Origin of the sequence: Streptomyces milbemycinicus, from assembly GCF_002154605.1 — a bacterium.
Classification (GTDB): domain Bacteria; phylum Actinomycetota; class Actinomycetes; order Streptomycetales; family Streptomycetaceae; genus Streptomyces; species Streptomyces milbemycinicus.
Map to the genome: position 1 here is coordinate 1 of NZ_MUNE01000073.1, position 44,723 is coordinate 44,723.

28 protein-coding genes are annotated in these 44,723 nt (G+C 70.6%); 15 read left to right on the forward strand and 13 right to left on the reverse strand.

The window, feature by feature from the left end; translation table 11 throughout:
* Positions 1–751, reverse strand: a 751-nt coding sequence (locus tag CCN51_RS06690) for a beta-ketoacyl synthase N-terminal-like domain-containing protein (protein WP_211303207.1), incomplete at its 3' end; no start/stop codon positions are given.
* A 253-nt stretch (positions 752–1,004) separates the two neighbouring features.
* Positions 1,005–2,141, reverse strand: coding sequence for an amidase domain-containing protein (locus CCN51_RS06695; RefSeq protein WP_014173325.1), 1,137 nt, complete (start codon positions 2,139–2,141; stop codon positions 1,005–1,007).
* Positions 2,142–2,346: 205 nt separating this feature from the next.
* On the opposite strand from CCN51_RS06695, the gene CCN51_RS06700 reads away from it, so the two are divergent.
* Entirely contained in the window at positions 2,347–2,583 is a 237-nt protein-coding gene (locus CCN51_RS06700; protein ID WP_014173324.1) for a hypothetical protein, read from the forward strand.
* 10 nt (positions 2,584–2,593) lie between these two features.
* Positions 2,594–3,718 (forward strand): hypothetical protein, encoded by a 1,125-nt coding sequence (locus CCN51_RS06705; RefSeq protein WP_014173323.1) that lies wholly within the window; start codon positions 2,594–2,596, stop codon positions 3,716–3,718.
* Between the two features lie 21 nt (positions 3,719–3,739).
* Here CCN51_RS06705 and CCN51_RS06710 read toward each other — a convergent pair whose 3' ends face one another.
* Together CCN51_RS06710 and CCN51_RS06715 are read right to left on the reverse strand one after the other, a co-directional pair.
* Positions 3,740–4,432 (reverse strand): response regulator, encoded by a 693-nt coding sequence (locus CCN51_RS06710; RefSeq protein WP_014173322.1) that lies wholly within the window; start codon positions 4,430–4,432, stop codon positions 3,740–3,742.
* Complete coding sequence (locus tag CCN51_RS06715) at positions 4,429–6,102, reverse strand: sensor histidine kinase (RefSeq protein WP_014173321.1); 1,674 nt, start codon at positions 6,100–6,102, stop codon at positions 4,429–4,431. The genes CCN51_RS06710 and CCN51_RS06715 overlap by 4 nt, the downstream gene beginning before the upstream one ends.
* Before the next feature lie 98 nt (positions 6,103–6,200).
* Here CCN51_RS06715 and CCN51_RS06720 point away from each other — a divergent pair, with 98 nt between their 5' ends.
* From CCN51_RS06720 to CCN51_RS06730, 3 genes are all read left to right on the forward strand, one after another.
* On the forward strand, positions 6,201–7,187 hold the full coding sequence (locus CCN51_RS06720) for a Bug family tripartite tricarboxylate transporter substrate binding protein (RefSeq protein ID WP_014173320.1): 987 nt from the start codon (positions 6,201–6,203) through the stop codon (positions 7,185–7,187).
* 87 nt (positions 7,188–7,274) lie between these two features.
* Positions 7,275–8,702, forward strand: a complete 1,428-nt coding sequence (locus tag CCN51_RS06725; RefSeq protein WP_014173319.1) for a GntP family permease — start codon at positions 7,275–7,277, stop codon at positions 8,700–8,702.
* Between the two features lie 153 nt (positions 8,703–8,855).
* Positions 8,856–12,626: a CHAT domain-containing protein gene (locus tag CCN51_RS06730; RefSeq protein WP_086859358.1), complete on the forward strand. Its 3,771-nt coding sequence runs from the start codon at positions 8,856–8,858 to the stop codon at positions 12,624–12,626.
* A gap of 15 nt (positions 12,627–12,641) precedes the next feature.
* On the opposite strand, the gene CCN51_RS06735 is transcribed toward CCN51_RS06730, so the two are convergent.
* A complete protein-coding gene (locus tag CCN51_RS06735) occupies positions 12,642–14,690 on the reverse strand; it encodes an alpha-glucuronidase (protein WP_405381013.1) in 2,049 nt (682 codons plus the stop codon).
* A 167-nt stretch (positions 14,691–14,857) separates the two neighbouring features.
* Between CCN51_RS06735 and CCN51_RS06740 the strand changes: the two genes are divergently transcribed.
* Positions 14,858–15,361, forward strand: a complete 504-nt coding sequence (locus CCN51_RS06740) for a YfbM family protein (protein WP_043488740.1) — start codon at positions 14,858–14,860, stop codon at positions 15,359–15,361.
* Positions 15,362–15,469: 108 nt separating this feature from the next.
* On the forward strand, positions 15,470–17,068 hold the full coding sequence (locus CCN51_RS06745) for an amidase family protein (RefSeq protein WP_014173315.1): 1,599 nt from the start codon (positions 15,470–15,472) through the stop codon (positions 17,066–17,068).
* Positions 17,069–17,082: 14 nt separating this feature from the next.
* On the opposite strand, the gene CCN51_RS06750 is transcribed toward CCN51_RS06745, so the two are convergent.
* From CCN51_RS06750 to CCN51_RS06775, 6 genes are read right to left on the reverse strand one after another with little or no spacing between them, the layout of a single operon-like run.
* Positions 17,083–17,955, reverse strand: coding sequence for an acyl-ACP desaturase (locus tag CCN51_RS06750; RefSeq protein ID WP_014173314.1), 873 nt, complete (start codon positions 17,953–17,955; stop codon positions 17,083–17,085).
* Positions 17,952–18,821, reverse strand: a complete 870-nt coding sequence (locus CCN51_RS06755; RefSeq protein ID WP_014173313.1) for an SAM-dependent methyltransferase — start codon at positions 18,819–18,821, stop codon at positions 17,952–17,954. The genes CCN51_RS06750 and CCN51_RS06755 overlap by 4 nt, the downstream gene beginning before the upstream one ends.
* Complete coding sequence (locus CCN51_RS06760) at positions 18,818–19,108, reverse strand: acyl carrier protein (protein ID WP_014173312.1); 291 nt, start codon at positions 19,106–19,108, stop codon at positions 18,818–18,820. Before CCN51_RS06760 ends, CCN51_RS06755 begins: the two co-directional genes overlap by 4 nt.
* The gene (locus tag CCN51_RS06765; protein ID WP_014173311.1) at positions 19,105–19,635 is read right to left on the reverse strand and encodes a PaaI family thioesterase; all 531 of its coding nucleotides are present in this window, start codon (positions 19,633–19,635) and stop codon (positions 19,105–19,107) included. The genes CCN51_RS06760 and CCN51_RS06765 overlap by 4 nt, the downstream gene beginning before the upstream one ends.
* Entirely contained in the window at positions 19,632–20,498 is an 867-nt protein-coding gene (locus CCN51_RS06770; protein WP_014173310.1) for a hypothetical protein, read from the reverse strand. The genes CCN51_RS06765 and CCN51_RS06770 overlap by 4 nt, the downstream gene beginning before the upstream one ends.
* On the reverse strand, positions 20,495–22,201 hold the full coding sequence (locus CCN51_RS06775; protein WP_245881583.1) for an AMP-binding protein: 1,707 nt from the start codon (positions 22,199–22,201) through the stop codon (positions 20,495–20,497). Before CCN51_RS06775 ends, CCN51_RS06770 begins: the two co-directional genes overlap by 4 nt.
* A 408-nt stretch (positions 22,202–22,609) precedes the next feature.
* Between CCN51_RS06775 and CCN51_RS06780 the strand changes: the two genes are divergently transcribed.
* A complete protein-coding gene (locus CCN51_RS06780) occupies positions 22,610–29,407 on the forward strand; it encodes a type I polyketide synthase (RefSeq protein WP_014173308.1) in 6,798 nt (2,265 codons plus the stop codon).
* A complete protein-coding gene (locus tag CCN51_RS06785; RefSeq protein WP_014173307.1) occupies positions 29,400–35,261 on the forward strand; it encodes a type I polyketide synthase in 5,862 nt (1,953 codons plus the stop codon). The genes CCN51_RS06780 and CCN51_RS06785 overlap by 8 nt, the downstream gene beginning before the upstream one ends.
* Before the next feature lie 15 nt (positions 35,262–35,276).
* On the opposite strand, the gene CCN51_RS06790 is transcribed toward CCN51_RS06785, so the two are convergent.
* Entirely contained in the window at positions 35,277–36,479 is a 1,203-nt protein-coding gene (locus tag CCN51_RS06790) for a cytochrome P450 (protein ID WP_043486062.1), read from the reverse strand.
* 151 nt (positions 36,480–36,630) lie between these two features.
* Here CCN51_RS06790 and CCN51_RS06795 point away from each other — a divergent pair, with 151 nt between their 5' ends.
* The gene (locus CCN51_RS06795; RefSeq protein WP_043486060.1) at positions 36,631–37,509 is read left to right on the forward strand and encodes a LysR family transcriptional regulator; all 879 of its coding nucleotides are present in this window, start codon (positions 36,631–36,633) and stop codon (positions 37,507–37,509) included.
* Positions 37,510–37,527: 18 nt separating this feature from the next.
* Here CCN51_RS06795 and CCN51_RS06800 read toward each other — a convergent pair whose 3' ends face one another.
* Positions 37,528–38,427 carry a LysR family transcriptional regulator gene (locus CCN51_RS06800; protein WP_014173304.1) on the reverse strand — a complete coding sequence of 300 codons (900 nt, stop codon included), beginning with the start codon at positions 38,425–38,427 and terminating at the stop codon, positions 37,528–37,530.
* A gap of 151 nt (positions 38,428–38,578) precedes the next feature.
* On the opposite strand from CCN51_RS06800, the gene CCN51_RS06805 reads away from it, so the two are divergent.
* From CCN51_RS06805 to CCN51_RS06825, 5 genes are all read left to right on the forward strand, one after another.
* Positions 38,579–39,256, forward strand: coding sequence for a type 1 glutamine amidotransferase domain-containing protein (locus CCN51_RS06805; protein ID WP_014173303.1), 678 nt, complete (start codon positions 38,579–38,581; stop codon positions 39,254–39,256).
* 265 nt (positions 39,257–39,521) lie between these two features.
* Complete coding sequence (gene nhaA, locus CCN51_RS06810) at positions 39,522–41,402, forward strand: Na+/H+ antiporter NhaA (protein WP_014173301.1); 1,881 nt, start codon at positions 39,522–39,524, stop codon at positions 41,400–41,402.
* Positions 41,403–41,559: 157 nt separating this feature from the next.
* Entirely contained in the window at positions 41,560–42,549 is a 990-nt protein-coding gene (locus CCN51_RS06815; RefSeq protein ID WP_014173300.1) for a hydroxyacid dehydrogenase, read from the forward strand.
* Between the two features lie 52 nt (positions 42,550–42,601).
* A complete protein-coding gene (locus CCN51_RS06820) occupies positions 42,602–43,732 on the forward strand; it encodes a mandelate racemase/muconate lactonizing enzyme family protein (protein WP_014173299.1) in 1,131 nt (376 codons plus the stop codon).
* Between the two features lie 73 nt (positions 43,733–43,805).
* The coding region (locus CCN51_RS06825; RefSeq protein WP_086859362.1) for an ABC transporter substrate-binding protein at positions 43,806–44,723 on the forward strand (918 nt) is incomplete at its 3' end.

The window sequence follows — 44,723 nt, forward strand, 5'->3', positions numbered from 1 at the left end:
CCCGCTGCCGCGCAAACTCCAGGAAAATGCGTGGGGTCGACATGACGGCCACTCCACCCGCCAGCGCCATGGAGCATTCCTCGGCCCGCAGTGCCTGGCAGGCCAGATGCAGGGCGACCAGCGACGACGAACACGCCGTGTCCACGGTGACCGCAGGCCCTTCCAAGCCCAGCGTGTAGGCGATTCGGCCGGAGGCGATGCTCCCCGCGCTGCCGGTGAGGATGAAGCCCTCCGCGGACTCCGGGGGCCTTGAGGCGTGTCCGACGGGGTAGTCCGGTGGGTTGATGCCGGTGAACACGGCGGTCCGGCTGCCGCGTGCGGAGGTCGGGTCGATGCCGGCGTGTTCGAATGCCTCCCACGACGTCTCCAGCAGCAGCCGCTGCTGCGGATCCATCGCAAGCGCCTCACGTGGTGAGGTCTCGAAGAATTCGGCGTCGAATCCGGCAGCCTCGTAGAGGAAGCCACCGTGTCGCGTGTAGCAGGTGCCGGATCGGTCCGGGTCCGGGTCGTACAGCCGCTCGACGTCCCAGCCACGGTCGGTGGGGAAATCCCCGATCGCGTCCCGCTCCGCCACGATCAGCTGCCAGAAGTCCTCCGCGGACCGGACCTCGCCGGGGAAGCGGCAGGCCATGCCGACAATGGCGATGGGTTCTTGCTCCCGCTCGGTGACCTCGTAAAGACGACGGCGAGTCCGGTCCAGGTCCGCGGTCACTCGCTTCAGGTAGCTGAGGAGTTCGTCTTCGTGCACCAAAGTGGGATCACTTTCTTGAGCGTCCTTGAACACGCATGGCCGCTCGGCAGAGGCAGCAGTCAGAAGCAGACGTTCATGGACTTATATGCCAGGGCGGAAGAACGGCGGTCGCGTGGGACTTGAATGCACCTCGAGTAGCGGTGAGGGCCGCCTGTCCGCGCCGAAAAGTGTTCTGGGAGACAGTTGGGCCCGCTGCTCCCACCACGGGGGTGTGGGAACAGCGGGCCCAGGCGGCCGAGATGGTGGCCGGGTATCAGGTGCGGTAGGCGTAGTACGCGGAGTTCGGGTACGACGAGAGGAGGCTGGACAGCGACCGCCGGTAGGTGTCGGTGTCGTGGTAGGTGAGGTACGGGACGCCGCTCGTGCTCCGATACGAGGTGATCATGGTGTGATCCTTGGCGCCGTCCTTGTCGAAGTCCACCTGAAGGACGTCACCGATGTCCATCTGGTAGGCGTTCGCGAGGGCGGTGGTCCGCTTCGCGGTCTGCGTGAACCAGGACCACTCGTTGACGCCGACCCAGGTGTCGGACTGGCTCGACGTGCCGTACCACCAGGTGTCGTAGTCCTCGGTGGAGGCGGTCGCGTGCTTCCAGCCGCCTGCGTAGAGAGACTGGCTGATGTAGTTGGTGCAGTCCCCGCCGGCGCTGTTGAAGCGGCGGTAGGCGGTGTTGTAGTTCTTCCAGTACTTCTCGGCGTACGTCGCCATCGCCGCGTAGTTGTACGTGGTGCCGGTGCCAAGGTTCTTGGGCTTGGCCGGCGCCGGGTACGTGGTGGCGGCGCGGGGGGCGTCGATGATGGCGCTCGGGCGCACCGGCGCCGTGCTCGTCGCCGGGACGGGCTCGTTGACCGGGCGGGGGCCCTTGTCCGTGCGGCGGACACTCACCAGCTGCCAGGTGCCGTCCGTCTGTGCCGTGAAGGTGAGTTCGTGGTGTGCGGTGAAGCCGGTGGTCGGGGGCTCGTCGCCGCGGATCTTCTCGTAGGTGAGGGTGGTGGCTTCGGTGACGCGGACCGTGGCCTTCCGACCCTCCACACGGGTGCTGTCGACGGTGGTCTTCGTGTCGGCGTCGCTGTAGGCCTCGCCGAGCGCGGCCAGCCGGGCGCGCGTGTCCTGCACGGAGGCCAGGCTGGTGCTCTCCGCGCGGGAGGCCGCGAGCGAGAGCCGCACGTCTCCCTGCGACTTCTGTGCCGTGCGGGCGAGTTGGGGCCGGTCGAGCAGGGCGGCGGTGCGGTCGGTCAGTACGGCGTCCGCTATTCGGCCGAAGGACGCGATGGTGGTCTGCGTCGCCGCGGGCGCCGAGTCGTCGGCGGTGGCGTCGGCTGCGTGGGCGGCGGACAGGGGCAGCAGCGCGGCGGACAGCACGGTTGCGGCCACGGTTGAGTAACGGCTCAACGTCCGAGATCTCACTGGGATTCTCCTTGGCCCCGGGTGGTCTGACCCGGGTGTCCGTCATCTTTGCACGTTCTCCTCAACCTCCTCAGTTGCTTCACGATATGTCCGGTCTGATGTGGTCACTCCGCGGTCGATCGCCGCGCCTGCCCGCCCCTACCCGCCGCCCCCGGACGGAGATGTCCGTGCCGCCTGCTATCCAGGAGCCATGGCAGACACGACGTACCCCGAATTGCTGGGGACCATCGATGAGTTCGCCGGGACAATGGACCCGAAGGAGCAGGTAGCCCGCCTTTACGACCTGATGGCTCCGTTGCTCGACCGTGTTGCGCAGGAGAGCGAGGAGTTCAGTGATGAGCCTGTGCTGACGCCCGCGGATGTGGTGCGCGGGCTCGGGACGATACACATGGAGATCACGGCCTCAGGATGCCGGAAGAATGGGTGAGGGTGCTGTCATGGGCGACGCAACACAACACACCCTCCGGGAGTTCGCGGAGGTCTTGGTCCGGCTGGGCATAGCGACGGAGGAGCAGGCCGCGGTCGGTCTGGCGGAAGCCGCCGGGATCGGCATGGACCTTGATGAGGACTTCGATAACCCCGACGAGCTGACCTTCCTCGTCGGCGAATGCGGCATCGGCTTCCAGACGCCCGAAAAGGTGCTGGGCTATCTCGAGGACGGGTACGCGGAGTTGCTGCTCGACGCGGCGGCGTGCTCAGGCGGCTCGGTGGTGGTCGACGATGTCGAGCTGGTGAAGGATGAGGACGGAGAGGAGTATCTGCACTTCCGGCGCAATGGCCGGTCGATTTGGCACCCGGCGGAACACCTCTCCGACAGCACGCGCTACATGGACTGGAACACCGCCTTCGACGCCATAGGCGACCTCGTGCCCGGCAACGACGATCCACGGGGTTTTTACCAGCTGGACGAGGATTCCTATGACGCCTGGTGGCTTCTGCTCACGCCCGAACAGGCCAAGGATCTCAAGGAGTTCGGTCTGCCGATGCCGGTGGATCTCGGCAATTGGGTGCGTGACGAGATGCCCACGGGGGAACCCGGCACGCTCGCGTGGTACATGGAGGACGACCGCCTGCACGCCAGTGAGGAGTCCCGCCGGTTTCTTGACGAGTGGCTGACCTCCATGGACGCCGCACTGGACCGGTGGCGTACGGCCCATCTGCCCGATGACTTCCCCTTCGACTACTCACCGGACTCGCTCTTGGTGCTGGAGAGGCTTGTGCTGGACCGTTTCGACGGCCCCGCCTCGCTGGAGGCGGCGGCCGGTGACGGAGACGAGTTCTACGCGGGCGCGGTGCGGTACGTGGGGGAGACCGCGCTGCGGATGTGGCCGTGCCGTTGGACGTACCGGCACTCCGACGACCGCTTGATGGTGTTCACCAACGAGCCGATGGTCTGTCCCAACGCCCCGGGGAGATTCGCGTGGGAAGTCTCTCCCCGCTACGCGCTGCACACCCTCGTGCGAGACCGTACGCCTCATAGCCTGCGGGAGTACCTGAGCACAGTCGAGAACGCGGTCGACAGCTACCACAAAGTGCTCCGCGCCCGCACCCGTGGTCGCTAGTCGGCCACAGGTGTCCGCTCGTCATACCCGCCAGCTGTACCGGCGCTCCGGCCGTCCGGCGCTGCCGTAGCGCAGCGCCACATCGGCGTGGCCGGTGTCGTGGAAGTACTCCAGGTAGCGGCGGGCGCTCACCCGGGAGACACCGGTGGCGGCCGCCGCTTCGGTGGCGGAGAGGGTGCCGTCGGCGTCGCGGAGCGCCCGTTCGATCAGGTCGGCGGTCTCCACGCTCATGCCTTTCGGCAGGGCGTTGCCCGCCGCGGGCGCGAAGGCCCCGGCCAGGGCGCGGTCCACGTCGGCCTGGCCGCGGACGACGGTGGTGAGCAGTCGCCCGCGCCGGGTCGCGTACCGTTCGAGGCGGGGCTGCAGGTCCTCGTAGTCGAAGGGCTTGAGGAGGTAGTCGACGACGCCGTGGCGTACGGCGTCGCGTACTGCGTCGGCCTCGCGGGCCGCGCTGATGACCAGTACGTCGCAGTCGTGTCCGGCGGTGCGCAGCCGGGGGATGACGTCGAGGCCGAAGACATCCGGCAGGTACAGGTCGAGCAGGACGAGGTCGGGGCGCAGCTCGTCCACGGCCTTGATGGCCTGCTCGCCGGTGTGAGCGGTACCGACGACCCGGAAGGAGGGGATTCGTTCGACAAACGTGCGGTGGACCCGGGCGACCATGAAGTCGTCGTCGACGACCAGGACGTCGATGGTGCCGGTCGGCTCGGTCATGGGGTAGCTCCTTCCGCCACCGCGCCGGTGGGGTGGCCGACGGACATGTGCGCGGTGAACATGGCGCCCTCGGCCGTATTGGTGACCGCGATCTCTCCGCCGCGGCGCTCGCAGACGAGACGGGTCAGGGCGAGCCCGATGCCGCGCTCGCCCTCTTGGGCGGCCTTGGTGGTGAAGCCGTGTGCGAAGACTTCTTGGGCGAGTTCGGGGGCGACGCCGGGGCCCGAGTCGCGTACCACGATCTCCACGCTGGCGGCGTCCTGTCGCAGTTCGACCTCCACCCACGCCTCGTCATACGGGACGCCGCCGTGGAGCGAGCCGTCGGGCTCGCCCGCGGTGGCCGCGTCGATGGCGTTGTCGACGAGGTTGCCGACCACGGTCGCCACGTCGGCGGCGTCTTCCGGGGCGAGGCGGCCCAGCCCCGTACGGTCGGAGATGCGCAGGGCGACCTTCCGTTCGGCGGCCTGGGCGGACTTCGCCATCAGCAGCGCGGCGACGGCGGTGTCGCGGACCCGGCGGCCGACGGTCATGTCGAGTGACTGGCGGCGCTGGTTCAATGCGCGGATGTAGCGCACCACCTCCTCCTGCTCGCCGATCTGGATCAGCCCGGAGATGGTGTGCAGCTGGTTGGCGAACTCGTGCGCCTGGGCGCGCAGCAGCTCGGAGGTGCTGCGGAAGGAGCCGATTTCGCGCTCCAGGTGGGCCAGTTCGGTGCGGTCGCGCAGGGTGGCGACGGAGCCGAGCAGCCGGCCGTCCTTGGTGACCGTCATCCGGTTCATGACCAGGACGCGGCCGTGGCGGACGACGACCTCGTCACGCGCGTCCGCGGTGGTGTCCTGCGCCCCGGTCAGCACGTCGAGTAGCCGTCCGTCGATGCCGAGCTCGGCCACGGTCCGGCCCACGCTGTCCACGGGCAGGTCGAGCAGCCGCCTGCCCACGTCGTTGACGAGGGTGAGGCGGTGCTGCGGGTCCAGGGCGACGACGCCCTCGGCGATGCCGTACAGCATGGCCTCGCGGTGCTCGGCCAGTCCGGTGATCTCGCGTGGCTCCAGTCCGAGCGTCTGGCGTTTGACGCGCCGGGCGAGCAGCCAGGAGCCGACGACGCCGAGCGCACTGGCGACGCCGAGGTAGATCAGCAGATACGAGGAGACGCCGCTGAGCCGCTGCCACACCGTCGGGGACGCCTCGCCGACCATGACCGTGCCCAGCCTCCGGCCCACGTCGTCCCCCGTGGTGCCGAGCACCGGCACCTGGGCCACCAGCTCCCGGTTGCCGTCCCAGGCCAGCGAGCCGGACCAGCCCCGGCCCGCGCCGACTCCCTCGCCCAGCGGCAGCCGGTCGCCGACCACCGTGGGATTGGTCGAGCTGACGACGCGGCCGGTGCGGTCGGCCACCGTCACCGAGGTGACATCGGACTGCACCTGTGTGGAGTGCACCAAAGGGGCCAGGGCCTCGGCGGGCGCGGGTTTCACCAGCCGGCTGTGTACGAGAGGGTGGGCGGCCAGCTGCTCGGCCAGCGCGCTCACCCGCCGTCCTTCCACCCGGTTGAAGGTGGCCTCCGACTGTGCGAGCGAGACCGCGGCGACCGCCAGCAGCACCACCACGACGATGGCGAGCTGGAGTACCAGCATCTCGCCCGCGAGCGTTTGGCGACGGAACGCGGCGACCACAATGAACTCAATCTCTCCTGGTGACACAACCTGGGCGACTCTCCCGCCAGGCCGCACAATCATGACGTCCGCCGTGCGAGAAGCGAAAGGGAGGTGCCATGAGAGGACGTACCCGAGCCCTGTCGGGCACCGTAGCCCTCCTGCTCTCGCTGGTTCTCGGCGGCTGTGGCGCATGGCCGGACACCGGAGCGGCCGATGACGGTCTGCGCATCCTGGTGCCCAACACGGCCGGGGGCGGATACGACACCACGGCCCGGACCGTGGCCCGTGTGCTGGAGGAAACCGGCACCGCCTCGGATGTGCAGGTGTTCAACCTGCCGGGTGCCGGTGGAACGGTGGGTCTCCAGCGGACCGTCAACGAACGCGGCAACGGCCGGCTCGCCCTCCAGATGGGCCTCGGGGTCCTCGGCGCGTCGCATGTCGTGCACGCGCGGGTGACCGTACGGCAGACCACCCCGATCGCGCGCCTCATCGAGGAGCCCGAGGCGGTGGTGGTCCGCAAGGACTCGCCGTACCGCACGGTCGAGGACCTGGTCACCGCGTGGCGGACGGGCCCGCGGCGGGTCAGGGTCGGCGGCGGCTCCTCTCTGGGCGGTCCGGACCACCTGTTCCCCATGGAGCTGGCCAGGACCGTCGGAATTGCTCCCCGGCAGGTGAGGTACGTCGCCTACGACGGCGGTGGCGGCGATCTGCTGCCCGCGCTGCTTGACGGCAGGGTGGACTTCGCCACCAGTGGCATCGGTGAGTTCCTGGACCAGATCCAGGCGGGCCAGCTGCGGGTGCTCGCGGTCACCAGCGACCGGCCGGTGGCCGCGCTGCCCGGTGTGCCGACCCTGAAGGCGTCCGGCATCGACCTGGTGTTCCACAACTGGCGGGGGATCGTCGCCCCGCCCGGCATCAGTCCCGAGGACCGCAAGCGGTGGATCCGGGCGCTGACCGCGCTGCACTCCTCGCGGCAGTGGAAGGCCGAGCTCACCCGGCACGGCTGGACCGACGCCTTCATCACCGGCGGCGCCTTCGGCGCCTATCTCAAGCGGCAGGACGCCGCGGTGGCCGACCTGGCCGCGCGCCTCGGACTCGACTGACCGCCTCCCGCACGGTGCTCGTCCCGCGGGTCACGCACGCCTTCTTTCCGTCTCCTGATTCGTGCATACGTTCGAAAGGTATCCCGTATGACCGCACACACCTGGTGGCTGCTGGTGATCCTCACGGTGGCGATCACCGCACTGATCTACCTGATCAACTCACGGCTGCGCGTCCACCCCTTCGTCGCACTGATCGTCGTGACCGTCGCCACCGGACTCGCGGCCGGCGAACCGGTGGCCAAACTGATCGACTCGATCGAGGAAGGCGCGGGCGGCACCCTCGGGGACGTCGGTGTCACGCTGGCACTGGGCGCCATGCTGGGCCGGCTGCTGTCCGACTCCGGAGCCACCGACGCCATCGCCCGCGGCCTCGTCGAACGGGCCGACACCCGCAGGCTGCCCTGGCTGGTCGGCGCGGTGGCGTTCGTCATCGGCATCCCGATGTTCTTCGAGGTGGGCCTGATCGTCCTGCTGCCGCTGATCTTCAGCGTGGCCCGTCGGCTCGAGGACCAGGGCGGCACCAAGGGCAGCCCGTACGTGCTGCTCGGCGTCCCGGCCATCGCCTCCCTGTCCACCCTGCACGGCATGCTGCCGCCCCACCCCGGCCCGCTGACCGCCATGACCGGCCTGCACGCCGACCTCGGCCTCACCCTCGTCGTCGGCGTCGTCTGCGCCATCCCCACCGTCATCCTGGCCGGCCCCGTCTACGCCCGCTGGATCGCGCCTCGGCTGCCCGAGGTCCGCCCGGACGCCGAACTCGTGGCCCAGTTCACCGGCACCGGACAGGGATCCGCGGCGCCTTCCTCGGGGCCCGGCGCGCAGTCGCGTACGGACGCGGGTCCCCGCTCCGGCGTGTCCGTCGGGCTGGCCGTGGCGGCCGTGCTCGTTCCGGTCGCGCTCATGCTGCTGCGCACCTTGGCCGAAACGCTGCTCGACGAGTCCAGCGGGCTGCGCGCCGGCCTCGCCTTCGCGGGGGAACCGCTGGTGGCGATGTTGGCCGGTGTGCTCTTCGCCCTCGGCGTGACCATCATCGGCGGTGGCCGCTCGGGGGAGGAGACCCACGCCTCCCTGACCAACAGCCTCAAGTCCATTGCCGCGATCCTCCTCATCATCGGTGGTGGAGGCGCGTTCAAGCAGGTCCTTCAGGACTCGGGGATCGGCGACGCCATCGCGTCGGCCGCCGAGGGAGCCCATATCAACGTGATCGTGCTGGGCTGGCTCATCGCGCTGCTGCTGTCGCTGACCACGGGCTCGGCCACCGTCGGCATCGTCTCCGCGACCGGCATCGTGGCCCCGCTGATCGGTGGCGGCGGAGGCCTGGAGGCATCGCTTCTCGTGGTCGCGATCGGCGCCGGCTCCCTCGGCCTCAACTACGTCAACCACGCCGGCTTCTGGCTGGTGAAGGAGTCGTTCGGCATGGATCTCGCCCAGGCCGCCAGGACCCAGACCGTCGTCCAGACCCTGGTCAGCGTGCTCGGCCTGCTCATGGCCCTGCTGCTGTCGGTGTTCGTCTGACTCCTGCCGGCCGTCCTGGGCGAAGACCCACGTGGACGGCCCGCCGCCGGGGTAGATGACCTGCAGCGGCCTCGGCGGGCCGTGCGGCAGTCGGCGATGGCCGCCGGCCCGACCCGCCGGGGCGTGCGGCCATCGGACACGGGGGAGTGCGGGGTGGACAAGGAGCGGCGTCACAACGACAACGGAGACAGCGGGGACACGGGGCCGGTGCTGCGCGCCTGGGCCGACATCGCCACCCGCCAGGCCAACGAGGTGATGCGCCGACCGGCGGACGACCCGGCGCGGACCGCCGCGCTGTGGCAGACGATCCAGCATGTGGCCGCCATCGAAAAACTGTTGCCCGCGGACGATCCGCTCCGGGATGGCATCGTTCCTTCGCTGGGCATCCTGATGTGCGTCTGGCTCGACAGCCGTGGCCCAGGCCAACAGCGCGACGCGGCCCGGCAGGCACGGGAGTACACCCTGCACCACCTGCGCTGGGCCGACCGCACCAGGCCGCTCACCGACCCGCTCGCGGTGCAAGCCCGCAAAGCGCTGCTCTGGCTGCTCGTCCCGGAGCACTACGCGCGAGCCATGCGCGCCTTGCGCCACGGCCCCCGCCAGGAGCCGCCGCTTCGCGCCTCCGGCCCGCAGCCGCTGACCGCAGCCACGCGGGACGAACTGGCGGAGGCCACACACGTTCTCGGGCGCCTCTTCGAGGCCCCGAAGGATCCGCAGCTGCTCCGACTGCTCGGGGCCGTCGTGTCGGAGATCAAGCTGACACTGTCCGAGGCGGTGGCACCGCACGAGGAGAACACGACGGAGCCGACGGGTACGGCACCCCTGGAAGACGCCGGCGACGCGTTGGACGACGCCCTCCAGGGCGTGTTCGCCTGGGCCTTGGAGGACATCCCTCGGTTCACGGGTCTCCTGCTGTGGCTGAGCGGCGCGGTGTACGAGGTCAGGATCTCCACCGAGAAGGCCGAGGAGGAAGTGGCGGTCCTGGGCCTGGACCGACCGGTCTTCGCGCCGCTGCGCGAGCTGCTGGCCAAGCTCAGGTCGGGCGAGGGCGACCCCCGGGTGCTGGCCGAGGGCGCCCGGCGCGGCGCGGACGTCGCCCGGCGGGCCCTGCGGGAGTTGCCGGCGGACGTACCCGAACGGGCCCGCATGGCCAAACTGCATGCCGCTCTGCTGCTGCAGGCCAACTTCCTGGTGCCCGGCATGATGGACTTCGACGAGGTGGACGAGGCCGTGTCGGAGCCGGACCCCGACCCCGCCGGCCGTTTCGGCGGGCCGGGCCAGGTCACTCTGGAACAGTGGCTGACCAGTCTGATCGATGCGGTACGGGTGCAGCAGACCGGCGATCTGGCACATCTGGAGAGGGGCACCGCCCGGCTCCGGGAGATGATCGACGGGCTGTCCGGGGAAGGCGAGAAGGCCATGCCCGCCCGGCAGGCCGTGGCCAGCGCCCTGGCCGGGCGCGTCAACGCGGCGGCGATGCTCGGGGGCAGCTTCCAGGCCGCCGACGCCGCCCTGACGATGGCCAGGGAACTGCGCGCCGCCTACCGCCGCGACGGCTCACCACCGTCCAGGGACATGGTCAACGCGGTGGTGTTCGCGTCCCAACAAGAGCTGGCCCTGGCGCGCCGCAGCGACGACCCCACCGTGCTGCCGCGCCTCGTCGAGGAGCTGACCGACCTGTACGCCACCCTGCCATCCGATCAGGAGAACCGCTTCGCCATCGCCGCCACCCTGGCCGATGCCCATCAGGAACAGTCCGCCCGCAACCAGGACCCGGCCGAACTCCGCGCCGCGGCCCGGTACCTCCGGGACGTGGTGGAGACCGATGAGCGGCAGATCGCCGCATTGCTCGCACCGTACTTCCCGGCCGTACGGGCCACCGCGATGATCCAACTGATCATGATCGAGCCCAGCCGGGAGGCCGCCGACCACGCCGTCGCGGAGGTCCATCGGATCCTCGAGGGACCGCAGCCCACCCCCTACCAGGAACTCCAGCTGCGGTACCAACTCGGCCGGGCCCTGCTGCACACCGCCCGCCACCTCGATGACCCGGGCCTGCTCGACCAGTGCATCACCGAGCTGGCCCGGGTCCGCGAGCTGATGGCCCAGGGGCACGGCCTGCCGCACAACGTCGATGCCTTGACGCAACTGTCCGAGGCGTACTGGCTGCGCCGCGAGCGCCACCGTCCGACCGCGGTCGAGGACGTGAACGCCAGCCTGGCCGCCCGAGGCGAGGCACTGGTCAGGCTGGCCTCGGACGTCCTCCTCCAACTCGGCTCCGAACACGGCCTGGCCGTGGCCCGCACCGGGGCGGCGCAGGCACTGTGGCTGGCCTACTGGAACACCGTGATCGGCCGCCCCGCCGATGCGGTGGACGCGCTGGAGATGGGCCGGGCCCTGGTGCTGCGCGCCGCGGCCGCGTCCCGCGGCATTCCCGAGCTCCTCGAAGCCCGCGGCCACCCGGATCTGGCCCGGCAGTGGCGCGCCGAGGTCGCCACGGACCGGCTCCCGTCCGATGCCCCGGCCCCGCTCCTGGGCCGGTCCACGGAGCGGCAGATCCCGGGCACCCTGCGCCGCCGGGCACTTGACGCGCTGGGCGCGGGCAGCGGCGCGGACGCCCGGAGACTGCTCGGCCCTCCGGACCTGGCAGGGCTGAAGGCCGGTCTCACCGCCGCCGGCACCGATGCGCTCGTCTATCTCGTCCTCGGGCTCCAACCCGGCCAGGACGGCTTCGCACTGATCCTCCGCCCCGACACCGGCAACGCGCCGCCCACCGTCCTGAAGCTGCCGCTGCTGACGCCAGGCAGCCCGCCACTGGAGCGTTACCTCGACGCCACGGCCCGACGTTCCCAGGCCACCGCCACCGCCACCGCCACCGCCACCGCCACGGCCGCCGACGCCACGGCCGAGCCGCGCGGGCAGACGGCGCCGGACCGGGAATGGGAGGCGGCACTGCGCGAGCTGTGCGACTGGGCCTGGCCCGCCGCGATGGGCCCCGTCCTGGCAGCCGTGGGGCCGCTCGGTCGGCCGCCGCGGATCGTCCTGGTGCCGTGCGGAGCGCTCGGCGCGGTCGCCTGGCATGCGGCGCGCACCCCGTACGGGCGCGACGGCCGCGCACACCGGTACGCCTGCGAGGAAGCGGTGCTCAGCTACGCTCCCTCCGGAGCCGAGTTCCTGCGGGCCGCGGCCCGGGACCGGCTGCCCATCGCCGCCGGACAGGTCCTGGTCGCCGACCCCGAACTCTCCCTCCTGTGGGCCGAGATCGAGACCGAGGCGCTGCGCGCGGCCTGCTACCCGGACGGCCTTTGCTACGGCGAGTTCCCCACGGCCGTCAGCGACGCGCCGGGCACCCCGGAGGACATCCTCGCCGTCCTGCCCGGCGGCAGCTCCCCGGCCGCCGCCGTTCTGCACATCTCCTGCCACGCACTGGTCGGCCCGTATCCCACCCGCTCGGCGCTCTGGCTCGCCACCCCGCCGGACGGCCACCAGGACGCCGGACGGCTGACCGTGGCCCGCATCCTGGACGGCACCGCCACCGGACAGCCGGCCGCCGCGGGCCCGTTGGTGGTGCTCAGCGCCTGTGAGACGGATCTGAGCACCCGCAACCACGACGAGGCCCTGACCCTGTCCACGGCCCTGATCGCCCGCGGCGCCGCCGATGTCATCGGCTCGCGCTGGGCCGTCCGCGATGCCTCGACGGCTGTGATGATGGCCGTCTTCCACGACTTCGTCACCACCCACGGCCTCGCCCCGGTGGACGCGCTGCGCGCCGCCCAACTATGGATGCTCGACCCGCAGCGCGAGCCACCGCCCACCCTCCATGACGATCTACGCGGCGAGGCTGCCCGCATCGACCTCGACCAGGTCCATCTCTGGGCCGCCTTCACCCATCAGGGCAACCCGGCGGCCCGGAGCACGGTGTGAACACGCGTATCGAGCTCAGTAGATGCGGCGCCCGCGGGCGTCCGGTACGCCGGACTTCCGGAAGAAGTAGGTGTTGATGTGGTCGCGCCACTCCCGGGCGCTGCGAAGCTGCTCCTCGTAGCGCTCCGCGACCCGGGCGTGGCGTGCCGAATCCACCAGGTCCGCGAGCCCGGCCCACACCCGATGTGCCTCCTCGACCTCTTCCACGCCCTCGAAGTGTGTGTCGTAGATGTGCTGGATCACCGTTTCGCCGCTGTGCAGCACATGTCCGTACGGCACATGGTGGAAGAAGAGCAGCAGCTCGTCCGGGCAGGTCTCGGGCGATTCGTACGCCTGCGCCCACGGCTTCGCGTACTGCCCCGCGTACCCGGTGCCGGTGGCCTGGCTGCGGTCGACGCCGACTCCGTCCCGGTCGGCGAAGTGGTACGTCCCCCACGGGCTGTACTCGTAGCCGTCCACGCTGGGCCCGTAGTGGTGTCCGGGCTGCACCATGAAGCCGATGCCGAGCGGCGCCGTGTACTTCTCGTACGTCCGCCAGGAGCCGTCCAGAACGGCCCGCAGCCCGCTGCGCAGCCGTGCGGGATCAGCGGTCTCCTCGGGGGCGAAGGACAGCTCGATCCACTCGTGCAGGATCGCGCGCGGGTCCGCGTCGGGCTGCCAGGCCAGACGGCCGACCGCGTACAGGTTGGCCTGCGCAAGCGGATGTCCGGTCCAGAACGGGTCGTCACCGGCGCTCGACACCGCCACCAGGCCGCCGCCGCGCGCCAGATCCCCGACGCTGGGCCCGTCCTCCCCGCCCCGCCGGAACCGCAGCGCGTCGCTCCACATCGGCCCGAGCCAGCACACATGCTTTTGCTGCCCGGTGTACTCCTGGGTGGCCTGTATCTCCACCGCCAGCCGCGTGTTCGGCAGCGCGCCGATCACCGGGGAGACGGGCTCGCGCGTCTGGAAATCCATCGGGCCGTGTTTCACCTGGAGCACCGCGTTGGGCGCGAACTGGCCGTCCAGGGGTGCGAAGTGGTCGTAGGCCGCGCGTGCCCGGTCCACCGACCGGTCCCGCCAGTCCTGCCGATGGTTGTACACAAAGGCCCGCCAGTGCACCGTGGCGCCGTACGGGGCGAGCGCCGCGGCCAGCATGTTGGCGCCGTCCGCGTGGCTGCGGCCGTAGGTGAACGGGCCGGGCTGGCCCTCGGAGTCGGCCTTCACCACATACCCGCCGAAGTCGGGGATCGCCGCGTACACCCGGCCGGTCGTCTCCGCCCACCAGTCGGCCACCGCGGCGTCCAGCGGATCGGCGGTGGGCAGGCCGCCGAGCACGACGGGGGCGGCGAAGGAGACGGACAGATGCGTCCGGATCCCGTACGGGCGCAGCGCGTCCGCGATCGCGGCCACCTCGCCGATGCGGTCGGTCAGCAGATGCGCCTCGGTTTCGTGCACATTCACGTTGTTCACGGTGACCGCGTTGATACCGGACGCGGCAAGCAGCCTGCCGTAGCAGCGCACCCGCTCCAGCTCGTCCCGCGAGCCCCGGGCCAGGCCGTCCCGCCAGAACAGCGAGCCACCCGAGTACCCGCGCTCCACCTGGCCCATCACCGGATGCACCGCCACGTTGTCCCAGTGGTCCAGCATCCGCAGGGCCAGCGCCGGCCGGTGCGTCTCGCGGGCACGCTCGCCCTCGAAGGCCGCCTCGCCGAGCCGCACCAGATGGAACAGCCCGTACAGCAGCCCGGCCTGACCGGCGGCCGTCACCCGGGTGACGCCCTCGGCCCGCACCAGCGCGTACCCCTCGTCCCCGAGCCCGTCCCCCTCCTCGCCCTGTCGGCCGAGCTCCAGCACCAGGTCGTACGGCGCACCCTGCGCCCGCGCATCCCGTACGACCTCCCCGCCGAACCGTGCGCAGGCGCCGGCCACTTCTCCGTGCACCGTGTCCACCAGTGGGCCCGTTCCCAAGATCAGCGTGCGCCGGGAACCGAGCGGGCGGAACACCTCGGGCGGCAGCCACGCCGGGTCCACGCCGCTGGGCAGCGCGGGCACAGGGACGGTAACGGATGCGGATGCTGTCACGGAAACCCCTGGTCAGTGCGGATCGAGCGGGCCGGACCGGCTGGGTGCGGGCGGGCGGCCCAAGTATGCCGTGTGCCCGTCGGGGCCGGGAGAGGCCCGGACCAACTTGTGCGCGCACGAGCACGGGGGTGGGACGCGCTGTCAGTGCCCATCCGTACCATCCGGCCATGAGCATGATCGGAGAGTACGCGCGTCTGACCCCGGCCGAACTCGAGCGCGCGGTCCGCGACCCGGACTGGGCCAGGGAGTTCATCGGCGAGCTGATGGACACGGAGTCGGACGAGGGGCCCGCGACGTCACCGGCACGCTGCCACGACACCGACAAGGCCTGGCACGCCCTCGACTTCCTGCTGAGCCGCCTCGCGTTTCCCGTGGACGTCGTCTTCGGTGAGGAGGCAATCGCCGGGGCCGACGACTGGGGCTATGGGCCGCCCCGCTATCTCACGCCGGAGCGGGTGCGGGTGGCGGCCGAGGCCTTCGCCGCGATGCCTCCGAAGGCCCTGGTCAGCGGCGTCACTCCGGATGATCTCGTCAAGGCCGATATCTATCCCGTCATCATCTGGGTGGGCGACGAGTCGCTCGACTATGTGACCAGCCACTACCAGGCGCTCGTCCCGTTCTTCCAGGCGGCGGCCCGCGACGGGCACGCCGTGGTCATCTGGCTCGACTAGCGAGGCCGTCGGACGCATGACGTTTTGGGCGGCGGCGCGAAAGGCCCTTGTGCCGGGCCGTCGGCCTGTAGTCGGCTGATTCTCATGAGGAGCAAGAGGAAGCGGAGCATGAGGAAACGGAGCGCTGCCACGCTGATCGCCGCCCTGGCCGCGGCGTCCCTCGGCGCCGGGGCGCCGAATCCGCGTGCGGAAGCCGCCGAAGCCGGTGTCGATGTGCCGCCGCCGACCGGTGTGTCCGCGGGGCTGGGGGTCGACCTCGACACGGTGACGATCCCGGAATTACAGGCTCGTATGGCGGAGGGCTCACTGACCTCTACGGCGCTGACCACCGCCTACCTGCGGCGGATCGAGGCCGTCGACCCCAAGATCCACGCGGTGTTGCGCACCGACCCGACGGCGTTGCGGCAGGCGGCCGCCAGCGACATAAGGCATCGGAGCGGCGACACCCGTGGCCCGCTCGACGGTATCCCCGTCCTGCTCAAGGACAATGTGAACACCCGCGATATGCCCACGACGGCCGGGTCGCTGGCGCTGGCCGGCAGCCCGCCGGACGTGGACGCCGCCCTGGTGACCCGGCTGCGGAACGCGGGGGCGGTGATCCTCGGCAAGACCAACCTGTCCGAGTGGGCGAACTTCCGCGCGGCCAAGCCCACATCAGGGTGGTCGGCGGTGGGCGGCCAGACCAACAACCCCTACGTGCTGGACCGGAATCCATGCGGGTCCTCCGCCGGTTCGGGCGCCGCGCTCGCCGCGTCGTTGGCGCAGGTGGCGATCGGCACCGAGACGGACGGCTCCATCGTGTGCCCGGCCGGGATGAACGGGGTGGTCGGCCACAAGCCCAGCCTCGGGCTGGTCAGCCAGGCCGGTGTGGTTCCGATCTCCGCCGAGCAGGACACCGCGGGGCCTATGGCGCGCAATGTGGTCGACACCGCGCTCACCCTGTCCGTGATCAGCGGCACCTCACGTCCGGGCGGCCCGGGCGGCCTCGCGGACGAGATGACGCGCCCCAGCAGTCTGCGCGGCAAACGGATCGGCCTGTGGCGGCTGCCCTCGCTCGGGCCGCGGGTGGACGCCCTGATGACCCGTACCGCCGAGAAACTGCGCACCGCGGGGGCCGAGGTCGTCGAGGTGACACCTCCGTATCAGCAGCGCCTCGCCGAACTCGAATTCCCGGCTTTGCTGAGCGAGTTCCACCGGGACATCGACGCCTATCTCGCCACCCGCGACGGGCCGCGCAACCTCGCCGAGCTGGTCGAGTTCAACCGCACCCATCCGGCGGAGCGGACCTGCTTCGCCGGTCAGGAGCTGTTCGAGCAGGCGCTTGCCGCGCCTCCCACCACCGACCCGGGATACCGGGCCATGCGCGCCGAGTTGAAGGACCTTTCCCGGCGTTCCATCGACGAGACCATGGCGGCGCATCGGCTGGACGCCATCGCAGCCCCCACGAACCCGCCCGCCTGGACGACCGACTGTGCGCGGGGCGACAACGATGTGATCCCGTCCTCAACGCCCGCGGCCGTGTCCGGATACCCGTCGTTGTCGGTGCCCTCCGGGTTCGTGGACGAGTTGCCCGTGGGCCTGCTGCTGATGGCCGGTGACCACCAGGACGCGGGGCTTCTGTCGCTGGGGGCGGCGGTGGAGCACCGGCTGCACGCGTGGCGAGCGCCGCGCTATCTGCCGACGGTGGGGCCCGACGCCTCCCGGTGAGAGATGCGTGGCGGTCAGACGGCACGGATGCGGTGGATGAACTCGGCCAGGTCGGCTGTCGACGCGCCGCCTTTTGTGGTGCTGAAGTTGTTGACGAGCCGGATCAGGGCGCCGTACGCCTCCGTGTGGTTGTACGACACGGTATCCGCGACGCGCAGTGACCACCGCCAGTATCCGTTGAGCGTGTCCGCCAGGGGCATACGGAAGGTGGAGAGCACGTCTTTGAGGTCCGGTATTGTCGCGGCGAGTCCGTGCCGTGTGATGTAGGCGGTGAGGATTTCGGTGTAGAACGCGAAGTGCCGGGCCTCGTCCCTGGCCAGCCGGTGGAGCAGTTCGCGCAGCACCGGTTCGGTGGCGATCGCCTTGAACCGCTGGTAGAAAAGTTGCGTGGCCTTTTCCTGGACCAGTGTGTAGGTGAATGCCTGGACGGGGCTCTCGTAAGGCAGTGAGAACTTCTTTCTGCCTTCCTCGGCCAGCTCCCGGAGCAGTGTGTCCGGGTCGCTGATACCGGCCTCGATTTGATATCTGGTCAGGACCGAGGCGTGCCGTTCCTCCTCGTTCGCCCACGAGATCAGAAACCGGAAGTACTCGCGGTTGAAGCAGAACTCCTCGATGGCCAGGTCCTCACCGGACACCGGGAAGGCGTCCAGGAAGTAAGTGAGATACCCGGGAATGTGGTCCTCGATGAAGGTGATGAACCGCACGACCGAGCGGTCGGTCTCGGTGAGTTCTTCCGGCCGCAGCGCTGTCCAGGGCAGCTCGTCGATGGACCAGTGGTGGGTATCGGCGCGACTCACCGCCTTCCGGGTGAGCTCTCCGAGCTCCGCGGGGTCGAGGGAGGGCCGGAGCGGTTCCGGAGGGGATACGGGCGGGGCGGTGTCGCTCATGGTGCCTCCGTCGGGCCCATCCGGGACTTCCGTGCGCTGAGCGCGTAGTGCTTGGTGGTGTAGCCCCAGCCGGCGTTGGCCGTCCGGAGATAGCGGATCAGTGGCTCGCTCATGCCCGGTGCCGTCCGTTCGACGCGGTCGCGCGCGGCGTGGACCCGTTGTTCCCAGTCCTCGATGGTGCGGTGGTAGTGCGCGGTGAGATCGGAGAGCGCGGTGAGGCTGAAACCGGCCGACTCCACGGCCTCCACGAGCGTGGAAAGCGGCACCATATCGGCGAATCCGAAGATGTCCTCGGTGACGTGCTTGGTGCCAGGCCGCCGTGAGAACTCCTCGTAGGCGGCGCGGTTCCGGAAGCAGCTTTCCGACAGATACAGCGATCCGCCGCGGCGCAGCAGTTCGTGGACCGTGCCCAGCACCGCCGTCCGGTTCGGCATATGAACGATCGAGCCGAGCATGGTGATCGCGTCGTACGGCCCGGCCACCTCGATATCGCTGAAGGAGCCGTGCTCCAGCGTGACCAGGTCCGCCACGCCCGCCGCCTCCGCCTGGGCCCGGATGTACTCGAGCTGGGGGCGGGACGGCGTCACACCGGTGGCGTGGCAGCCGTACTCCTGGGCCATGAACAGGATCAGGCTGCCCCAGCCGCAGCCGATGTCGAGCAGCCGCTCACCGCCGGTGAGGCCGAGTTGCCGCGCGACGAAGTGCAGTTTGTCGGTCTGTGCCTGGTCGAGGTCGGTGTTCTGGTCGGTGTACAGCCCGGAGCTGTACTTGAGCCGCCGGTCGAGGTAAATGGCGAACAGCTCAGCGGGCAGCTCGTAGTGCTTGTTGGTGGCCTGGTACGCCGCTTGGGGGGTCACGGTGGTCATGGTGTCGTCAGTTCTCCGCTGACGTAGTTGTGCACCAGGGTGACCAGTTCCTCGACGGTGTCGGCGGCGAAGACGGCCTGGTCGTCGAACTCGATGTCCCACTGGCGCTCCAGTTTGGAGACCACCCGCAGCAGTTTCATCGAGTCGGCGCCGGGCAGCGCCTTGAGGGGGTCGCTGAGGCCGATCTCGGCGGGGGAGACCTCCAGTTCGGTGGCGAGATATTCGATGGTGACCGCGGCGATGTGCGCGCGGCTGGTGGGCTCGTGGCCGGTGGGTTCGGCGGTCATGACTCTCCCGTACCGTGGTCGAAGTAGTGCTGGACGCGGCCGAAGGCGGCATCGTCGAGCTGCATGAGTTTCCTGGCTTGTTCGGAGCGGATCGGCTGGTAGGTGCCGGTGGCCATGACGTGCAGTTCGCCGTCGGACCCGGTGATCTCGGCTTGGGTGTGCAGCACTCCGTTGCCCTGGCCGCTGATCCGCGCGACGGTCAGATACGGTTCGCCCACCGCGAGCGGCAACAGCATCTTGCTGCGCAGGGTCACGGAGAAGGCGAGCAGGCCGTGCACCAGTGCGAGGGTGTCGCCCATCACCTCGTCCAGCAGCACGTTCACGATGCCGCCGTGCACGATCCCCGGGTAGGAGGCGTAGTTTTCCGAGAAGGAGGTTTCGGCGGCGTGGTCCCCGTTCGGCAGCCGCTTCAGACGCAGCTTGAGCCCGATGGGGTTGCGCGGTGAGCAGCCGAAGCAGTTGAAGGAGGGCTCCGCGTGCCAGGGGAGTTCGATCGCCTCACCAGCGGTGTGCTGTGCGGTGCTCATGCGGGGACCTTGCTGTTCAGCGACTCCTCGGCGATCGCCCGCCGCACATCGGACATCTTGGTCAGCTTGTGGCCGGTGAGCGCGGAGAAGTACTTGAACAGCTGCTCACAGCACTTCGTCCATTCCTTGCCGTCCTCGTCGACCTCGGCGAAGTAGGCGAACATCTCGTCGATGGTCTCGTGGTTCTCCAGTTCGGGCAGGTTTCCCTTGAACCGGCTGACCGGATGGCGGTACAAGTCGCGGGTGGTGCCCATGTAGATGTACAGGGTTTCCACGACCGACGCGCATTCCTGTGGCCGTGCGGCCAGCTGCTGCGCGGTGTAGTGGACGAACTCGCGTGCGTGGCGCGCCTCGTCGCCGCTGGCCTTCTTCAGGATGGCGGCGAGGAGCGGCTCCTTCATGGTGCGGGCGACGCATTTGTACGCGTGTGTGGCAAGGACCTCGCAGATGACGTTGGTGGCCAGGGTGGCCGCCCTGGTGACTCCCGGCGGGTACGCCTCGCGCATCGAGGCGATCGTCCGGTGGTCGATGCCATGGCCCGCCAGCTGCAGCCAGGTCTGGAAGGCGAGATGGTGTTGGATCTCCTGATAGCCCCAGATGCAGGCGAACTGCGAGAAGTCGTAGTCCGTGGCGAACTCGTTGAGCAGGCCGTGGGTCGCGGCGATGACGTTCGACTCGCCCACGATGGCCCCCTTGGCGAACACGATGTGCTCGGGTAACACCAGATCGGGCCGGAACTCCTCCCACGGGATGTGGTGCAGCTCCCAGGTGGCGTGCTGATAGTCGGCGAACACCCGGGCGCTGTGCATCCGGTCGTCCGCGAGCAGGGGGACCCCGGCCGGCGACTGTGTTCTGCTGTTCACACCCGTTCTCCTCGGTCTGGACTTCCGGTGGCGGGGTACGCCACTGCGCTGTCGCCGTCAGCGGCGGCCACCCGCCGCGCGGCCAGTACGCGCTGCCACTTTCCACTGGTGGTGCGGGGGATCCAGCGGGGTTTGACCGCGTAGACCCGCACATGGGACAGGTCCAGCTCGGCCGCCACCCTTCTGCGGACCTCCGCGAGCACCGGGGCGGGGTCGGCATCGGTCTCCACGATGACGCCGATCCGCTCGCCGCCCTCGGCATCGGTGTCGGAGAAGGCGACACAGCGGTGGCGGTAGACGCCCGGTACGGTGCGCGCGACATTCTCCACGTCATCGGGGAAGAAGTTCTGCCCGTGCACCACGACCATTTCCTTGCGCCGCCCCGTGACGTACAGCTCGCCGTCGAGCAGGAAGCCGAGATCGCCGGTGCGCAGCCAGCCGTGGTCGAACACCTCGCGTGTCGCCTCGGGGGCGCGGAAGTAGCCGGTGGTCACCGGCTCCCCGGCGATCTGGATCTCGCCGAGCGTGCCGTCGGCCGCCACCGCCCCGTCGTCGCCGACGATCCGCAGCTCGATGCCGTGCACCGCGCGGCCCACCGAAACCACCGGCTTGGCCGCGGTCGCTGCCTCGTCGACGGTGTGCGCGACACCGGTCGTGGCGAGCTCGTCGCGGTCCACCGTGCGGATCTTCGGGGTGTCTCCGGGCCTCGGGTAACTGATCGACAAGGTGGCCTCGGCCATGCCGTACACCGGGTACATCACCGAGGGGCCGACGCCGCTGGGCGCCAGTGCCTCGGTGAACCGCCGCACGGTGGCCGAGCTGACCGGTTCGGCGCCGTTGAACGCCAGCCGCCAGCTGGACAGGTCGAGCGCGGCAAGCCGCTCCGCCGGCACGCGGTCGAGCAGATAGTCGTAGGAGAAGTTGGGCCCGGTCATCACCGTTCCGCCGTGTGCGGCGAAGTGTTCGAGCACCGTGCCCGGGCGCCGGAGGAAGGTGGTCGGCGAGAACGCGTGGACATCGGCGCCGTTGAGCCAGTGGGCCTGCAAACCGATCAGACCCATGTCGTGGAAGGTCGGCACCCACTGGACGAACACATCGTCCGGGCTGAAGGCGCCCGAGACCACGCAGGCGCGCAGACCGGCCATGGTCGTGCGATGGGGCAGCATCACGCCCTTGGGCAGACTGGTGCTGCCGGAGGTGAACTGGACGATGGCCAGCGAGTCGGGATCGACGGTGGGCAGCGTGAGCGGGCTGCCGGTGGCGCTCGGCGACGGCGGGGACACCAGGGCCACCTCGGTGGCCATCGTGGTGAGTTCATGGCCGAGTTCGTCGTAGTCGGGGTCCAGCACGAGATGGCGCAGACCCGCGACGTCCGCGATGCGCGCCAGGCGGCGCGCGGTGTCCCGCGGGTCACCGAAACCGGCCTGGACCGGCAGCACACTGATCGCCGCACCGGCCCGCCAGAGCCCGAAGACCGTGGTGAAGAACCGGGCGGCGGTGGGCACCAGCACGCCCACGATGTCACCGGGCCGCACCCCGGCGCGCAGAAACTCGTGCGCCGCCGCGGCGGAGGCCACATCGAGGTCCGCCGCGGTGATGTCGTCGCCGGCGGTGGGAAACCTCGCGCGGGAGTCCGGTGAGGCCTTCGCCAGCAGGGTCAGGCTTTCTCCCAGGGTCTGTCCGTCCAGCAAGGCAGGTCGCATGGATCGCTGCACACTGATTCCCCTCATGCGGGTCGAAGACCAGATTCATGCATTCCGGACCCTTAATTGATAACTCGAACGATCAATTCTGAGCGGGCAATCCGAAGCGCTTTTGAGTCGGGCAATGACAGTTCTGGAGATCTCATCATGGCATGGCCGCGCGAGGCGCAGCGCCGCCGACGGGAATGACTAGGAGATCTGCTAAACACCCGCTCCACCGAGATGCTGGGCTTGGAAGCGCTTGACCGGAAAGGTTAGCCTGCCGATCTCATCGCCTCTTCCCGGGAATGCCTGTGTATTCGGCGCTATTCCCGCCGGCGATACGTGTACGGCCCGTGTTCGGCACGATTCCGCCCGACGTGAGACGGCGAACCCGACGGTGAGACGGTGAACAGGACAGGTGGTTCCATGCAGCCCGGAAGTACCGCTCGCCTGACGCCAGTCGCGGTCATCGGCCTGTCCCCCTGTTTCCCGGGGGTCGCGCCGACCGAGGCGGCGCTGCGGGCGCTGGACAACGCCGGCATCGTCCCGGAACGGCTCCGGGAGGCGGTGGCCGGAGTGTTCGCCACCGAGCAGACCGAGCTGATCGCCGCCGAACTGGGCGTGAACGGGCCCGCGTTGACGTGTGACACCCTCCCCGCCGGTGTGGTCCACCTGGCCTGCCAGAGCATCCACACGGGCGAGTCCGCGCTCGCGCTCGCCGGGGTCGCCTCACCGGATGGCGGCAGCGGATTCCTCGTACTCAAGCCGGTTCCGGCAGCGGTGGCCGAAGACGACCCGATCCACTGTGTGATCGAGGGCAGCGCGCTGGGCCGCGGTGACGTCGTACGGCAGGCCTGTGCGCGCGCCGAGGTGGAGCGCGACGGGATCCACTTCTGGTGGCGGGGCGACTACCGGACGGGCGACTACCACGCGGGCGAGGCCGTGGCGGACGGCCTGTCCGGCGGTGGCGGCGAGCCGGGCGGCCGGGGCGAGGACGCGGTGGCGGCGCTGCTGGAGATGCCTGTGCTGCTGGGCCGCGGCCGGGTTCCGGTCCCAGACGCCCGGCCCGACCCCGAGGGCCGTCTCACCGCGGTCCACAGTTCCTCCGACGGCGCGGGAGTGGCCTGCGCGTTGGTGCTGTCGGAACCGCCCGCGCGCCCGTCGCCGTCGCCGTCGGCGCGGACCGCGGTCCCGGCGCTGCCGTTGCTGCTGTCGGCGGACAGCGAAGAAACGCTGTGCGGCAAGGCGGAGAGCCTGCGCGCCCATCTGACCGAACCGGAGAGCCCGGATCTGCTCGATGCCGCGCACACCCTGGCGGTCGCCAGGCCGCATCTGCCGTATCGCGCGGTGGTCCTCGGCGCCGACCGCGCCGAACTCGCCGACGGGCTCGGCGAACTCGCCCTGGGGCGAGGCGGCGCGGGGAAGGCCGACGGCGGGCGCAAGGTGGCCTTCCTTTTTCCCGGCGAGGGCGGGCAGCGGCCGGGCATGGGGCGCGAGCTGTATCCGCTGTTCGACGTGTTCGCCGACGCGCTCGACGAGGTGTGCGCCCACATGGACGCGGTCGCCACCTGGTCGGTGCGTGATCTGCTGCTCGGTACGGGCAACGCCACCGAGGTCGCCCCGGCCGACGAGGCCCTGTACACCCAGGACGCGCTGTTCGCCCTTCAGGTCGCGCTGTTCCGGCAGTTCGAGGACTGGGGCGTACGCCCGGACTTCGTGGCCGGGCACTCGGTCGGGGAACTGGCCGCGGCGACGGCGGCCGGGGTGTTCTCCCTGCCCGACGTATGCGCGCTGCTCGCCGAGCGGATCCGGCTGTTCCGGGAGAGGACACCGGTCGGCGGCGCGATGGTCGCCATACGGATCTCCGAGGCCGAGGCCCTGGACTCGCTGGCCGGGCTGGAGCATCTGGCCGGCATCTCCGCTGTGAACGCCCCGAACTCCGTCGTCGTCTCCGGCGACCGCGAAACCGTGCTGCGGATCGCCGGACGGTGGTCCGAGCGGGGACGCAAGGTCAAACAGCTGCCGGTCGACCGGGCTTTCCACTCACCGCATATGGCCGCGATGGCCGACGGCTTCGAGCAATTCGTCCGCGGCCTCGCCCCGCGACCGCCGCGCATTCCGATTGTTCCGGTGCACAACGCGCTGGGATCAGACCCCGGTGTCGTCCACCTGCCCGAATATTGGGGGGCGCAGGTGCGCGGCACCGGGCATTTTCTCCACTGCGTGACCAGCCTCGACGCGGCCGGCGTGGACACCTATGTGGACATGAGCGCGAACGGAGTGCTGGCGGCGCTGGTCGAGGAGACCCTGCCCGAGCCCGCCGCCGCGAATGCGCATATCACCGCCGCGCTGCACGGCGGCGGGTCCGATCTGCGCGCCGTGCTCGGCACACTGGGCGGACTGCACACCCACGGTGTTCCGGTGGACTGGCCCGCCGTCTTCCGCGGCTGGGGTGGCCGGCGTATCCATCTGCCGACCGGCGTGGCACGGCCCTCCCGTACCGCATCCGCCGTATCCCGGTCGACGGATCTGCGGCGGGTGATCAGGACCGAGACCGAGGCGATGATCGAGGGCGGTTACGGGCCGGACCGGTCGTTCCTCGAACTCGGGCTCGACTCCCTCGCCGCCGTCCAGCTGGTGAACCGGCTGCGGAAGCGGACCGGGCTCAAGATCGCCACAGCCGCGCTCTTCGATCACCCGACCCCGAACCAGCTGGCCGCACATCTGGAGAACCGCACACCCCGGCCGGTGGCCGCCCGCCCCCGCCGGACCGGCCCGGACGAGCCGATCGCCATCACCGCGATGAGCTGCCGGTTCCCGGCAGGGGTGCGCTCGCCGGAGGACCTGTGGCGGTTGCTCGCCGAAGGCCGTGAGGTCATATCGCCGATGCCGGAGGACCGCGGCTGGGACCTGGCCGGGCTGTACGACCCGGAGCGCGAACGCCCGGGTACGAGCTATGTGCGCCACGGCGGATTTCTCCACGACGCCGCCGAGTTCGACCCCGCGTTCTTCGGCATCGGCGGACACGAAGCACTGGAGATGGACCCGCAGCAGCGGCTGCTGCTCGAACTGACCTGGGAAGCGTGTGAACGGGCCGGTATCGACCCGGCCACCCTCCGCGGCAGCGACACCGGGGTCTACGCCGGGCTGTCACACGGCCACTACGGCACCGGCCCCGGGTACGCGGACATCTGCCTGCGACCGCATCTGGCGATCGGCACCGGGGCCAGCACGGCATCCGGCCGGATCTCGTACACCTTCGGGCTGAACGGGCCCAATCTCGCCATCGACACGGCGTGTTCGTCATCGCTGGTCGGGCTCCATCTCGCCGCCGCCGCGCTGCGCCGTGGCGAGTGTTCGCTGGCGCTGGCGGGCGCGGTGACCGTGCTGTCGTCGCCCATGGTGTTCGTCGAGTTCAGCCGCCAGGGCGGGCTCGCACCCGACGCGCGGGCGAAACCCTTCGCCGAGGGCGCCGACGGCACTGCCTGGGCCGAGGGCGGTGGCATGTTCGTCCTGGAGCGGTACTCCGACGCACGCCGCAACGGCCATCCGGTGCTCGCCCTGATCGCGGGCTCGGCGGTCAACTCCGACGGCGCGAGCAACGGGTTCACCGCGCCCAACGGCGCCGCCCAGCACCGGCTGCTGCTCTCCGCGCTCGCCGACGCCCGGCTGCGACCGTCCGACGTGGACGTCGTGGAGGCGCACGGCACCGGGACGATGCTCGGCGACCCGATCGAAGCCGGTGCCCTCCTGGAGGCCTACGGCGCGCACCGGCCGCCGGACCGCCCGCTGCTGGTGGGCTCGCTCAAGTCCAACCTGGGCCACACCCAGGCCGCGGCCGGCGCGGCAGGGGTGATGAAGATGGTGCTCGCCATGCGGCACGGGCTTGTCCCGGCGACCCTGAACGTCGACCGGCCCAGCCCGCATGTGGACTGGGACGCCGGGCTGCAGCTGGTGACCGAGGACACGCCCTGGCCCGACCAGGGCCCGCTCCGGCGGGCGGGCGTGTCGTCGTTCGGGATCGGCGGGACCAACGCCCACGTCATCCTTCAGCAGCCGCCCGCCGAACCACCGGCTCCGGCGGAGCCCGTACGGAGCGTCCCGCCCCTGTGGACCGTCTCCGGCGGCTCACAGGCCGCCCTGCGCGCCCAGGCCGGACAACTCGCCGCGCACTGGGACGCCCATCCCGATCTCGACGCGCGCGACATCGGCTTCTCGCTGGCCACGACGCGCTCGGCCCTGACCCACCGAGCCGTCCTCACCGGCGGCGACCGCGCCGGGCTGCGGCGCTCGCTGACCGCGCTGGCGGCGGACCGGCCCGACCCCGACCTTACGGTCGGCGCGGTGGCGGAAGGCGGCCTGGCCTTTCTGCTGACCGGTCAGGGCAGCCAGCGGGCGGGCATGGGACACGGGCTGTACACGGCGTACCCGGTCTTCGCCGAGGCCTTCGACGAGGTGTGCACCGGGCTGGGCCTGCCGGTGAAGGAGACGGTGTTCGGCACGGACCAGAAACAACTGGACCGGACCGAGTACGCGCAGACCGGGCTGTTCGCCTTCCAGGTGGCGCTGTTCCGGCTGCTCGAAAGCTGGGGCATCCGGCCTGACCTGCTGCTGGGACACTCCCTCGGCGGGCTGACCGCCGCCCATCTGGCCGGGGTCCTGTCCCTGCCGGACGCATGCGCACTTGTCGCGGCGCGTGGCTCGCTCATGCAGGCGCTGCCCGAAGAAGGGGCGATGTACGCGGTGGCGGCCGGGCGGGACGAGGTCGAGGAACTGCCGCCGGGCGTGTCGTTGGCGGCGGTGAACGGCCACGGGTCGGTGGTGATCTCCGGTGTCGAGGAGGCGGTCGTCGCGCTCGCGGAGCGGTTCCGCGCCCAGGGACGCAGGACCGCGCGCCTGCGGGTCAGCCACGCGTTCCACTCCGCCTTGATGGATCCCATGCTCGACGCGTTCCACACGGTCGCCCGAAGCCTGACGTACCATCCGCCGGAGATCCCCGTCGTCTCCGATCTGCCCGGGCGGCTCGCCACGGCCGACGAGCTGTGTTCCCCCGAGTACTGGGTCCGCCATGTGCGCGGCACGGTCCGCTTCCACGACGGGATGCGGACCCTGCACGACGAGGGCGTCACCACCTTTCTGGAGCTGGGACCGGACACCACGCTCACCGAGATGGCCGCCGACTGCCTCACGGAAACCGCCGAGGCGGCGGTGGTCCCCGCCCTGCGCCAGGACGATGTGCTCGGCGCGATCGCGGCGTTGCAGGTACGTGGCCACGGGCCCGACTGGTCGCGGTGGTACGCCGGAAGCGGGGCCCGGCGCGTGGACCTGCCCACGTACGCCTTCCAGCGCAAGCGGTTCTGGCTGCTGCCCGACGCGGCCGCGGGCCGCCCCCAGCAGACGGACCGGGAAGCCGCGATGGACCGGCTGCGGTACCGGATCGGCTGGCAGCCCACGGCGGACCGGACCGCCTCCCCGCGCAACTGGCTGATCGTCCACTCCGACACCCTCCCCGTGCCGCAACCCCTCGGCGCCACGCTCGGCTCCCGGGCACTGCCGCTCGCCATCGACGCGGACCGCACGAAGATCGCCGAGCGCCTTGTGACCGCGTCGAACGGCGAACCGATCGACGGGGTGCTGTCCCTGCTGGCGCTGGAGGAGCGGACACATCCGGGCACACCCGGCGTACCCGGAGGGCTCGTGCTGACCACGGCGCTCATCCAGGCCATGGGCGACGCCGGCCTCGAAGCGCCCCTGTGGTGCGCGACGCAGGGCGCGGTGTCCACGGGCCACGGCGACCGGCTCGGCAGCCCGGCGCAGGCCATGGTGTGGGGACTGGGCCGGGTCGCGGCGCTCGAACACCCCGGACGGTGGGGCGGACTGGTCGACCTCCCCGCCACCCTCGACGCACCAGCGGCCGAACGGCTGGCCGGGATACTTTCCTCGGCCGAAGACCAGGCCGCCATCCGCGCCACAGGAGTGTTCGTCCGGCGTCTGCTGCGCGCACCGCTGCCCACCGATCCCCGGCGCGAGTGGCCCGTACGCGGAACCACCCTCATCACTGGAGCGTTCGGCGCACTGGGCAGACGCGTCGCGAAGTGGCTGGCCGCCGAGGGCGCCGAACGGCTGCTCCTGACGGGCCGGCACGCCGACGACCCCGAACTGGTCGCCGAGCTGACCGCGCTCGGCGCCGAGGTGGACACCGCCGCCTGCGACGTGGGCGACCGGGAAGCGGTGGCGGCCCTGCTCGCGCGCATCCCCGAGGACCGCCCGCTGACCGCGGTGGCGCACGCCGCCGGGGTGCTCGACGACGGCGTGATCGAAGCGCTGGACCCCCAGCGGCTCGCACGCGCCCTGCACGCCAAGGCCACCGGCGCCAAGAACCTCCACGAGCTCACGGGGGAGCTACGGGCGTTCATGCTGTTCTCCTCCGCCACCGGCGCGGTCGGCAACGCCGGCCAGGCCAACTACGCGGCGGCCAACACCTACCTCGACGCGCTCGCCGAACAGCGCCGCGCCGACGGACTCGCGGCCACGTCGATGGCCTGGGGGCCGTGGGGGGCCGGTGGCATGGCGGTGGACGGCACGGACGCACAGATCGTGGGCACGCGGCTGCGCCGTAACGGCATGACGGTGCTCGACCCGGACCTGGCGATCGCCGTACTGGCCCGGGCCTACGCACACGACGAATCCGGGCTCGTGATCGCGGACATCGACTGGACGCGATTCCTCTCGGCGCTCGCCACCACCCGCAACAGCCCGCTGTTCACGGACCTGCCCGAGGCCCAGCAGAGCAAGGCAGCCGCGCCACCCTCGGAGATCTCCGCGCTCGTACAGCGGCTCGCCGGGATGTCGCGGGCCGAGTGCGTCCGTACGCTGCGCGATCTGGTGTGCGAGAACACCGCGCAGCTGCTCGGGCACGACTCGGCCACGCAGATCCAGACCGCGAAACCCTTCCATGAGCAAGGGCTCAGCTCGCTGGGCATCGTCGAACTGCGCAACCAGCTCAGCGCGCAGACCGGGCTGCGGATGCCCGCCAGTGTGCTGTTCGACCATCCCACCCCCTCCGCGCTGGCCGGCCACCTCGCCACGGAGCTCGCCCCGGACACCGCTCCACCCGACCGCACACCACCGGAGGCGGAGCCCGGGACGACCGATCTCGAGGCCATCCTGAGCCTCGCCGAACAGGAACTCTCCCGGGCCGGGGAGGACCGCCACGATGGCTGACGACAGGCTCCTCGACACCGTGCAGCGCCTGACCATTGCGCTGCGGGACACCCGGGAACGGCTGCGCGTGGCCGAGGCCGGCGCGCGCGAGCCGATCGCCATCGTGGGGGCGGGCTGCCGGTTCCCCGGCGGAGTGAGCGACCCGGAAGGGCTGTGGCGGCTGGTCGGCGAGGGCCGGGACGCCGTCACGCCTTTTCCCACCGACCGCGGCTGGCCGGACGAGTTCACCGGCGCGGGGGCGTTTCTGACCGACCCGGCCTGGTTCGACGCGGGCTTCTTCGGCATCGGCCCCCGCGAGGCCCTGTCGATGGACCCGCAACAGCGGCTGATGCTGGAAATTTCCTGGGAAGCGGTGGAACGGGCCGGAATCGACCCGCTGTCCCTGCGCGGCTCCCGGACCGGGGTGTTCACCGGCACCAACGACCAGGACTACCGCGGCCTGCTGGGCAAGGTCAGCAACCACCACGAACACGCCGACCACCTGGCCACCGGCACCGCGGCCAGCGTGCTGTCCGGGCGAGTCGCCTACTTCCTCGGGCTGGAGGGCCCGTCGGCCACGATCGACACCGCGTGCTCGTCCTCGCTGGTGGCGTTGCATCTGGCCGTCCGGTCGCTGCGCTCGGGGGAATGCGATCTCGCACTGGCCGGCGGTGTCGTCGTGCTGTCCACGCCCGGACTGTTCACCGCCTTCCGCCGCCAGGGCGCGCTCGCCGCGGACGGCCGCTGCAAGGCGTTCGCCGAGGCGGCGGACGGTGTGGGCTGGGGCGAGGGCGCCGGGGTCGTGCTCGTCGAGCGGCTGACCGACGCCCTCGCCCACGGACACCCGGTGCTGGCCGTGGTGCGGGGCACCGCGATCAACTCCGACGGCGCCTCCAACGGGCTGACCGCGCCGAACGGGCTCGCACAGCAGCGGGTCATCCGCGACGCGCTGGCCGACGCCGGGCTCCGAGGCCGGGACGTGGACGCCGTCGAGGCGCATGGCACGGGGACCCGGCTCGGCGATCCGATCGAGGCGTCGGCGTTGCAGGCGGCGTACGGTGGCGGCCGCGAAACCCCGTTGGCGATCGGGTCGGTGAAGTCGAACATCGGGCACACCCAAGCCGCCGCCGGTATCGCCGGGGTGCTGAAGACCGTACTGGCGCTGCGAAACCGGACCATGCCGCAGACGCTGCATGTGGACACCCCGTCGTCGCAGGTGGACTGGGACCCCGGCGCGGTGGAACTGCTCACCGAAAGCCGCCGCTGGCCGGCCGGCCCGGGCCGCCCCCGGTGCGCGGGAGTGTCCGCGTTCGGCATCAGCGGCACCAACGCCCATGTGATCCTCGAAGAAGCGCCACCCGCCGAAGCGCCACCGGCCACCGAAGCGCGGCCGCTGCCATGGGTGCTCTCGGCACGCAGCGACTCCGCGCTCCGTGCCAGGGCGGGACAGCTGCTCTCGCATGTCGACGGCAGGGACGCGGCAGGCGTCGCCTACGCGCTGGTCACCTCCCGCAGCACATTCGAGCGCCGTGCCGTGGTGCTCGATACGGATCCCCGGACCGGCCTGACCGCGTTGAGCCGCGGCGGCACCGCACCGGGCCTGATCAGCGGCACCGCCGATCTGACAGGCAAGGTGGTGTTCGTCTTCCCCGGCCAGGGCGGTCAGTGGGCGGGAATGGCCGGCGACCTGCTGGAGACATCGCCGGTGTTCCGGGAGCACATCCACGCTTGCGCCCAGGCGCTGGCGCCACATGTCGACTGGGACCTGCCGGCCGTGCTGCGGCAGCGGCCGGACGCGCCCTCGCTGGAGCGAGTGGACGTGGTGCAGCCGGCGCTGTTCGCGGTCATGGTCGCGCTCGCCGCCCTCTGGCGCTCCTGCGGTATCGAGCCGGATGCCGTGGTGGGGCACAGCCAGGGGGAGATCGCCGCCGCCCACGTGGCCGGCGCACTGTCCCTCCAGGACGCCGCGCTGGTGGTGGCCCGGCGCGCCAAGGCGCTGACCAGACTCTCCGGCAGCGGCGGCATGGCTTCGGTGGAGCTGCCGGCGGACGAACTGTGGCCCCGGCTGGAGGAGAGGCTGTGCATCGCGACGGTCAACGGGCCCAGGGCGACGGTGATCGCCGGAGACACCGACGCGCTCGACGTACTGCTGGCGGACTTGGCCGAGTCCGGCATACGGGTACGGAAGCTGCCGGTGGACTACGCATCCCATTCGCCCGAGATGGAACTCGTCCGCGACCGCGTCCTCACCGAGCTGGCGCCGATCTCGCCGAAGGCCACGGACATCCCTTTCCACTCGGCGGTGACCGGTGCCCTACTCGCCGGGACGGAGCTCGACGCCGGGTACTGGTACCGGAACCTGCGCCTTCCGGTGCGGTTCGACCAGGCCATCGCCGGGCTCGCGGCGCCGGAACACTCGTTCTTCGTGGAGATCGGCCCGCACCCCGTGCTGGGCCCGGCGGTCCTGGAGGCCGTCGGCGACAAGGCCGTGGTTGTCGGATCGCTGCGCCGCGGGGAAGACGGCCGCAGGGCGCTGCTCTCCTCCCTCGCCGAACTGTACGTCCGCGGTCTGTGCCCTGATTGGACGGCTTGGGCGGGGCCCGACACACCCGGATTCACCGAACTGCCCACCTATCCGTTCGAACGCAAGCGGTTCTGGCTGACGCCGGGTGAGTCCAGAAGCGCTGACCATCCAGTGCTGGATCCGGCGATCGAGCTGGCACAGAGCGACGAACTGGTGCTGACCGGACGTCTGTCGACGGAGTCGACCCCGTGGCTGGCCGACCACCGCGTACTGGACGAGGTGATCCTGCCCGGCACCGCCTGGCTCGAATTCGCGCTGCACGCGGGCGCCGCGGCGAACTGCGCCACGGTCGAGGAACTGACCCTGGCGGTGCCGCTGGTCCTGCCGGACGAGGGGGCCGCCACGGTGCAGCTGCGAGTCGGCGCACCGGATGACACCGGGCGCCGCCGACTGGACCTCCATGCGAAAGTGGACGGCGCGGGCTGGGTGCGGCACGGCGAAGGCGTGCTGAACCCGGCACCCACCGAGCCCGAGACGCTGGAGAAGTGGCCGCCCGCCGGTGCGGAAGTGGTCCCGCACACCGGGCTCTACCCCGCGCTGATCGGCCACGGGCTGGGCTACGGCCCCACGTTCCAGGGGCTGCGCACCGTATGGCTCCGCGGCGACGAGGTCTTCTGCGAGGTGGCCTGCCCGGTGGACACCCACGGCTTCGTGGTCCATCCGGCACTGCTCGACTCCGCCCTGCACGCCCTCGGCTTCAGCACCCCGGCGGGTGGCGAGGCCGGGGAGAGCAACGGACCGGTGCTGCCGTTCACCTGGACCGGTGTCACCGCGCATACGGCTGGGCCCTCGGCGCTACGGGTGCGGCTGCGCGGATCCGTTGACGACGGAGTGCGGCTGACCGTGACCGACAGCGAGGGCGCGCCGGTGCTGTCGGTGGACTCGCTGGTGTTGCGCCCGGCGGCCGTACGCAGCGGCGCTCCGCGGGACGCGCTGTTCCGGAACAGATGGGTCGAGGTGCGCCCTTCGGGCGGGCTCGCGGCGGAAACCATGGTGGCCGTGGGCTTCGAGACCGGCCACTTCCCGGTTTTCCCCGATCTCGCGGCGCTGGAGGAGGCGGTCCGCGCGGGTCTGCCGGTGCCGGGCGCGGTGCTCGTCGACGGCTCCCACGGCTCGGTCCGCGCATCCGCACACCGCGCACTGAGCCTGGTCCAATGGTGGTGTGCGCGCACGGAGTTCGCCGCGTCCCGGCTGGTGTTCCTCACCTCGGGCGCGGTGGCGGCCAGGACCGGCGACGACGTTCCCGACCTGGCGGGCGCGGCCGTCATCGGGCTGGTGCGGTCGGCGCAGACCGAGGAACCCGGCCGTTTCGTCCTGCTGGACGCCGACGAGATCACCCCGCAGACGATCACCGCCGCCCTGGCCGCCGATGAACCGGAGGTCGCGCTGCGGGGCGGACAGGTGCTGGCGCGCCGCCTGGTGCGGGTCGTCCCCCGGGCCCCCGGAACGTTCGCCGGGCCCGAGGACACCGTCCTGATCACCGGCGGCACCGGCACCCTCGGCCGGCTGCTGGCCCGCCACCTGGTCACCGCGCACGGGGTGCGGCGGCTGGTCCTGGTCGGCCGCCGGGGCCAGGCCCCCGGGCTGCGGGACGAACTCGGCGCGCTGGGCGCCACCGTCACCGTGGCCGCCTGCGACGTAGCGGACCGGACACAACTGGCCCAATTGCTCGGCGCACACCGGCCGACGGTCGTCGTCCACGCGGCCGGGGTGCTCGACGACGGCGTGGTGACGGCCATGAACGAGGACCGCGTGGACGCCGTCCTGCGGCCGAAGGCCGAGGCCGCGCTCGCCCTGCACGAGCTGACCCAGGACCTGCCACTGACGTCGTTCGTGCTGTTCTCGTCGGCCGCCGCCACCGCGGGCAGCGCGGGCCAGTCCAACTACGCCGCCGCCAACGCCGTACTCGACGCGCTGGCCCACCACCGGCGCGCGCGAGGGCTGCCCGCGGTCTCGCTCGCCTGGGGCCTGTGGCGGGAACGCAGCGATATGACCCGCCATCTCGACTCGACCGCCACCCCACCGTCCACCGCCGACTCGCTGTCCACCAACGAGGCGCTGGCGCTCTTCGACGCCGCGGCCGCGCTCCCCGACCCGGTGCTCGTGCCCGCCCGGCTCGATCTGCGCGGCCGTCAGGTCAGGCCCCTGCTGCGGGAGCTGGTGAACCGGCCGGAGATCCCGGAGGACAATCCGCGTCAGCTGCTCGACCTCCTGGACGAACCGGAGCGCGAACGGGCGCTGCTCGCCCTGGTGCTGGACAAGGTCGCGCTCGTCCTCGGACACGACGGCACGGACGAGCTCAGACCGCACGCCGGATTTCTGGAGATGGGCGTGGACTCACTGGCCGCGGTCCACATCCGCAACCACCTCAGCCAGGCCCTGGACGTACGGCTGCGGGCGACCGTCACCTTCGACCATCCGACCCCGCCGGCGCTGGTCCGGCATCTGACGGAGGCGCTGGCCCGGCCGGAGGGCGAACCGGCCCCCGAGGAGCACGGCGAGACCGTCGACGAGCTGATCGCCCGGACCAGGGCCACCGCCTGGGCGCAGACGCGCACCTACTTCACCTCGCCGGCCGAGCTGCCGCGGATCCCGCGGCCGACCCGGCTGGCCGGCGGCCCGGAAGGTCCGGCGCTGGTGTGTGTCACCTCGGCCGTCGGCACCTCGGACCCGGTGCAGTACGCGCGCCTGGCGAAGCCGTTCCAGGGCGAGCGGGACGTCTGGGCACTGCGGCAACCGGGATTCCACCGCGGCGACCAGCTCCCCAAGACCCCGGAACTGCTGCTCGAGACGCACGCCGCCAGTCTGCGCGCGGAGCTGGGGGAGCGGCCCTTCGTACTCGCCGGCCTGTCCTCCGGCGGCCTGATCGCCCATATGCTCGCCCGGTACCTCTACGACCAGGGCGCCCCGCCCGCCGGTGTCATCCTGCTGGACAGCTACGCCCCCGGCGAGGACGAACGGCTCGCCCTGCTGGCCCCCGGTCTGCGGGGGGAACTCCAGCACCGGGCCGACGACCCGGACTCCGCGGTGCCCAGCGACGACAGCTGGGTCACCGCCATGCTGCACTACGAGACATTCGACTGGCCGTTCACCGAGCTGCCGGCCCCGGTGCTGTTCGTACGCGCGGGGGAACCCCTGGAGAGCTGGCCGGCGGACTGGGACTGGCAACCCGTCTGGCCGTACGACCACACCGCCGTCATCACCCGCGGCAACCACTTCACCATGCTGGAGGAACACGCCCCGCATACGGCCGCCCTGATGCGCGACTGGATGCGGGCCACCTTCGACTGAGCCCGAGGAGCCGGGTCAGCGCACCAGTTGGAGCGGCAGCTCCTGCAGACCGCGGAAGCTGACGTTCGGTCGCCAGACCAGGTCGTCGCCGGTGAGCTCGATCGTGGAATACCGCCGCAGCAACTCCGTCAGCATCATCGAGGTCTCCAGCTTCCCCAGCGCGGCACCGATGCAGTAGTGGGGCCCACCGCTGAAGGCCAGCGTTTTCACCCCGGTGCGGGTCAGGTCGAGGCGGTCGGGATCGGGATAGCGCTCCGGGTCGCGACCGGCCGCCCCGAAAAGCAGCATCACCTTGGCGCCCGCGGGGAGGGTGACGTCCGTCAAGGGGACGTCTTCGGTCAGGAGCCTGGAGACGATCTGCACGGGAGGGTCGTATCGAGTGATCTCATCGATGGAGTCGGTGATGATTTCCGGGTTGTCGCGCAGCATCCGCAACTGGTCGGGATGGCGGAGCAGCGCCAGGAGGCCGTTTCCGATCAGATTGACGGTGGTCTCGTGGCCTGCGACGAACAAGAACTGAACATTGGCGATGATCTCCTCCTCGGTCAGCTGCCCGCCATCGACCTCGGCGTGCAGAAGGAGGGAGAGAATATCGTCTCGCGGCGCCGACCTGCGCTCTTTGAGATGGTCGGCGACGTACTCCCGAAATTCCACCTCCGCCGCGTTCATCTCGACCGCGTCCTCGGCGGTTATCGAGGGGTCGATCACCCGGCTGATTTGTTCCGTCCAACGGCGGCACTGGTCTCGATCGCTCCCGGGTAAACCGAGAAGTTCGCAGGTCACAGTCACCGGAAGGGGCAGGGCGAGGCTGTGGATGAGGTCCGTCTTGCCTTCGCCCGCGGCGTCGAGCAGCCGGGCGGTCTCGGCGGCTATGCGTGGCCTCAGCCGTTCCACGGAGGCCCGGGTGAAAACCTTGCTGATCGCGCCGCGGATCCGTCGATGAGCCGGGCCGTCGAGCATGAGCATCCATTTTCGTACGCTCTGCACGAGAGGACTGTCCGGACCACCGCGGCGGTTGGCCCACGTCCGGTCCCGATAGAACTCGCTCGACGCTCCCGGCGCGCGCAGCACGGCATCCACATCGGCATAGCGCGAAAGAATCCAATAGCCGAAGTGTGATTGATGGATGGGGTCTGTCTCGCGCAGGCGCCGATAGATGGGATAGGGGTCGGTGCGGACCGACGGATCTCGCGGATCGAAAATTATGCTCATTTCCATGCCGCCTCTGTATGTCGCTTGATTTACCCCCTGAGACATAACACTTTCCAGAGACGCACAGCCAGGATACGGAGCCTGGACTAGGGGAAGTGCTATTCCGGCGCTAAGATGAAGCGGATCGATGAGATGCGCTTTGCGATTCGAGGAATCGATGGATGTGACACTGCGGCAACTCGATGTGTTCGTGGCGATCGTGGACCACGAGGGGTTCGGCGCGGCCGCCGCCGCGCTCGGTATGAGCCAGTCCTCGGTATCGCATTCGCTCGCCTCGCTGGAGCGCGCGGTGCAGGGCGAGCTCGTACAGCGCGCCACCCCCGTCCGGCCGTCGCCTCTGGGCGATGTGCTCCTGCCACACGCCCGCGCCACACTCGCCGCCGCCCGCGCCTTCCACGCAGCGGCGTCCGCCCACCGGAGCGCGGGCGCTGCCGGATCGATCCGGCTGGCCGTCCCTCCGACAGCCGCGCGCGGGCTGCTGCCCGGTCTGCTGCGGCTGTGGCGCGAGCAGCTTCCCCACATCGAGATCCGGATCTTCGAGGGCCTCGACGAGGAGATCGAGGAGTGGCTGGAGAGCGGTACGGTCGACGCGGCCGTGCTCATCGACCCGGATCCGCTTCCCCGTGGCGCCCTCCACCTCGCGACCGACGCCTACGAGGCCGTACTGCGCAGCGACCACCCGCTGGCGGGCGAGGAGTCCATCGCATTGGCCGACCTCCTGGACGACCCGCTGCTGGCCACCACCTCCGGCTGCGAGACCCAGGTCAAACACCTGCACTCGCTGACCGGCCATCCGTACCGGCCCACCCAGCGCATCCGCGAACTCACCACCCTGCTGTCCATGGTGGAGGCCGGGCTCGGCGTCGCGATCATCCCGTCCCTGGCCGCGAGCATGATGCCCGACACCCTCACCCTGGTCCCCCTGCTGCCCCGCCTGGAGCGCCGACTCGTCCTCACCGGCCCCACCGCCCGCCCCTGGCACCCGAACGTCACTGCCATCCGGGACCTGTGCGAGAAACACGCCGCCGACATGTGAAGCGAACGGCTCGCGACGTCACCACGAGGGCGCCTGCATGAGCAGCCGTGTGCGAATGGCGGCGATCGACGGCGCGTTCTCGGTGCCGACGCGATAGGCGAGGTGGAGCGTGTTGATGGGCGGGATCTCGGGTTCCAGGAGCGGCACCAGGGCACCCGAAGCGAGTTCCTTCGCGCACAGATAGCGCGGCAGCACCGTGATCCCCGCACCGGCGACGGTCGCGGTCAGCACACCCCGCAGATCGGGGACGACGACAGCGGGGCTGCTCGTGGGGCGGGTGCCGAACACGGTGCGCCAGTAGCGGCGGATGATGGGGCGGTCCTCCGCATAGCTGATCAGAGGCAGCTCACGCAGGGCCACCGGCCCTTCGCGCCTGAGCTGCCCACCGTCGACGAGCGCGGCCAGGCGCGGGGCGGCGACCAGGACGAACTCCTCATCCGTGAGCGGCACCGAAGCGATCGCCTTGCCGCGCGGGCGGTGGGTCGAGATGACCAGGTCGAACCGGCCGTCGGGCAGGCCGGCCAGCAGCTCGTCGGTCAGCCCCAGGGTCACCCTCAGCCGCAGTCCGTCATGGATCAGCGGCGCCAGCGCGGCCAGCACCCGTGTGCTCATGAGTTCGGCGGGGCCGGCCAGATGCATGGGCTTGGTGAACGGGGTGGTCCGGCCGGCGACGCCGCGCTCGGCGATGGTGGCGAGGGCGTCCACATGCGGACCGGCCTCGGCGGCGAGTTCATCGGCCACGGACGTCGGCACGACCCCCCGCGGCATACGCAGAAACAGCTGCTGCCCCATCTGCTCCTCCAGCGTGCGGATCTGCGCGGTGACGGTGGACTGGGACCGGCCGACCTGGCGCGCCGCCGCCGTGAGCGAACCGGACCGGTGGACGGCCAGGAAGGTCTTCAGCAGGGACAGATCCACCAGGGCTCCTCAGGTCCGGCACACCCATCGGTTTTCCGATGGGTGTGGGACGATCTTTCCATTGGTCGCCCATGGGTGCGCCGCTCTACGCTGCCCAGACGCCGAGGGGCCGGGGTACGGCCCCCCGATCGCAAGCACAGAGGAGACCGCCATGCCCGGCACCCGAAAGATCCTGCTCGCCCTGACCAGCCACCAGGAACTCGGCGAAACCGGCCGGACCACAGGCTTCTATGTAGGCGAGGCCGCGCACCCCTGGAAGGTCCTGTCCGACGCCGGTTACGAGGTCGACCTGGTCTCGGTCTCCGGGGGCCGTCCGCCGATGGACGGCCGCGACCTGTCCGATCCGATCCAGCAGGCATTCCTGGAGGATCGGCGTATCGCGGAGCAGCTGGCGGCGACGGCCCGGCCGGAGGACATCACCCCCGGCGACTACGACGCCATCGTGTACGTGGGCGGTCACGGCACCGTATGGGACTTCCCCGACAGCGCCGGCCTCGCCGGAATCGCGCGCGACATCTACGAGGCCGGAGGGGCGGTCGCCGCGGTGTGCCACGGCCCGGCGGGCCTGGTCAACCTCAAGCTGTCCAACGGGGCGTATCTGGTCGACGGCAAGAACGTCGCGGCGTTCACCAACAGCGAGGAGGCCGCGGTGGGGCTCACCGACGTGGTGCCGTTCCTGCTGCAGAGCAAGCTCGAGGAGCGCGGCGCCAAGCACACCGGCGCCCCCGACTTCGAACCGCATGTGGTCGTCGACGGCCGCCTGGTCACCGGGCAGAACCCGGCCTCGGCCACCGCACTCGGGGAAGCCCTCGTCAAGGTCCTCATCTGACGGATCCGGCCTTGTTGTCCAGTTCAGCTGCCGAGGAATGAAACAGCTGGTGGTCTCTGTTGCGGCGAGAGCCGCCGCCCCGCGAGGTGTCGGCGAAGCCCGGCGGGCACGGTCGCCGGACATGCCGGACACTTGGATTACGACGCGAGGTAGAAGTGAGCACCGTCCTGACAGAGCTGCCGAACAACCGGAAGAAGGCCCTCGACGGCCACCGCGCCGACGATATGGCCATGCCGTCCGGGCAGGGCGCGGTGCGCGGCTGATCATGTCCTCCGAGGCCAACGACTACACGGAGCAGACCGCCTGCGCAGCCGACTCGCACTCCCCGCTCCGTGACTTCCTGCGGACCGAAACCGGCAGCGCCGCCGTCCTGGTGACGGCGGCGTTCGCCGCGCTCATCTGGGCCAATCTGACGCCCTCGGCCTATGAGGCGTTCTGGCATACCCATCTGTCCCTGCGGCTCGGCTCCCATGGCATCGCGCTCAACCTGCGTGAATGGGTCAACAGCGGGTTGATGACGGTGTTCTTCTTCGTCGTCGGCCTGGAGGCACGGCGCGAGTTCGACATGGGGGAACTGCGCGAACGCAGCCGACTGGCCCTGCCGGTCGCGGCGGGCCTGTGCGGCATGCTCGTACCGGTCGCCGTCTACCTCACGATCAACGCCGGCCACGCATCCGCGCAGGGCTGGGGTGCGGCCATGTCCACCGACACCGCCTTCGCCCTGGGGATCCTCGCCGTGGTCGGCCGGCACATGCCCTCCAGTCTGCGGGTTTTCATCCTCACCATCACCGTGGTCGACGACTTCCTGGCGCTGGCCGTCATCGCCATCGCCTACAGCAGCGACCTTTCCGTCCCGGCGCTGCTGGTGGCCATGGGCACCTTCGCCGTCGTCCTGCTGGTGCGGCGGCTGGGAGTGCTCCGTGGCGCCGTCTACGCGGTGCTCGCGGTGGTGGCGTGGGTCGCCATGCTCGAATCGGGTGTGGATCCCGTGGTCATCGGGCTGGCCATGGGGCTGCTGACCTACGCCTACCCCGCGGCGCGCAGCGACCTGGAGCGCGCCACCGGGCTGTTCCGGCTGTTCCGGGAACAGCCCACACCCGAGCTCGAGCGCTCGGTCCGCGCCGGACTGGCCTCCGCGATCTCGCCCAACGACCGCCTGCAGCAGATCTTCCACCCGTGGGCCGGCTATGTCATCGTGCCCCTCTTCGCCCTGGCCAACGCCGGCATCCCGATCAGCGGCGAGCAGCTGTCACGCGCGTTCTCCTCACCGGTCACCCTCGGCATCCTGCTCGGATACACCCTCGGCAAGCCGATCGGCGTCATCGGCGCGTCGGCACTGACCACCTGGCTCAGCCGCGGCCGTATCCGGCTGCCGGTCGGGTGGGGGGCCGTGGCCGTCGGGGGCTCGCTGTCCGGAGTGGGCTTCACGGTCTCCCTGCTGATCGCCACCCTCGCCTTCCACGGCACCGGCCTCCAGGACGCCAAGATCGGCATCCTGAGCGCCGTCCTCTGCTCCTTCGTCATCAGCTGGCTGATCACCCGCGCCATCGGGGGGCTTCCGCGAGAAGCACAGCTGCGAGCGCTGCTGGGCAAGGCCGAAACGATCATCGACCTCCCCGTACCCGTGGACCCCCACCGCGACCATGTGCGCGGGCCCCGCGACGCCCCGGTGACCGTCGTCGAGTACGGCGACTACGAATGCCCCTTCTGCGGCCAGGCCGAGCCGGTCATCCGCGAGCTGCTGGGGGACTTCGGGGATGTGCGCTACGTATGGCGCCACCTCCCCCTGACGGATGTGCATGTCCACGCCCAGCTGGCCGCCGAGGCCGCCGAGGCGGCGGCCCTCCAGGGCGGCTACTGGGACATGCACGATCTGCTGCTCAGCCACCAGGGCGCCCTGCGCTTCGACGACCTGCGCGGATACGCCGCGGACATCGGTCTGGACGTGGCGCGCTTCGAGCGGGACATGCGCTCCCGGGCCGGTTCGGCCCGCGTCGCGGAGGACGTGGAGTCGGCGGATGTCGGCGGGGTGGCGGGTACCCCCACGTTCTTCGTCAATGGGCGCAGACACCAAGGGGCGTACGACATCACCGGACTGTCCGCGGCGGTGCGCGCGGCCCGTGAGCGGGCGGCCGTCAGCGCCTAGGAGCGCTGTGCGAGCCGAGGACGCCGGGCGCGGGGCTATGGCAGAGAAACGCCCATGCCGTCAAGGTATCGCGCAATGCGAAATGGGGCTTGGACGGGCATAACCGCGGGTCCCTACGGTCGTGACAGCAGTGCAGGAAGCCCCGGTCCGAGGAGCAATGGTGTCCAAACTCGCCGTCGTCATGACCCCCGAGCGCGCCGCCGACGTATGCGGCCCCGATGCCCGGCGTCTGATCGAGGAACACTTCGAGGCGACCTGGGCCGAAGGCGGGCTGGACGACCGGGAAGTGGCCCGGTTGGCCGCCGGCTGCGACGTACTGCTGACCAGTTGGGGCACCCCGCATCTGGACGCGTCGATCTGGGCCGACGGCGGCGGCCCCAAGGTGGTCGCCCACGCGGCCGGTACGGTGAAGAAGCTCATCGATCGCCAGGTGCTCGACCAGGGCGTCACCGTCTTCTCCGCCGCGGGCCGGATCGCCTGGTCGGTGGGGGAGTACTGCCTGGCCGCGATGCTCACCCTCGCCCGCCGCCTGCCGCGGTTCGACGCCGCGCTGCGCGGCGGCGGCTGGAAACAGAAGGACTTCAGGGGCGGCGAGCTCGCCGGCCGCTCCGTGGGCATCGTCGGAGCCAGTTCCACCGCACGCGCCCTGATCACCCTGCTGAAGCCGTTCGGCTGCGATGTGGTGGTGTACGACCCGTATCTGGACGAGGCGCGGGCCGCCGCGCTCGGCGTCCGCACCGCCACACTGGCGGAGACGCTTCGCTGCGCGTTCGTCTCCCTGCACGTACCCGATCTGCCGGCGACCCGGGGAATGGTGACCAGGCAGCTCATCGAGGCGATGCCCGACGGCACGATCCTGGTCAACTCCTCGCGCGGCCCCGCCGTCGACCAGCCGGCGCTCCTCGACCACGTCCTGTCCGGGCGGCTGCTCGCCGCGCTGGATGTGTACGACCCCGAGCCCCCGAGCTTCGGCGAATCCGTGCTGAGCTGCCCGAATCTGCTGCTCACCCCGCATATCGCCGGGGACACCACGGAAGGGCATCTCGCGCTGGCCGGATATGTGCTGGCCGATGTCGTGGACTGGCTCGACAAGGGCGTCCGCGGCCCGAGCTTCGTCGATCCCGCCGCCTGGCCGACCGCCGCATGACCACCTGCCGGCCCACCCCCCTCAGGTCTCCCGCGAAAGGACCCACGCTCCCATGTCGCGTATCACGGCGGTCGACGTCTTCCCCGTGGCCGTGCCGTTCGCCCGGCGGTTCGTACTCGGCAGCGGCACTGTCGGCACCCCGGACCAGGCGGGGTTGGTGATCTTCGTCAGGCTGGCCACGGAGGACGGGGTCGTCGGCTGGGGCGAACAGCGGGCCCTGCCGAGCTGGAGCTATGAGACCGCCGAGACGATCGCCGTGGTCATCAAGCGGCACCTCGCGCCCCTGCTGCTCGAACTCACCCCCTTCGACGTGGAGTTGTTTCACGCGCGAGCGAACCGTCGACTGAGTCCCGCGGTGTCCAACGGCTTTCCGTTCGCCCGGGCCGCGGTCGACATCGCCATGCACGATGCGGCGGGCAAACTGGCCGGGCTGCCGGTCCACGCCCTGCTGGGCGGCAAGGTACGGGACACCATTCCGCTCTGCTCGGCCATTGGTGTGGGGGAGCCGTCGGCGGTCCGCGAGCATGCGCGAGCGTCCGCCGACTACCTGGCGTACAAGGTGAAGATCGGCGGCGACATCGACGCCGACGCCGCGGCCGTCACGGCGGTCGCCGAGGTCGCGGCGGACAAGCCCATCTGGCTGGACGCCAACCAGTCCTATCGGCCGAGCGGGCTCAAGCGACTGCTGCACGCGCTGCACGACGTGCCGGGGATCCACTGCGTGGAGCAGCCCGTGCCGAGCACCGACACCCTCGGTCTGCAGCGGCTGCGCAGCATGATCGATCTCCCGGTCGCCATCGACGAGGGCAGCTTCACCGCCCAGGACCTGGCCCGTACCCTCCGCCTCGACGCCGCCGACCTGGTGGTCGTCAAGCTCTGCAAGTCCGGTGGCATCCGCAGCGCGCTGAAGACCGCCCAAGTCGCCCTGGCCGGCGGTCTGGAGGTGCTGGCCAGCGGGCTGACCGACTGCGGCATCGGCTTCGCGGCGGCGCTGCATCTGTTCAGCCAGCTGGAACTGGCCCTTCCGGCCGAGCTGAACGGCCCCGAGCTGCTGTCCGATCTATACGTCGACAATCTGGACATCGTCTCGGCCGTCGCGACCGTCCCCACCGCTCCCGGCCTCGGTGTCGAGGTCGACGAGGAGCGCATCCGCGCCGAGTCGACGGACCTGGCGTTCGCCTGACACCGCACGTCCTCACCGGAGCCCCCCAGCACGTCCCCACCACAGCACGTCCTTGAACAGCGAGGAGACGACGATGTCTTCCAGCCTGTCCCGCCGCACCCTGCTCAGAAGAACCGCCGCCGGAGGGCTCGCCGTCGCGGGCCTGAGCGGCTGCTCGACCGGCCCGCCACCGGGCACCGCCACCTGGTCCATGTGGTCCAACGGCCCGGAGGAGGGCAAGGTCTGGGCCGCGTTCGGCGAATACGTCGAGAAGCGGATGCACGTGAAGTCGGTCTCGACGCTCACCCCGTCGGACAGCTACGCCACCAAACTCGACCTCCAACTGGTCAGCGGAACGGCCAGTCTGGTCACCGGTATCAACGGCTGGATGGTGCCGACCTACGCGGCGCGCGGCGCGCACCGGCCGCTGGACGATCTGATCGCCGACGACCCGGACTTCGACCTCGACGACTTCTACCCCGCGATCCGGTCGATCTCATCCTTCGCCGGTAAGACGTACGGCATCGGCTTCGATGTGGCGCCCACCGTGCTCTACTACAACAAGACGCTGCTGGACAAGCACGGCATCGACCCGCCGTCCCCCACCGAGCCCATGACCTGGGAGACCCTGCGAGACCTGGCGATCGAGCTGAGCGGGCCCAAGGACAGTTACGGATTCACCTGCGGTCCGGCCATCGACGACCTGGTGTCGTGGATCTACTCGGCCGGCGGCAACGTCATCAACGACAAGGGCGACGCCAGCGCCCTGGACGCCCCCGAGGCCCGGCACGCCATCGAATTCGTCATCGATCTGTTCGTCAAGGACCGCGCGACCCCGCCGATCACCAACCTGGTCAGCGCGAAGGCCAGCGGCGCCGCCCTGTCCAACTTCCTCCAGGGCAATGTCGCCTTTATGCAGAACGGGCCATGGCAGGTGCTCAACGTCCGCAAGGCGCCCTTCGAATGGGACATCGTCCCCTTCCCCGCGGGGCCCGCGGGGAAGGGGACGATG

Bases quoted from the DNA above. Each gene is read 5' to 3' on its own strand.
- CCN51_RS06700 (WP_014173324.1), top strand. From the start codon at position 2,347: ATGGCAGACACGACGTACCCCGAATTGCTGGGGACCATCGATGAGTTC.
- CCN51_RS06705 (WP_014173323.1), top strand. From the start codon at position 2,594: ATGGGCGACGCAACACAACACACCCTCCGGGAGTTCGCGGAGGTCTTG.
- CCN51_RS06710 (WP_014173322.1), bottom strand. From the start codon at position 4,432: ATGACCGAGCCGACCGGCACCATCGACGTCCTGGTCGTCGACGACGAC.
- CCN51_RS06720 (WP_014173320.1), top strand. From the start codon at position 6,201: ATGAGAGGACGTACCCGAGCCCTGTCGGGCACCGTAGCCCTCCTGCTC.
- CCN51_RS06725 (WP_014173319.1), top strand. From the start codon at position 7,275: ATGACCGCACACACCTGGTGGCTGCTGGTGATCCTCACGGTGGCGATC.
- CCN51_RS06740 (WP_043488740.1), top strand. From the start codon at position 14,858: ATGAGCATGATCGGAGAGTACGCGCGTCTGACCCCGGCCGAACTCGAG.
- CCN51_RS06745 (WP_014173315.1), top strand. From the start codon at position 15,470: ATGAGGAAACGGAGCGCTGCCACGCTGATCGCCGCCCTGGCCGCGGCG.
- CCN51_RS06750 (WP_014173314.1), bottom strand. From the start codon at position 17,955: ATGAGCGACACCGCCCCGCCCGTATCCCCTCCGGAACCGCTCCGGCCC.
- CCN51_RS06755 (WP_014173313.1), bottom strand. From the start codon at position 18,821: ATGACCACCGTGACCCCCCAAGCGGCGTACCAGGCCACCAACAAGCAC.
- CCN51_RS06760 (WP_014173312.1), bottom strand. From the start codon at position 19,108: ATGACCGCCGAACCCACCGGCCACGAGCCCACCAGCCGCGCGCACATC.
- CCN51_RS06765 (WP_014173311.1), bottom strand. From the start codon at position 19,635: ATGAGCACCGCACAGCACACCGCTGGTGAGGCGATCGAACTCCCCTGG.
- CCN51_RS06775 (WP_245881583.1), bottom strand. From the start codon at position 22,201: ATGCGACCTGCCTTGCTGGACGGACAGACCCTGGGAGAAAGCCTGACC.
- CCN51_RS06780 (WP_014173308.1), top strand. From the start codon at position 22,610: ATGCAGCCCGGAAGTACCGCTCGCCTGACGCCAGTCGCGGTCATCGGC.
- CCN51_RS06785 (WP_014173307.1), top strand. From the start codon at position 29,400: ATGGCTGACGACAGGCTCCTCGACACCGTGCAGCGCCTGACCATTGCG.
- CCN51_RS06790 (WP_043486062.1), bottom strand. From the start codon at position 36,479: ATGGAAATGAGCATAATTTTCGATCCGCGAGATCCGTCGGTCCGCACC.
- CCN51_RS06795 (WP_043486060.1), top strand. From the start codon at position 36,631: ATGGATGTGACACTGCGGCAACTCGATGTGTTCGTGGCGATCGTGGAC.
- CCN51_RS06805 (WP_014173303.1), top strand. From the start codon at position 38,579: ATGCCCGGCACCCGAAAGATCCTGCTCGCCCTGACCAGCCACCAGGAA.
- nhaA (WP_014173301.1), top strand. From the start codon at position 39,522: ATGTCCTCCGAGGCCAACGACTACACGGAGCAGACCGCCTGCGCAGCC.
- CCN51_RS06815 (WP_014173300.1), top strand. From the start codon at position 41,560: ATGGTGTCCAAACTCGCCGTCGTCATGACCCCCGAGCGCGCCGCCGAC.
- CCN51_RS06820 (WP_014173299.1), top strand. From the start codon at position 42,602: ATGTCGCGTATCACGGCGGTCGACGTCTTCCCCGTGGCCGTGCCGTTC.